The following is a 56,248-nucleotide window of genomic DNA, read 5'->3' on the forward strand; positions in this document are numbered from 1 at the left end:
TGACCCTTCAAGGACTTGGCGACAGTCATCATCTCGTCCCTGTTCTTTGCGTGCACGATCAGGCCAAGCGGGCCAAAGACCTCTTCGCCCAGTGTGTCGTTTTCAAGCCACTCCTGCGCCGTGGTGGCAAAGAGGACCGGCGTCGCCCTGCGCGCGTCGGTGGCAGAGGTCACAAGCGCACGCACGCCGGAAGTATTCGCGATCTGGTCGGTGCCTGCGCGATAGGCGGCAGCGATCCCGTCGGTCAGCATGGTCTGCGCGCCGATCGAGGACAGCGCCTCGGTCGCGGTTTTGGTAAAGGCATCGGCATCCGGACCGTCGAGGAGGATGACAATGCCAGGGTTCGTACAGAACTGACCCGCGCCCATCGTAAGCGATCCGGCCCATCCCGCTGCGATGTCCTTTCCGCGGGCCATCAGCGCCTCGGGTAGAATGAACATCGGGTTCACCGAACCCAGCTCACCAAAGAAAGGGATCGGTTCGGGGCGCTGCGCGCAGAGATCGAAAAGCGCGCGACCGCCACCCAGAGAGCCGGTGAAACCGACAGCCTTGATAAGCGGATGTTGCACGAGAGACGCGCCGAAATTGTGCCCGTCGCCCTGGATCAGCGAGAACACGCCCGGATGAAGATTGCATTTGGTGATGGCGGCATGGATCGCTTCGGCCACGATCTCTCCGGTACCAGGATGCGCGGGGTGGCCTTTGACCACAACGGGGCAACCGGCGGCCAGCGCCGCAGCGGTGTCACCGCCTGCGGTTGAAAAGGCGAGCGGGAAGTTCGATGCACCAAAGACGGCAACAGGGCCGATCGGGCGTTGCATCAGGCGCATGTCGGGACGCGGTAAAGGTGCGCGATCCGGCAGCGCCTTGTCGTGACGACGGTCTAGGTAGTCCGCGGCGAGAATGTGAGAGGCGAAAAGCCGAAGCTGACCGGTGGTGCGTCCCCGCTCGCCCTGCAGGCGCGCTTCGGGAAGGCCGGTCTCCTGCGTGCCGATCTGGGTGATCGCGTCGCCACGGGCGTCGATCTCATCGGCGATGGTGTTCAGGAAAGTCGCGCGCTCCTCCCGGGTGGAATAGCCATAGGACCAGAACGCGTCTTCGGCGGCCTGCGCAGCCTGATCGACCAGTTCAGGCGTGCCGACTGAAAACGTATGGGCGTCACCATGCGCGGGTTCGGACAGGAACGTGGCCTCGTTGCCGATCCAGTCGCCGGCCAGTAGATGTTTGCCGTGAGGGGTGAAAGTCATGGGAGATCCTTAGCTGGTCTGAATGGTAGGTATGCTCAAAAGGGGCCGCGCGATCAGCGGTCGTTCATTTGACGCCAGGCCTCGTATTTCTGCATGTTCTCGTCCTTGGTGCAGGGATAGAGGCCGATAATCGGCGCACCGCCCAGGACTTCCTCGAGCACGAAATCCTCGAAGCTTTCCATTCCGGCGCAGACCTCTGCAATTTCGTTGGCAAGGTGGGCCGGGATTACCATGACGCCGTCAGCATCACCGACCAGCACGTCACCGGGAAAGACAGGTGCCTCGCCACAGGTAATCGGTACGTTGATATCCAGGGCTTCGTGTTTTGTCAGGTTCGTGGGCGCAGACGGTCCGGCGCAATAGGCTGGCATGTTCAGCTTGCCGATCCCCTTGGCATCACGGAAACCGCCATCCGAGACAACACCGGCGCAGCCCCGCACGGCCAGCCGGGTGACAAGGATAGATCCGGCGGTTGCAGCAGAGGCATCGCCTCGCGCGTCCATCACGAGGATCTGCCCCGGCGGGCAGGTCTCAACTGCGACACGCTGCGGGTGGCCGGCGTTGCGGAACACCTCAAGCTGGTTGCGGTCTTCGCGCGCCGCGATGTAGCGCAGGGTAAAGGCCTGTCCCACCATGTTCCCGTCCTTATCGGACACGGGGCGCACGCCCTGAATGAACTGGTTGCGCAGACCACGCTTGTAAAGCTGGGTCGCGATTGATGCCGTTGAAACGCGGGCCAGCTTGTCGCGGGTATCGTCAGAGAGAACATAGTCGGTCATTGTAGGGTCCTTCAGAATATATCTGGTTCGCCGGCCGTCTTGCCGAAATCGGATTGCAAAAAGTCGAAGTCGCAGCCCTCGTCGGCCTGCGTGACGTGTTTGGAGAACATGTAGCCATAGCCGCGCTCGAACCGGGGTTCGGGCAGCTTGAGTGCCTTGCTACGGGCGTCCAGCTCTTCCTCGGTTACGAGCATATCAAGGGTACGGTTCGGCAGGTCGAGGCGCACGATGTCACCCGTCTTCAGCAGTGCCAACGGACCGCCGACAAAGCTTTCGGGTGTAACATGGAGCACGCACGCGCCGTAGGACGTGCCCGACATACGCGCATCCGAAATGCGCAGCATATCGCGGCACCCCTGATTGATAAGTGCTTTGGGGATCGGCAGCATGCCCCATTCGGGAAACCCCGGACCGCCAAGCGGCCCCGCGTTGCGCAGGACCATGACGTGATCCGGCGTGATGTCGAGCGTTTCGTCCTCCACCGCCGCTTTCATCTCCGGATAGCTGTCGAACACCAGCGCGGGGCCTTCGTGGACGTAGTATTTCGGATCGCACGCGGCGGGCTTGATGACGGCACCTTGCGGGCAAAGATTCCCCTTGAGAACAGCGAGCGAGCCTTCGTGATACACTGGGTTGGACAGCGGACGGATCACGTCGTCATTATAGACAACCGCCCCTTCGAGGTTCTCGCCCACGGTATGGCCAGTCACGGTCATGCACGAGGTGTCGAGACGGTCTTCCATCTGTTTCATCAACGCGCGCAGACCGCCCGCGTAATAAAAATCCTCCATCAGGTAGTCTTTTCCCGAGGGGCGCACGTTGGCGATGAGGGGCGTGCTGCGGCCCAAAGCGTCGAGATCGTCGAGTGTGAGCGCCACGCCCGCTCGGCGGGCCATCGCGATGAGGTGCACGACGGCATTGGTCGAACAGCCCGTCGCCATGGCAACCATCGCGGCATTGCGCACCGACGCGTCTGTGATGATCGTGTCCGGGGTCGCATCCTCCCAGACCATGTCCACGATCCGCCGCCCGCAGGCTGCGGACATGCGCTGGTGGTTGCTGTCCACGGCAGGGATTGATGACGCACCCGACATCGTCAGGCCCATTGCGTCAGCGATGGACATCATCGTCGCGGCGGTGCCCATGGTCATGCAGGTGCCGGCCGAGCGTGCAATGCCGCCCTGAATGCCCAGCCATTCCTGATCCGAGATGTTTCCAGCGCGGCGTTCATCCCAGTATTTCCATGCGTCAGACCCGGAGCCCAAGATCTTGCCTGCGTAGTTGCCACGCAGCATCGGGCCAGCGGGCAAGAAAATCATCGGCACGCCAGCCGAAATCGCGCCCATAACAAGACCGGGCGTAGTCTTGTCACATCCGCCCATCAGCACCACCCCGTCTAGCGGGTGCGAACGGATCACCTCTTCCGTCTCCATCGCAAGCAGGTTGCGATACAGCATCGAGGTCGGTTTGGTAAAGCTTTCGTCCACCGACAGCGCGGGCATTTCGACGGCAAATCCGTCGGCCTGCGTGACACCGCGTTTCACATCCTTGATCCGCTCGGGAAAATGACTGTGACAGGTATTCAGCTCCGACCAGGTGTGCAGAACGCCGATGACCGGCTTGTCGCGAAAATCTTCTTCGGCGTAGCCCAGTTGCATCATGCGGGAGCGGTGACCGAAGGACCGCAGGTCGTCTGGGGCGAACCACCGCGCCGAGCGAAGGTCCTGTGGGGTTTTGCGGGGTTTTGAGAATGCCATGATCCTATCCTCGGAACTGGAAGGTGAGCCACGTCACAAGGAGCGTGAAGACCAGCCCTGCGACTTCGGGCCAGCTGCCAAAGTTGTGACCGTCGCTGCGCTCCTCGCCTTCGAATTCGGCGGCGGGCAGATCCTCGTCCTGCTTTGTGAGATCGTCTTGGGACATGATGATTTCCTTTCTCCTCAATCCAGCATCGAGGGAAGCCACAGCGCGATCTGTGGGAATGCAAGTACGAGGAGCAAGCCGACGGCCTGTAGGGCGATGAAGGGAAGGACGGCGACAAAGATTTCCTGAAGCTGGATCTCTTTCGGTGCAACTGATTTCAGGAAGAAACAGGCCGGTCCGAAGGGCGGAGAGAGATAATACATCTGGATGTTCATCGCGAACAGCACGCCAAACCAGATCGGGTCGAACCCCAGATCAATGACCACGGGGGCAAAGATAGGCACGGTGATAAAGATGATTGCGATCCATTCTAGGAACGTGCCCAGCACCATCACGATCAGCATCATCACCACGATCACCCAGATCGGCCCGATATCAAGTGACGTCAGAACACCGCGCAGGAATTCACCGCCGCCGATCCGGTTGTAGATCCCGATCAGGGACACCGCACCGATGACAAGCCAGATGATGGACCCCACGGTCAGTACCGTCTGGCGCATCGCATCGCGGGTCATTTTCCAGGTCAGTTCCCGGCGCGATGCGGCAACGACGAGCGCGCCGACGGCACCGATGGCCGCGGCCTCGGTCACGGTGGCGACACCAGAATAGATGACACCCAGAACGGTCCCGATCAGCAGGGCAGGCAGGATGACGCCCTTCAGGTATTTCAGGCGTTTGAAAAACGGCAGGCCGGTTTCGGGCACATCATAGATCGGGGCCAACGACGGGTTCAGCCGTACCCGGACCAGGATGTAGGTGATGTAGAGTGACGCGAGCAACAGCCCGGGCACAGCAGAAGCGGCGAAAAGCTTGGTGATCGACACCTGCGCAGCGAGGCCGTAGATGATCAGCACGACTGACGGCGGGATCAATGTTGCCAGCGCACCGGCCGCACAGATGATGCCGATGGCAAGTTTGCGGTCATAGCCCAGGCGCATCATCTGCGGCAGGGCGATCAGGCCCAGCATCACGATTTCGCCGCCCATGATCCCTGACATCGCCGCAAGAATGACCGCGACAAATGTGGTCTGGACGCCGACAGATCCGCGGAAACGCCCGCCCATGATCGCCATCGAATCGAACATTGATTTCGCAATTCCCGATCGCTCCAACACGTTCGCCATGAAGACGAAGAACGGCACCGCAATCAGTTCATATTTGTGTAGTACCTCGCCGACATTCGCGGCGACGATGAAAAAGCCGGCACGCTCGCCGAAATAAAGGATCGCCGTTGCCAGCGAGACCGTCAGTGTCGTGATGCCAAGCGGCACGCCGAGCGCCATCAACGCCAGAAGCGAGAGGACGATCAGAAGGGTGATGATTTCAATGCCCACCGGTGACGTCCCCCTCGGTGTGCTGGAACCAACGGACGATGTTGGCCAGCAATTGCAGGATGTAAAAGATGCAGCCCAAAAAGAGCAGGATCTTGAGATAGGTTGGCTGCGGCGAGTTCATGGCGGTGCCCGAGTATTCGGTCCGACCGAGAACCTTGGCTGCCGGGTCATAAAGTGCCATGGTCAGCACAAACAGCGCACCGGTGGCGATCATCATCTGGATCAGGCGGAACTTGCGCCAGACGCGCTCTCCGACGATCAGTTCCAGCATGGTGATCGAGATGTGGCGGTGCCGCTGCGTAACATAGCCCACCGACAGCACCCAGGCGCTGGCGCAGAGAGTCATGGCAAGCTCCGTCGACCACAGGGTCGGCGCGTTGAACCCGTAGCGCAGCACAACCTCGGCGGCCGAGACGGCGATACAGGCGAAAAAGAGAACGGAACAGGCCTGGCCGACGAAGACGCTGAAGCTGTCCATCGCATCGGCATAGACCGCGAAGATGCGTTTCATCGCATACCCCCGGTGGTGGGATTGCAGGATGTGCCGCCCCAGCCCGAGGGCGGAGCGGCACCCGAAGCGGAGGTTACTTGAACAGACCGATGTCGGTCATGTACGCGATATTCGCATCGAGCGCTTCTTTTGCGAGCGCCGACTTGGTGGCATAGTCTTCCCACTGCTCCCGCGCGACGACACGCAGCTTGTCACGGTCTTCCTGTGCCCAGTCGATCACTTCGATATCGCCCGTGGCATCGTCACGGGCCGCGATTTCGGCGTCGAGCTTGGACACTTCGGCGGCCATCGCGAACATCGCCTCGTACCACCATTCACGCAGGGTGGTATGGTCTTCCTCGGACAGGTTGTTCCACTTTTCGGTGTTCACGGTCAGCTGCATCGACGGCATCGAATGAATACCGGGATAGAGCGGGTAAGGTGCAACGTCCTGCAGGCCGGTGGCATCGTTGTTGACGTAGGCAGATGCGTCTGCGGCGTCCACGATGCCTTTTTCAAGCGCGCCGAAGACCTCGGAAAACGGGATCGACACGGGCGATGCACCAGCCGCAGAGAACACGGCGGCAGCCAGGCCTTCGGGCGAACGTATCTTCATGCCGGAGAGGTCTTCGAAAGTGCGGATCGGGGTGCGGGCCACCAATGCTTCGCGCGAATAGGGGCCGCAGGCGACCACGGTGACTTCGCCGCCGGTCACGGCATCCGCCGCTTTCTGCATCATGGCCTCGCCGCCACCGTCCTTGCAGAAGCCCAGCATCTGCTCGGGCGTGTCGTATCCCGAGATCAGGTCGCCCATGATCGCATAGGCAGGCTCGAGCCCTGCGAAATAGTTCACCGAGGTAAAGTCGCCATCAAGGACACCGGCCGCCACCGCAGCGGGCGTTTCTTTCGCGGGCACGACAGAGCCGTTTGGCGTCAGCACGATCTGGATGCGGCCTTCGGTGCGATCTTCGATCTTGGGCAGCCAGTTTTCGGTGATGTATTGGGTCGAGAAGTCGCCTGCATTGAACGACGTCTGGATGTTGAAGGTCTCGGCCTGGACGGCCGCTGCGCAGCCGATGAAGGTTGTGGCCAGCAAGGCGGCTTTCGAAAGTTTCATTGTATTCCTCCCATAGAATCGCGCAGAGCTCCTCCCTGCTTAGCAAATATACTAATATATTAGTGTATCTTTGGCAATCAGGTCTTATATGTTTCTCGTGCTTTGTGTGTGAAATCGCGTTAAAGTCCATGAAAAAAAGGGGAATAAATGTCTTCGCTGACAGCCATCGCAATGGGAAGTGCGTCAACTCGCAACGGAAAAATCCGCAAGAGTTCCGCGAGTCAGCAGATCCGCGACGCCTTGCGTGAGCGCATCATCACCCTCAATCTTACCCCGGGCGAGAGCCTGTCTCGTGTCGAGATCGCGGATTTCTACGGGGTCAGTCAGACCCCCGTGCGCGACGCGATGATGCGGCTGGAAGAAGAGGGGCTTCTCCACATCTATCCCCAATCGAAGACGGAAGTCTCTAAAATCGACATCGACAACGCACGTGAAACCCAGTTCTTGCGTCTTGCCCTTGAAATCGAAGTCACGCGCCGACTGATTTCAGCCGGTGGTAGTGACCTTCTGAACGCGGTCGAGCAGGCGCTGATCAGGCAAAAACAGGCCTGGGAAGCCGGGGACCTGGAAAGGTTCGCGGCCAACGATCGTGCGTTCCACCGCGCCTTCTTCGAAGCGGCCAAGGTGCCGGACCTTTGGGACCTCGTTACCGAACGATCTGGCCACATCGACCGCCTGAGAAACCTGAACCTGCCGGACCCGGGCAAAGCGGCGGAGATTGTGGCGTATCACCAGCGGATTCTTGATGCGGTGAAGTCGGGCGACATGGTAACGGCCGAGTCCGAAGTCCGCGGACACCTGACGGGTACCCTTGCGAGCGTCGAAACGATCAGGGCGCAGCATCCAGAGTTCTTCTGAGGACGTGTATAAGTACCTCGGGCAGCGGACGTCTGTGGTGTCGAGGAAGACAGAAGCCCCTTAGCCTACCTTGGGGCGAAACGCGGCGAACGACCGAAACAAGCCCGGATTTTCTGAGGCTGCGGTCGTGACAAAGGTCCGCTAGACAGGAACGGTTTCAATCTCAATCCCCGGCGCATCGAGCCCCCGGGGCGAGAGCGTGAAAATCTCGAACCCATTTGCCGTTACCCCGATCGAGTGTTCGAATTGTGCCGACAAGGACCTGTCACGGGTCACGGCGGTCCAGTCGTCCGCAAGCATCTTCACGTCCCCACGTCCCAGATTGATCATTGGCTCCACTGTAAAGATCATGCCTTCCCGAAGTTCCGGGCCGGTGCCTGCTTGGCCAAAATTCAGAATGTTCGGCGAATCATGAAATACTTGGCCGATGCCGTGGCCGCAAAAGTCGCGGACGACGGAACAGCGTTCGGATTGCGCATATGACTGGATCGCATGGCCAATATCGCCCAATCGCGCGCCAGGCCTTACAGCCTGGATCCCCCGCATCATCGCTTCATGCGCAATTCGAATAAGCCGATGAGCCGCCCGCTTCGGCTTTCCGACCGCATACATGCGGCTTGTGTCGCCATGCCAACCGTCGAGGATCAGCGTGACGTCGACGTTCACGATATCGCCATCGCGTAGTTTTTTCCCGTTTGGAAAGCCGTGGCAGACCACGTGATTGACCGATGTGCAGCAGGCGTACTCATATCCTTCGTAGCCGAGGGTTGCCGGCGTCGCACCGTGCGTTGCGGCGAAGTCAAGAACAAAGGTGTTGATGTCAGCCAATGGCGGGGCGTCATTGATAAGGTCCGTCACGCCATCCAGACATGTGGCCGACAAAGCACCTGCGCGCCGCATCCCTTCGAAGGCATCCGGGCCATAAAGTTTGATGCTTTCGGTTCTGCGGGCTTCCCGTGCGAGCGGAGCGACTGGCACGTTGATATAGCTGTCCATTCTGTTTCCTTTCCCCGTATGTAGCAATTTGTAAAACGGGTCAGCTTGACTGCTTAAACGATTGCTGTGATATACGAATCATATACGTTTCGTATATGATTAAACAGGAGGCGCGTCGATGGGTATCGTGAAAATCGGTGACGGACTACACGAGGAACTGCGCAAGTCCAGCACGGTCATGTGTCGATCAATCAATGCTCAGGCAGAGTTCTGGATCAAGGTAGGTATGCTGGCCGAGGCAAACCCGACCCTGACCTTCACCGAAATAATGGCGCGGCAACTCAAAGATGCTGATGTGCAGGTGCCGGAGATCGAAGCGGCTTGAAGGCAGAGTTTCTGCCCGTGGAATATATCTGTTAGTGAATGGTCCGGCAGCACAGTCGCACCGCCAGACCTATTCGTCAGGACTATTGGGCGAGGTCGAAGAACAAGATCTCTGCGGCGTCGCCCTGGTCAAAAGTCAGCGAGCCGCTGCCGTCAATGGCAAGACCGTCACCCTTGGACAAGGCGATACCATTCACGGTGAGGGATCCATCAGCAACCTGCACCCAGCCTTTGCGTCCAGCCTTCAGATCAATGCTGATGGTCTGGCCAGCATCCAATGTCGCCGCGTAGACACTTGCGTCTGCCTGCGTCGTCATGGAACCGTCGCGCCCATCCCGGGACAGGAACAACTTGAGCCTGCCGCTTTTATCCTCGTTTGACAGATCGATCGTGTCGTATGCGGGCTTGGTATTCTGCGTCTCGGGCAGCAACCAGACTTGCAAAAACCGCATTTCTTCGGTTGCGGAGGGATTGAACTCGGAATGGGTCACGCCAGAACCTGCGCTCATGTATTGTACGCCACCGGCTCTGACGACCGATCCATTGCCCAGTGAGTCCTTATGTTCCAGCGCCCCGCCCAACACATAAGAGAAAATCTCGGCGTTTTGGTGTGGATGCTGGCCAAACCCTTTGCCACCCGCAACAAGGTCGTCATTGATGACGCGCAGATTTCCAAACCCCATGTGCTGGGGGTCATAGTAATTTCCAAAGCTGAAACTATGCGCTGACTTGAGCCAGCCAAAGTTTGCCTGCCCTCGTTCATCGGCCGGGCGAACGGTTAAACTCATGCCAGCTTGTTGGGTGGTATTTTTGGCGATCGTCATATGATACTCTTTCATAGGTTTATTGGTTATATCTCGAACCTGCTTCGGTCGCAGGCGCGGGGTTCGATTAGTCGGGCAAGGGGATGAATTCGTCCTTGTCGGTGGGCGGCAGCTGGAAACGACCATGTTCCCAGTCACCAGCGGCCCAAGCTTCCTTGGCAGCCTCGATCTTCTCTTTTGAAGAGGCTACGAAATTCCACCAGATATGTCTCGGGCCATTCAGTGTCTCGCCGCCAAGCAACATCAGTCTGGCACCAGCCGGGCCAGCTTTGACGGTGATTGCGTCGCCGGGACGGAAAACCATCATCTGACCGGACTGAAAGACGTCGCCTGCGACTTCGATTGACCCGCCGGTCACGTAGATGCCACGATCTTCATGGTTGTCGGGCAAGGGCAGCATTGCACCAGCTTTCAGGATAGCATCGGCATAGAACATCTCTGTAAATGTCCGCGTCGGCGCGCGTTCACCCCAAGCATTGCCAACAATGAGCCGCACCTGTTTGCCTTCACTTTCTATGAACGGCAGCGCTTCTTCCTTGTGGTGCTCAAAATCAGCGTTCATGTCTTCGGCTTCCTCGGGCAAGGCCACCCATGTCTGAATGCCAAACAGGCTGCTTGGCCCTTTGCGGGTCTGCGCGCTTGTGCGTTCCGAATGGGTGACGCCGTTCCCGGCGATCATCCAGTTGACCTCCCCGGGGTAAATCATCTGGTTGGTACCAAGGGAATCTTGGTGCTGGAACTCTCCCTTGTAGAGATACGTGACCGTCGCCAAGCCGATATGGGGATGCGGGCGGACGTCGATGCCTTGTTCCGTGATGAATTCGGCCGGACCCATTTGGTCAAAGAACACAAATGGACCAACCATTTGGCGTTTGGCTGACGGGAGGGCGCGGCGCACTTCGAAATCGCCAATATCGCGCGCCCGTGGCACGATCAGTGTTTCGATCGCATCGACGTCATCTATCCCGGGGCAGTTTGGTTCAAGTGTCGGGTTCCAGCTCATGCCGCATTCCTTTCATCCTTTTGCACGAGCCCAGACATGGCCCGCGCTGTCAAAATCAATTGGTCAATTGTGTCCTTCAGCATCTGAGACTGCTGATCGTTATCAAGTGCACCAGCGTCATCAAACGCGCTAAACCCATTCGATACAGCGACCTGATTTGGCACCACCGTCACACCGATGTTTCCCAACATCATTCGTAGCGGAACAAGACCCCGCAAGCCGCCCAAAGCGCCAGGTGCGACAGACCCAAGGGCTGCCACCTTGCCACGATAAGCCCACAGAGGCGGCTCATTCTCTGTATGCGGGCGCGAAATCCAATCCAGCGCATTCGTAAGCAAAGGCGAGATTGAACTGTTGTACTCGGGCGAGGCGATGAACAGCCCGTCATGGTCAACGAAGAGTTGTTTCAGCCGCTTTGCGTTTTCTGGCAGACCAGTCTCTGCTTCGATATCACCATTGTAAATTGGCATCTCAAAATCCTTGAGATCAATCAGGGTGGCCTCGACGCCCGACTGCCGGGCAATGTCCGCAGCCAAAGCTGCAAGCTTCTTGTTTGTGGACGCGGTCCGCGCACTGCCTGCGAACATGAGAAGTTTGGGCATGGATCTGACTTTCTGGTTGCGGCAAAGGGTTTATATCAGGCCTTCAAGTTTTGCGGAATATAACCGTCGGTCACCGGCAGTTTGCGCAAAGCGAAAGGACCATTTCCCTGAAGGGCGACCGCGACGGCAAGAAGCACCAGCAACAACGGGAATTCCCAACCGCCACCTTCGGCGCTGAACACCCAGTTGTTACCGGCATGCACCCAAAGCGCCCCCAGCAGCACCGGGATTGAGAGAAGAGCGGCCAGGCGCGTGTAGAGGCCCAAAAGGATGGCGGTGCCGCCGGCAATTTCCGCAAGGATCGTCAGATATGCGGCGGTTGCCGGCAGCCCGAGGCTGGCGAAATATCCCACAGTGCCCGGTATGGTGAAAACCAGTACTTTCAGCAGGTCGTGGGCCAGCAGGGTGCCGCCAAGGGAGATGCGGGTGATAAATGCGCCGTAATTTGGGTTTGTTGGCTGTGTCATGTTCGTTCTCCAGCTGTGTGTTTCTTGGTCTGAAGCATAGATTGCATGTAAAGCTGGGATTGATAATATTGATATCTGGAAGATAACTCATTCCATTAGGTTGATAGTGTAGATGGATCAAATCTCTCGTGTTGGCGTCTTTATTGCCGTTGTTAAGGCCCAGAGCTTTGCAGGTGCCGCCCGCTCCTTGGGGATCACCAGCTCGGCAGTGTCCAAGCAAGTCCAGAACCTTGAGCAGGATTTGCAGGTGAAACTGCTCAATCGCACCACACGGAATGTGTCAGTCACCGAAGAGGGCGCGGTATATTACGAAGGTGCAGCGCGGGCGTTGGAGGATTTGCAGGAGGCGCAGGAGCAGATCTACGAACTAAAGTCGCGCCCCAGAGGGCCGTTGAAGATCAGCTTTCCGCTGAGCCTTGGAAACAAATATTTTGGTCAGGCCATCGCATCATTTGCGGCACAATATCCGGAGGTCGATCTGGACGTGAGTCTGGATGAGCGCTTTGTCGATATCGTCAATGAGGGGTTCGATCTCGCAGTGCGCATCGGGTCGCTCAAAGATACGTCACTGGTCGCGCGGCGCATGGCATCTTGCCCCTTCGTGATATGTGCAAGCGCCGGTTATCTTGAAACACATGGCACCCCGCAGACCCCCGGCGATCTTGCAGATCATAATGTGCTGGCGTTTACGGGAAACAGCGGGCTGCACGAGTGGCGTTATCAGGATGCAACAGGCCAGATCGGGCAAGTCAGCCTGCGGGGAAACTTCAAGGCTGACTCAGGTGAAATCCTGTGCAGCGCCGCGTTGCAAGGCGTTGGCATTGCCATTCTTCCAGTCTTCTACGTCGCAAAGCATCTCAAGACTCGGAAATTGCAAGCCGTGCTGCCCGATTACGTGACATCGCCCAAGCGTGACATCTACGCGGTGTTCCAGCCAAACCGTTTCCAATCCACCCGACTGCGGTTGTTCGTGGATCATCTGGTTTCAACCTCCAAACAACTGCCGTGGGAAAGCTGAATCAGCAACACTCAAAAAGTCGGGCTGTATGCGTGGGTGAAACGCCACATCCATTTTGCCAAGATCGTCGTGGCTATGCCCGAGATCGACGAACAGCGATGGAGTGGAACACCTAACAAAATCTGGAAGCGCGGCCATCGGCACCTTTACAGCGAAGGCTATCTTCCCGCCCTTTTGGCATGTGGACGGCTAAGAAGTGAGAGACGCAGATCTTGCTCAGAAACCGCCCTTGGCGAGTGCTTCTGCAAGAATATGGTCTTAAATCCATGGGCCTATTTGCGGCCTAGGTTTTTGAAAACCACCTGTGCGTTTTCATGGGCAATGGCCATAGACCGACCTAAGGATAATCTGAGGGGTCTCTCGGGCTAGAAAGCGAAGAGGCAAACCCGGTGCAAACGCCAAAGACGGGTATCTTTGGGTAAATCACGTAAGTTATTGAATAAATTTGGTTTTATAGCCAAGAAAACCATCGGCGACGCGCAATTTGATACGCGCCGCGCAATTTTATGTGCTTCCCTACAAAACCCTCAGAAGTCTAGGTTTTCGACGTTCAACGCGTTCTGCTGGATGAATTCGCGACGGGGTTCGACGACGTCGCCCATGAGCTTTGTGAACAGGTCATCTGCCTCTGCCATGTCCTCAACCCGGACCTGAAGCAACGTGCGCGCGTCAGGGTCCAGGGTGGTTTCCCACAACTGGTCCGGGTTCATTTCGCCCAAGCCTTTGTAGCGTTGCAGGGACAGGCCCTTTTCGCCCTCGGCTAGGATGGCATCAAGAAGGTCCATCGGGCCGTAAATCATCTGCGAACGGTCCTTGCGCACCAGTTTGGCAGGCATGCGGTAGACATCTTGCAGGTGTTGGGTAAAGCCGCCAGACCGCTTTGCCTCGCCAGAGCGCAGCATGCGGCCATCAAGGGTGCGCACCTCTTCGACGCCGCGCAGGATGCGGGCCAGACGAACGCCATGATCTTGGGTAATGCGGCCCTGCCAGCCACGTTCCCACTCTAGCGCAATCAGGTTCAGACGCTCGGCTACCTTATCGGCGACGCCTTGAAGGTCTGCATCCACCACGCCGGGCACAAAAGCGCCCGCAATCGCGGCCTGTTCCAGAATGTGTCGTGGATAATGGGTCGGAAATGCTTCGAGCACCCGGCGCATCTGCCGGGCCAGATCGACGACACGGGCCAGATCCTGACCTGTGATCTCTTCTCCGTTGCCCTGCCGCAGGACGGCACCGTCGATGCCCTGCTGGATCAGATAATCCTCCATCGCGGCCTGGTCTTTCAAATAGACCTCGGATTTACCGCGTGACACTTTGTATAGCGGTGGCTGGGCGATATAAAGGTGACCGTTTTCAATAAGTTGCGGCATCTGACGGTAGAAGAAAGTCAACAGCAGCGTTCGGATGTGCGCCCCGTCCACGTCGGCGTCGGTCATGATGACGATCTTGTGGTAGCGCAGTTTGTCGATGTTGAATTCGTCGCGCCCGATGCCGGTGCCCAAGGCCATGACGAGGTTCCCGATTTCCTGAGACCCCAACATCCGGTCAAAGCGTGCGCGTTCGACGTTCAGGATTTTACCCTTCAACGGCAAAATGGCCTGTGTCTGGCGATCACGTCCGGTTTGCGCTGATCCACCGGCGGAATCACCCTCCACCAAGAAAACTTCGGTCTTGGACGGGTCTTTTTCCGAACAATCCTTCAGCTTGCCAGCAAGGAAGTTCACGTCCATCGCCGTCTTGCGCCGTGTCAGGTCACGCGCCTTGCGCGCCGCTTCGCGGGCGTGGGCGGCTTCGATGATCTTGCCGACCACGATCCGCGCTTCGGTGGGGTTCTCTTCGAACCATTCCGCCAGCTTTTCGCTGACCAAACCTTCGACGGCGGGGCGCACTTCGGAACTGACCAGCTTGTCCTTGGTCTGAGAACTGAATTTCGGATCCGGCACTTTGACGGACAGCACGCAGGTCAGGCCTTCTCGGGCGTCATCCCCGGTGAAGGTGACCTTTTCTTTTTTCGCGATCCCCGAAGATTGCGCATAGTTGTTGATCGTGCGGGTCAGCGCACCGCGGAACCCCGCCATGTGCGTGCCGCCATCGCGCTGCGGGATGTTGTTTGTGAAGGGCAGGACGTTTTCGTGATAGCTGTCGTTCCACCACATCGCGACCTCGACGCCGATATCGTCTTTTTCGCCGGTGATGAAGATCGGTTCGGGCATGACCGAGGTTTTTGATCGGTCAAGGTATTTCACGAATTCCTTGACGCCCCCTTCATAGAACAGTTCCGACCGCAAAGGTTCGGCGGGGCGTTCATCGGTCAGGATGATCCGCACGCCAGAGTTCAGGAACGCCAGTTCGCGCAGGCGCTTTTCAAGCGTTTCAAAGCTGTATTCAAGGTTCGAGAACGTGCTGGTCGAGGCCATGAACCGGACTTCGGTCCCGGTGCGGTCCGTCGGGCCAACGACGGTCAGGTGTTCTGTGGTAAAGCCGCCTTCGAAACGGGCAACGTGTTCCTTGCCCTCACGCCAGATGCGCAGTTCAAGCCAGTCGGACAAGGCGTTCACAACCGATACGCCCACGCCGTGCAGGCCGCCCGAGACCTTGTAGGAATTGCTGTCGAATTTGCCGCCTGCGTGCAACTGGGTCATGATGACTTCGGCGGCGGAAACGCCTTCGCCCTGGTGGATACCTACGGGAATGCCGCGGCCGTTATCGCTGACCGAGACCGAATTATCTTCGTGGATTGTGACGTTTACGGCGTCCGCGTGACCTGCCAGCGCCTCGTCGATGCCGTTATCGACGACCTCGTATACCATGTGGTGCAGACCAGACCCGTCATCGGTGTCACCGATATACATGCCGGGGCGTTTGCGTACAGCTTCTAAGCCTTTGAGAACCTTGATAGAATCTGCGCCGTATTCCTCTGGGATCTGCTTGTCGTCGGACATTCTGGGAAACCTTCTTTTGTTGCCCGATTTATAGTGTTTTTTGCCGGTACTGTCACGCGTCTGACACAAGATTTTGTGTCAGATAAAGGGGATCAACAGCCCAACGAGAATCAGCAGGCACCCGGCGACGATATTGATCCGTTTCAGGGTGTCCGTATTGGTCATCAGCCCCCGGATTTTCCCTACGAAAGCGGCAATGGCAAGGTTGCCCAAAAGCGGTATCGTGACGGAGACGGCAATGATTGCAGCGACGTCAACCCAGGTGATAGCGCGCAGATCAAAGAAGCCCGGCAAGACGCCGATATAGAACAACACGGCCTTTGGATTGCCTAAAATCGCCAGCAAACCGGCTGCAAATCCGGACCATGCACCGGGCCGCGTCAGGCGGCTGTCGCTGCTGATCTTTGCACCTGAGTGACGGATCAGCAGGGCACCCATCAACAAAAAGACACCGCAAGCCAGCCAGCGCATGCCCAGCATGAAGACATCAAAGACCGACAGGATCCAACTGATCCCCAAAACCGCCACCAGCGGCCAAAGCATGTCACCGATGGACACACCCAAGGCCAGCGGCCAGGCGGCGCTGAAGCCGCCCGAAAGCGCGCGCGCCATGATCGCCAGCCACACCGGACCGGGCGTCAGGAAAAGGATCAGCAACGCGCCACAGTAAAGCAGCAGATCGGGTAGGGTGATTGTCATGGTTGCATCCGTGTTCCTGAAATACCGTCGGTTTCGGTGACTTCCAGCATCTGTGCCCGCGGGCCAAGACTGTCGAAAAGCTCTGCTCCGGTACCGGTCATCCAGGCCTGCGCGCCAAGGGCGGTGATTTCATCATAAAGCGCAGCACGTCGGCTTGCATCCAGATGGGCCGCCACCTCGTCCAGCAAAAGCAACGGGGGTGCCCCGAAATCTGCGGCCAATGCACGGGCATTGGCAAGGATCAGTGACACAAGCAGGGCTTTCTGCTCGCCTGTTGAGCAATCGCGCGCGGGGACGTCTTTGGCGGCATAGACGCCCTCCAGATCAGCCCTATGGGGACCAATCAACGTGCGCCCAGCCGCCAGATCACGCATGCGGTTGTCAGCAAGGGCAGCACGCAGGTCCTGCGCTGTCGTGGGCATGTCGCAGATCAAGGAAAGCGTTGCGGTCGGAAATGCGGTTTCGGCCTGGGATTGCGCTTCGGTAATGGCTTGCAGGGCGCTTTGCCGGTTTGCATGGATCGCGGCACCGGCCTCGGCGAGCTGTTGTTCAAGCGCGAGGTACCAGGAAGGTTCGCGCACCATGTCCTTGAGCAGGCGATTGCGTTCGCGCATGGCCTTTTCATAGGCCAGGGACTGCTCGGCATGATCCGGCAAGAAGCTGAGCGTCATCCGGTCAAGAAAGCGCCTGCGTCCTTCTGCGCCTTCGATCCACAGCCGGTCCATCGAGGGGATGAGCCAGAGCACCCGCGCAATTCTGCCAAGCGCGGTCTGCGGTGTCGCCTTGCCGTCGATGCGCACCTGTCGTGCAGCCCCGGCTTCGGACCAGATTTCAATTTCATGTGCGCTGCCCAGAGAATGCAGCAGTGCCGTGACCTTCCAACCAAGAGCTTCCGGCCGTCTGGTCATGTCCAGCGCGCTCGAACGGCGCAGGCCACGTCCTGGCGACAGCAGCGACACCGCTTCGAGGATATTGGTTTTGCCCGCCCCGTTCGGCCCATGGATCGCCACCGGCCGCGTGTCACTGTCAACGATCGCCCGCTTGTGCGACCGAAAATGCGACAGTGTCAGATGAGAGATGAAAAGCTGGGTCACGCGGGATACCCGAATTCTTCAAAGAACTCGGTCCGGAATTTTAGAAAATTCCGGCTACTCACACACGCATCGGCATCACGACGTACACGGCGGACATGTCATTGCCCTCGCGCATCAACGTCGGATCGCCCGATGAGTTGAACAGGAATACGGCGTTCTCGCGGTCTACCTGGCTGGCAATTTCAAGCAGGTATTTCGCGTTGAACCCGATCTCGAGCCGCTCGTCCGCGTAGGCAACCACCAGTTCTTCTTCGGCGGCACCGCTGTCGGGCGCGTTGACGGAAAGGATCAACCGGTCTTCATCCAGCTGCAGTTTCACCGCACGCGACCGTTCCGAGCTGACGGTCGCCACGCGGTCCACGGCACGGGCGAAATCGCTGGCATCGACTTCCATCTTGCGCGTGTTGCCCTGCGGGATCACGCGGGTGTAGTCGGGGAAGGTGCCATCAATCACTTTTGACGTCAGCGTGATATCAGGGGTGGCAAAGCGTATTTTTGTCTCGGACACTGACACGGCGATCTGCATGTCGTCGTCATCCAGAAGCTTGCGCAATTCGCCTACGGTCTTACGCGGCACGATCACACCGGGCATGTCGTCGGCCCCTTCGGGCATCGGCGCATCAATACGCGCCAGACGGTGGCCATCGGTTGCAACGCAGCGCAACACCTTGTTGCCTTCGCTTTCCGAGATATGCATGTAAACGCCGTTCAGGTAATACCGGGTTTCTTCAGTCGAAATGGCGAATTTCGATTTGTCGAACAAGCGGCGCAGCACTGGGGCCGGCGCGCTGAAATTCGACTGGTATTCAGAGGACGCCATCACGGGGAAATCTTCGCGCGGCAACGTCGCCAGCGAAAAGTTCGAGCGCCCCGCCTCGACCGTCAGACGGCCTGCGGCACTGTCCGAGGTCAGCGTGATCAACGCGCCATCAGGCAGTTTGCGGACGATTTCATGCAATGTGGTCGCGGAAACGGTCGTGGCACCGGCGCGTTCGATCTGTGCGGGGGCCTTGTCGACCACCTCGATGTCCAGATCGGTGGCGCGGAAGGACGCGTCGCTGCCTTCTGCTTCGATCAATACGTTGGCGAGGATCGGAATGGTGTTGCGGCGCTCTACCACTGACTGGGCCTGTGACACGGCCTTAAGCAGTGCTGCGCGTTCGATGCTGAATTTCATATGCAATCTCCATTCCGGCAGTCCGGGAGGGCAAACTACCCTGTTCCGGTGTATTCACAAGAGTTTTATTGACTTTTCAGCGCGAAACAAAGGCCCGTCAAGGCCTTAGCTTCAGTTCTGTTTTGGGGTGTCGTTCTTATGCTTCAAGCGCGCGGCGCAGCAATTCCAGATCTTCGGCAATCTGCGCGTCGTTTTGCTTGAGTTCTTCGATGCGTTTCACACCGTGCATGACCGTTGTGTGGTCGCGACCACCAAAGCGACGGCCGATCTCGGGCAAGGACCGGCTGGTCATTTTCTTGCATAGATACATGGCGACCTGGCGGGGCCGCGCATAGCTGCGCAGGCGCTTGGGGCCGACCATGTCGCTCAGGCGGATGTTATAGTGTTCGGAAACCTTGCGCTGAATTTCCTCGACGCTGATCTTGCGTTCAGAGGCGCGCAGCACGTCGGCCAGACAATCCTGCGTCAGGTCCATGTTGATTTCACGGCCCACCAAAGATGCAAAGGCGAACAGACGGGTCAAAGCCCCTTCAAGGACGCGCACGTTCGTGGTGATCCGGTGGGCGAGGAATTCCAATACGCCTGCCTCTACTTCGAGACCGGGATAGTTTTTCTGCTGGGTCTCGACTTTGCTTTGCAAAATACCAAGGCGCAGTTCGTAATCGGTTGGGTGCAAATCCACGACCAGGCCGCATTGCAGGCGGGATTTCACGCGATCTTCAAGATCCTTGATCTCGCCGGGGGCGCGATCGGCGGAAATGATGATCTGCTTGTTCTGGTCTACAAGCGCGTTGAACGTGTGAAAGAATTCTTCCTGGGTGCTGTCCTTGCCTGCGATGAATTGGACGTCATCAACCATCAACACGTCAACCGAGCGGAAGATTTCCTTGAAATCCATCATCTTGCGGTCGCGCAGTGCCTGAACAAAACGATACATGAACTGCTCTGCCGACAGGTAAAGCACGTTCAGTTCGGGTTTTCTGATCTGCAATTCCTGCGCAATGGCATGCATCAGGTGCGTCTTGCCAAGGCCGACCCCACCATAAAGGAACAGCGGGTTGAAGGTGACAGGACCGCCTTCGGCCACGCGACGGGCGGCGGCATGGGCCAGTTCGTTCGGCTTGCCGACAACAAAGTTGTCAAAGCTGAAGCGCGCATCAAGCGGGGCGGTGTTCAGCGGGGCATTCGCTGGCGGCGACGCTGGCGCTGGCGCTGCGGCTTGGGCACGGGGCTGCGGTGCGTCAGGGCGCGCAGTTTTTTCGGAACGGTTAACGGCGAATTTCAGGCGGGTGATCTTGTCATCTTCGCTTTGCATCTCGTGCAGGATCAGATCCGCAAAGTTCTGGCTGACGTAATTGCCGAAAAAATTCGTTGGAACAAACAGGGTGCTGATGCCGTCTTCGACCGGACCAACTGCCAGAGGATCAATCCATGTGGTGAAATTGTTTTTGCCCACCGTCTTCAAAAGACGCTCTCTGATTTTGGTCCATGTTGCCTGCATTATTGTCCCCGTCGCCCCAAAATTCCCACAAGCCGGCTTGTGCCAGCTTGCGCCTGATTATCTATCCAAAAGGCAACAGGCCGCTGTCCCGGTCCCATCGGGAAACCGGCCTCACGTCCTTTGGACATTTATTGAAAGATGCCCCCGACATCGTGCAGGCTTTTGGCCCAAGCATCGCTGTCGAACACACCGTTCGTCGTATATCAAGACAGAGCAAGGCTGCAGATTGCAGCGTTTGCAGACATTGTGAAAGCCCCTAGCAAGGCCTGTCACTCATCCCCGTGTGAACCGTTGTATCCTAGCAAATACTCTGGTCCGTTTCGGGTCCGTCCCCCCAAGCGAAATGAATCGCGATGACTACTGTTAGCAATGTAGAAGGGGCCGTATCAACACATCTTCAAACTTGACTCAGAGATTGGTGCAAAAGAATCTCTGGATGCCCAAGATGTGAATTGCGCATAGAAAAAGGCACCGCAAAGCGATGCCTTCATTTTTCAGTACTTTAAGCGTGTCGCGGGTCGAATTAACCCAGCGCTTTAACGCGCGACGCCAAGCGGGACATTTTGCGCGATGCTGTGTTCTTGTGGAAAACGCCTTTTGTGACGCCGCGCATCAGCTCTGGCTGGGCTGCGCGAAGGGCTGCAACTGATGCATCTTTGTCACCGGATTCGATTGCTTCTTCAACTTTGCGAAGGAACGTCCGAATCCGCGAACGGCGTGCTTTGTTGATCTGGAAACGGGCTTCGTTCTGACGGGCGCGTTTTTTTGCCTGTGGTGTATTTGCCATGAGGATCGTCCTTCATCTTGGGTCTGTTCAAATTGCGAATACGCGACACAAACCCAAAGACCGGATCAATATCCGATAAGGTGATTCTAGCCAAAGCGGGCTGCACGCGCATGTATTGAGGCTGCCTATAGTCCAACCCACTGCGCTTTGCAAACCCGCAAAGGTGTTTTTACTTGTCGCGGAATTGCGCTTCGCGTTTTTCAAGGAAAGCAGACATGCCTTCCTTCTGGTCTTCGGTCGCGAAAAGAGAATGGAACACGCGGCGCTCGAACAACAGGCCCTCGCGCAGCGGCACTTCAAACGCGCGATTGACGGCCTCCTTGACCACCATCGTGGTAATCATGGATTTCTCGGCGATCTTGCTTGCGGCGGCCATTGCTTCTTCCATCAGTTTCTTGACGGGCACGACGCGTGATACCAGACCTGCGCGCTCTGCCTCGGTGGCGTCCATGAAGCGGCCTGTTAGGTTCATGTCCATGGCTTTGGACTTGCCGATCGCACGGGTCAGACGCTGGGTGCCGCCGATCCCTGCAACAACGCCCAGGTTGATTTCGGGCTGGCCGAATTTCGCGGTTTCAGAGCAGATGATAAAGTCACACATCATCGCCAGTTCGCACCCGCCGCCCAGGGCATAGCCTGATACCGCTGCGATGATCGGCTTGCGAACGCGCATGATCTGATCGGTTTCAGGTGTGAACAAATCGCCCGCGAAAACGTCGACAAAGCTTTTGTCGCGCATCATTGCAATGTCGGCACCGGCAGCAAATGCCTTTTCCGATCCGGTAATGACAATGCAACGGACTTTCTCGTTTTCCTGCGCGGCTTTCATCGCGTCCGCCAGTTCCGTCATCAACTGATCATTCAGCGCGTTCATCGCGTCTGGCCGGTTCAGCGTAACAAGAGCTACGTGATTATCGATATCGACCGTGATCGTTTCATAAGCCATCAAGAATGCTCTCGTTTTGTTACGCTTTGAAGGATGTGAATATCACGGGTGCGTGCTGTTTCAAGTTATCTTTGGCATTGCGCACAGTAGAAAGACGATCTGCCTGACTGGACGATTCGTGCTATTTGCCCTGTGCATTCCTCTGCGCGGCAGGGGTCGCCTTCGCGGCCATAGACGTCAAAGCTGTGTTGAAAATAGCCCAGTTCGCCGTCAGCCTGCTTGAAGTCGCGCAAGGTGGAACCGCCAGCGGTGATCGCTTCTTCCAAGACCTGCCGGATGATCGGCACCAGCCCCGCGACGCGGGTTGCGGCGATCTTTCCCGCCTTGCGCGCCGGGTGGATGCCCGCACGGTAAAGTGTTTCGCAGACATAGATATTTCCCAGACCGGCGACGATGCGCTGGTCCAGTAAAGCTGATTTGATCGGCGTGTTCCGGCCCTTGAGGACGGCGACCAGATGCGCTTCGTTGAAATCATTGCCCAAAGGCTCCGGCCCGATCGAGGCGAGCAATTTATGTGCATCGGCGTTTTGTGTGTCCAGCAGATCCATTGCGCCGAAACGGCGGGGGTCATTGAACGTCACCCGCGCCCCGTTCGCCATGTGCAAAACCACATGATCGTGCTTTTCGGGTGACGGATGGTCATGCACGAATTGCCCCAGGGGATCGCCTGAAATCAGCATCCGCCCAGACATGCCCAGGTGAATCAGCAGTGATTCCCCCGAAGACAGGTCGGCGAGGATATATTTTGACCGCCTGCGTAAACGCTCGACTTTCTGGCCCGTCAACCGCGCGGCCATGTCGGGCGGAAACGGCCAGCGCAGATCGGGGCGGTTGACGTCGGCGCGCGCGATCACTTGCCCCTCCATCACGGGGGACAGGCCGCGGCGTACGGTTTCGACCTCTGGAAGTTCAGGCATGTTCTTTTTCCCTGTGACAAAAGGGGCGCATTGTACCCGGCCCCCCGCGTCCTATAACAAGGGTGCAGATCAAAGGACCACAAGACCCCATGACAAACGATAGCGACAAAACCACCCACTTCGGATTTGAAACCGTGGCCGAAGGCGACAAAGCCGGGCGTGTGCAGGGTGTCTTTAACTCTGTTGCCAGCAAATACGACGTGATGAACGATGTGATGAGCGTCGGCATCCACCGCATCTGGAAAGAAGCGATGATGGATTGGCTGGCCCCGCGTCCCGGTCAAAAGCTGCTGGATGTGGCGGGGGGCACGGGCGATGTGTCGTTCAAATTCCTTGAACGTGCAGGATCAGGCCACGCCACGGTGCTGGATCTGACAGAACCCATGCTGGTCGAGGGCCGCAAACGCGCCGAAGCGGCGGCCATGGTAGACAGCCTTGATTGGGTCGTGGGCGACGCGATGGCGTTGCCGTTCGAGGATAACACCTTTGACGTCTACACAATCAGCTTTGGCATTCGCAACGTCACTCGCCCCCAGGAGGCGTTGAACGAGGCATACCGCGTGCTGCGCCCGGGCGGGCGTCTGATGGTGCTGGAATTCAGCCAATTGCCCAACCCGATGATGCAAAAAGCCTACGATCTCTATAGCTTCAACGTCATCCCCCGCATGGGAAAGCTGATCGCAAATGATCGGGACAGCTATCAGTACCTTGTTGAATCCATTCGTAACTTTCCTGATCAGGAAACATTTTTGGGGATGGTCAAAACCGCCGGGTTCGAGCAGGCGAAATATCGCAATCTGACGATGGGTGTCGCGGCGCTGCATTCCGGGTGGAAAATCTAGAATGCGCGGACCTCACAATATTTGGCGGCTTGTCCGCACCGGTGCCACGCTGGAACGGACGGGCGCGATGAACGTCGTGCTGGACGCCTTCGACGCGACGCCCGCCCTGCGCTTTGTCGCTAAGGCGCTTGGGAAACCGTTCAAGTTTCTGGGCTACGCGGGTGATCCATCGATGCCGCCCGCGACCCGCGCGTTGACGGCCCTTGGCCCCGCATACATCAAGTTCGGTCAGGTCCTGTCGACCCGTCCGGATGTGGTGGGCGACGAACTGGCGGTGCAATTGCGCGTGTTGCAAGACAAGCTGCCCCCATTTTCGATCGAGCAGGCAAAAGCCGAGGTCGAGAAAGAGCTTGGCCTGCCTGTTGATGCGATATTTTCCGACTTCAGCGAACCTGTCGCCGCGGCCTCCATTGCGCAGGTGCACCGCGCCACGATCGCAGAAACCGGCGAAGACGTCGCCGTCAAGGTCCTCCGCCCCGGAATCGAAAAAGCGTTCCGCAAGGATGTCGACGCTTTCTATCTGGCCGCCCGCATGGTCGAACTGTTCTCTCCGGGATCGCGCCGCCTGCGCCCGATGGAGGTGATCGAACATTTCGACGGTGTGGTGCGCGGTGAACTGGATCTGCGGCTCGAATCCTCGGCCGCCTCTGAATTTGCGGCGAACACGAAAGACGATGCCGGGTTTGAATTGCCTGCGATCAAATGGGAATATTCAGCCCGCCGGGTGATGACGCTGGAATGGGCCGACGGCGTGCCCATGGGCGACAATGCGGCGATTGACGCGGCTGGCCACGACCGCGTGGCGCTCGGCGACCGTGTGTTGCAACTGTTCCTGAACCACGCCCTGCGCGACGGATATTTTCACGCAGACATGCATCAGGGAAACCTCAAGGTCGCGCCGAACGGCAATATCATCGCCTATGATTTCGGCATCATGGGCCACATCGACGAATATACCCGCCGCGTCTACGCCGAGATTTTGTTCGGCTTCATCCGCAAGGATTACAAACGGGTCGCCGAGGTGCATTTCGAGGCCGGATATGTTCCCGCAGACAAGGACGTAGATGAATTCGCCCGCGCCTTGCGCGCCGTCGGAGAGCCGATTTTCGGAATGGACGCCACGCGGATCTCGATGGCCCGTCTGCTCACCTATCTGTTCGAGGTAACGGAACGCTTCGGCATGGAAACGCGGACCGAACTGATCTTGCTACAACGGACGATGGTGGTGGTGGAAGGGGTCGCACGGTCCCTCAACCCCCATATCAACATCTGGCAGGTTTCAAGCCCGATCGTGACGGACTATATCTCGAAGTCGATCGGTCCCAAAGCGGTCATTCGTGACCTCACAAGCACAGCGCGCGTCCTTGCGCGCTTCGGCCCGCGCCTGCCCGGCTTGGTCGAATCCGCGCTCCTCCGCCAAAACAACGAGATCAAGATTTCGAGAACGGGATTCAAGCGTTGGATTTTCCTGGCCGCGATTGCGGGTGCCGGTGCTGCGGTCAGCATGATGGCAGCCATTGAATTTCTAACCTGACCCTCTGCTTCTCTGGCTATCAAATATCCTGCGGGGGTCCGGGGGTGCAAAACCCCCGGCGTTGCCGCAAATAGAACCGGCCCCCATTGACAGCGCGCAGGGCGGATGCGCACTTATCCACTATGACGGATGATCCAGACGCTATTTTGAACCAACTGCCCCGCCGCCTCAAGGCAGCACGGGCCGCGCAAGGGCTCAGCCTTGATGCTGTTGCGAAACTCTCCGGCGTGTCCCGCTCCATGGTCAGCCAGATCGAACGTGGTGAAAGCAGCCCCACAATCGCGACCCTCTGGAACCTGACCCGCGCCTTGCAGGTGGATTTCGCAGGGCTTTTGGACGGTGGGCAGCGTCCTGCCGAAATCGAAGTGCTGCGCGCGGGCGAGGTGCCGACGATCCATAATCTGGGCTCCGGCTGCCACATTCGTATTCTGTCCCCCCCGGAAGAAGCCGGGAAGCACGAGGTTTACGAGCTGCTGATCGAACCGGGCGGCAGTCTGGAAAGCCTGCCCCACACACGTGGCGCACGTGAACATCTAACGGTGATCGAAGGCAGCGTTGAGCTGCGCAGCGGTGAATCGTCAAGCACGATCCAGACGGGCGACACAGCGCGGTATCCGGCAGACGTCCCCCATGCGATTTCGGCAAAAGACGGTGCAGTGCGTGCTTTTCTGGTCGTCCAGGATGCCTGACCACCAAATTCCGAGATACAAGAAAAATTCCGCTATCTAGGAAATCCCCTATTTCGGATGGGCGTCCAGTATGTTAGAAGGCTCTTAAAAGGAGCCTCAACATGACCCATGCCTATCTTGACCATATCACGACCATGCTCAGCGAGATCGAAGCAGAGGGCATGATGAAACGCGAGCGGATGATCACCTCGCCCCAAGGCGGGGAGATCACCGTCGGGGGCCGCAAGGTGATCAACCTATGCGCCAACAACTATCTGGGGCTTGCCGATCACCCTGATCTGATCGCGGCAGCACGGGATGCGATGGAGCCCAAAGGGTTCGGCATGGCGTCCGTCCGCTTTATTTGCGGGACACAGGACATCCACCGCGAGCTTGAGCAGAAACTGGCGAAGTTTCTGGGCAAGGACGATTCGATCCTGTTCGCCGCCTGTTTTGACGCCAATGGCGGCCTGTTCGAGCCGCTTTTCGGACCTGACGACGCGATTGTGTCGGACAGTCTGAACCATGCCTCGATCATTGACGGCATCCGCCTGTGCAAAGCCAAGCGGTATCGGTACGCCACGTCCGACATGGCCGATCTGGAAGGGCAGCTGAAGCTTGCCCGCGAAGAAGGCGCGCGGTTCATCATGATCGCGACCGATGGCGTGTTCAGCATGGATGGCACCTTGGCGAATCTGCCGGAAATCGCGGCACTTGCCCAGAAATACGAAGCTTTGGTGATGGTCGACGATTGCCACGCCACCGGTTTCATGGGGCCGAAAGGGGCCGGTACGCCTGCACATTTCGGTGTCGATGTAGACATCCTGACCGGAACCCTTGGTAAGGCCCTTGGCGGTGCGATCGGCGGCTATATCGCCGGGCCGCAGGCGGTGATTGATCTTTTGCGCCAGCGGGCGCGGCCCTACCTGTTCTCGAATTCCTTGCCGCCCTCGATCGTGATGGCGGGCATAAAGGCGTTGGAACTGGTCGAACAAGGCGACGATCTGCGCACGCAACTGTTTGAAAATGCGCGCTATTGGCGCGATGGGCTGACGCAGATGGGTTTCGATCTGCTGCCGGGGGAGCATCCGATTATTCCGGTGATGTTAGGGGATGCCCAGCTTGCGCAGGACATGGCTGCAAAGCTTTTTGAAGAAGGCGTGTTTGTCAGCGGGTTTTTCTATCCGGTGGTCCCAAGGGGGCAGGCCCGGATCAGAACGCAGATGAACGCGGCCCTGACCCGCGCCGAGCTGGACCGTGCCCTTGCGGCGTTCAAGGTGGCGGGCGAAGCCTGTGGTGTGGTGTCATGAGCAACCAGATGAAGGCGCTGTGCAAGTCTGAGCCGCGCGAAGGTCTTTGGATGACCCGCGCACCGGTGCCTGAAATCGGGCCGGATGACGTGCTGATCAAGATCAACAAGACTGGCATCTGCGGGACAGACATCCACATCTGGAACTGGGATGATTGGGCGCAAAAGACGGTGCCCGTGCCGTTGATCACCGGCCATGAATTCGCCGGAGAGATTGTGGAGCTGGGCCGGAACGTGACAGATTTGAGCATCGGTCAGCGGTGCTCTGGCGAGGGGCATTTGATCGGGAAGACGTCGCGGCAATCGCGGTCGGGCAAGTTTCACCTTGATCCTGCCACGCGGGGGATCGGCGTGAATGAACAGGGGGCCTTTGCGCAATATCTGCGCCTGCCCGCCTTCAACGTGGTGCCGTTGCCGGACGAGGTGTCCGACGATATCGGTGCGATCCTTGATCCGTTGGGGAATGCGGTCCACACGGCATTGAGCTTTGATCTGGTCGGTGAAGATGTGTTGATCACGGGCGCAGGGCCGATCGGCATTATGGCAGCAGCGGTCGCGCGCCATGTCGGTGCGCGCCATGTCGCGATCACCGACGTGAACCCCGCGCGTCTGGCGCTGGCTGAAAAGGTGGCCGATGTCGTGCCGGTGAACGTCGCCAAAGAGGATCTGGCCGACGTGATTGCAAGGCTCAAGATGAAACAGGGCTTTGACGTCGGCATGGAGATGTCCGGCAATCAGGCCGCGCTGGATCAGATGGTCGAGGCAATGACCATGGGCGGCCGGATTGCGATGCTGGGCATTCCGCCGGGCAAGTCTGCGGTGGATTGGTCACGCATCGTGTTCAAGGCGATCACGATCAAGGGGGTCTACGGCCGCGAGATTTTCGAGACCTGGTACAAGATGATCGCCATGCTTGAAAATGGTCTGGACGTTTCGGGGATCATCACGCACCGCTTTGGCGCGGATGATTTCGAACAGGGTTTTGCTGCGATGAAATCGGGGTTGTCGGGCAAGGTCGTGCTGGACTGGACCGGGGTTTAGGGGGCCAGCCCCCGTCCCGGCTATGCCGGGACTCCCCCGGGATTTGGTACCATTTGGAATGATGTCAGGGGCGGAGCGGAATCCGCCCTTTGTCCGTGATTACGTGGGCATCCTGACCTTCGAAGACGGCGGCCTGTAGCGGTTTGAAGTAACCGGCACCGGCATCCAGATTGATCCGGTAGCCATGGTGTTCGGGGTAATCGACGGTGGTGTGCCCGTGCACGACGATACGGCCGAAGTCATGGGGTTGGGTCAGCCAGTCGCTGCGAATCCAGATCAGATCGTCTTCGATCTGGTTCTGGAGCGCGATACCTTTGCGCAGGCCGGCATGGACGAAAATCAGATGTTCGGTCGTGTGGATGTTCGGCAGGTTGGCGAGAAAGTCGCGATGCGACTGCGGGACCGCCTGGAGCGCGGCCTTGTGAATTGGACCGACGGGCGCGCCGTCTTGTCCGGTGACGCCGTAAGATAGCAAGGTTTTGTCACCGCCAAGGCGCGGGTTCATCCAGAACAGATCGGCGCGCGTGGCCGGATCGTACACCGTCTGATCGTCCAGAAAGCGGGTAAAGTAGCGGTCATGGTTGCCACGGATCGCCGTCCAGTTGCGCCCGTCAGCAATGCCGGTCATCAGCAGATCGACGACGCCTTTACTGTCGGGGCCACGATCGACGTAATCACCCAGAAACACGATCCGGGCATCCTTGCCGCCGTCGGTTTCGATCAGCCCCAGAACGCGGTGCAGATCCTCGAGCTGGCCGTGGATATCGCCGATGGCGTAGATGGGTGTGGACATGAACGGGCCTTCTGTTTGGTCAGTTACATCTTGGCTGAACCATCTGAAAAGGGAAAGCCCGGCCCGCAGTAATCCCGAAGGACCCAAGGGAATTCTGCTTCCGTAGGAAGAGAAGGTTTGAACTTTACGGGAATGTTCATGGCCCTTATGGCAGGTCTATTTTCACTGTCCCAGGATTGAGGTCCTGCTGCAATATCAGGGCAGGCGGGCCGGGTGCCAAGCAAAAAAAAGCGCCCCACGGTGGAGGCGCTTTTCAGGTTCTGGAGCGTGCTTTTAGGAGACGTCGAATTCAAGCTCTTTGACTTGGGTGAACAGTCCGGTGTCTTGCAGTTGCTTGATGGCTGTCGCTGGCAGTACATCGTCGATATACAGCAACGCGATCGCCTCGCCCTTGGCAACCGAGCGGCCCAAGGTAAAGTTCGCGATGTTCACACCGTTGGCACCAAGTGTCTGGCCCAATGTCCCGATGATGCCGGGGACATCTTCGTTGGTGGTGTACAGCATGTGCGCGCCGATTTCGGCGTCGATGTTGATGCCCTTGATCTGGATAAAACGTGGCTTCCCGTCCGAGAACACGGTGCCCGCGATTGAGCGTTCACGCTTTTCCGTCACGACAGTCACCTTGACATAGCCGTCGAACACGCCGGATTTGTCCTGGTTCGTGGTGCTGATCTGGATGCCTTTTTCACGTGCAACCACAGGTGCGCTGACCATGTTAACATCAGGGTTTGCGCGCTTCATGATCCCTGCAACAACCGCACAGTTCAGCGCGTTCAGGTTCATTTCAGAGACCTGGCCATCGTACAGGATGTTGATCGCCTTGATCGGCTCGTCCGTCATCTGGCCGATGAACGCACCAAGGTGGCCGGACAGTGTGATCCATGGCCCCATGACCTTGGCTTCTTCCGCCGTAACCGACGGCATGTTCAGGGCGTTGGAAACAGCACCTGTCAGCAAGTAATCGGACATCTGTTCTGCGACCTGAAGCGCTACGTTTTCCTGTGCTTCGGTCGTTGCGGCACCAAGGTGCGGCGTGCAGACGACGTTTGGCAGGCCGAACAGCGGGTTCTCGGTTGCGGGCTCTTCCTTGAACACGTCAAAGGCAGCACCGGCGACATGGCCGGATTTCAACGCTTCGGCCAGCGCTTCTTCGTCGACCAGGCCACCGCGGGCACAGTTGATGATACGCACGCCTTTCTTGGTCTTGGCCAGGGCTTCCTTGGACAGGATGTTGGCGGTCTGATCTGTGTAGGGGACGTGCAGCGTGATGAAATCAGCGCGGGCCAGCAATTCGTCAAGCTCGACCTTTTCGACGCCCATCTTCTTGGCCTTTTCTTCGCCCAGGAAGGGATCGTAGGCGACGACTTTCATCTTCAGGCCGCGCGCACGGTCGCACACGATGCCACCGATGTTGCCCGCGCCGATGACGCCAAGGGTCTTGCCGGTCAGTTCAACACCCATGAACTTGGACTTTTCCCATTTGCCAGCGTGGGTCGATGCAGACGCTTCGGGGATCTGGCGCGCAACCGCGAACATCATCGCGATGGCGTGTTCGGCAGTGGTGATCATGTTGCCGAAAGGCGTGTTCATGACGATCACACCTTTTTTCGAGGCGGCGTCCTTGTCGATGTTGTCCGTGCCGATACCTGCGCGGCCAATAACCTTGAGGTTGGTCGCATTCGCGAGGATCGTTTCGGTCACCTTGGTGGCCGAGCGGATTGCAAGGCCGTCGTAGTCGCCGATGATGGCGGCCAGCTTTTCCTTGTCCTTGCCCAGGTTGGGCTGAAAATCGACGTCGATGCCACGGTCTTTGAAGATTTGAACGGCAGCTTCGGACAGGCTGTCGGAAATAAGAACTTTGGGGGCCATGTTGGGCGCTCCTTTTTTGGATAGAAGGGGGGCGTGGGTTGGACACCCACCCTACGGTTGCCGCTGGGTGGGGAACCCGGAATTAAGCGTTGATTTCGGACTCGAAGGCCCAGGCAAGCCACGGCAGCATCGCCTCGATATCCGAGGTTTCAACTGTACCGCCGCACCAGATTCGCAGGCCCGGAGGGGCATCGCGGTAGGCACCAACGTCCAAGGCGACATCTTCGTCGGCAAGGCGCTTGGCAACGGCTTTGGCAAAGGCCGCGCCGTCCGTAATGCGGTCATCTGTGAACTTCAGACACACAGACGTGTTGGACCGTGTCGCAGGATCGGTGGCGAGGAAATCAATCCAGTCGTGGTCTTCTACAAATTTGGCAATCGCGGCGGTATTCGCATCGGCACGGCCGATCAGGCCTTGCAGACCACCGACGGATTTGGCCCAGTCCAGCGCCAGCAGGTAATCTTCGACACACAGCATGGAAGGCGTGTTGATGGTTTCACCCTTGAAGATGCCGTCGATCAGTTTGCCACCTTTGGTAAGGCGGAAAATCTTGGGCAGGGGCCATGCAGGCGTGTAGTTTTCCAACCGCTCTACCGCACGCGGGCTGAGGATCAGCATGCCATGCGCCGCTTCGCCGCCGAGCACTTTCTGCCAGCTGAAGGTGGTCACATCCAGCTTGTCCCAGGGCAGGTCCATCGCAAAAGCGGCAGAGGTCGCGTCGCACAGGGTCAGGCCCTTGCGATCGGCGGGGATCACGTCACCGGTGGGAACGCGCACGCCCGATGTGGTGCCGTTCCAGGTAAAGCAGACGTCGTTGTCATAGTTGAGCGACGCCATATCCACGATCTGGCCGTAGTCGGCAGTGTGGACGGTATGTTCGATTTTCAGCTGTTTGACCGCATCGGTGACCCAGCCAGCGCCGAACGATTCCCAGGCGACCATTTCTGCGGGGCGTTCGCCCAGCATGGTCCACATGGCCATCTCGTAGGCACCTGTGTCGGATGCGGGCACGATGCCGATCTTGTAATCCGCAGGAACGCCGAGAACCTCGCGCGTTGTCTCGATCGCGGCAAGCAGCTTGGCTTTGCCCGGTGCAGCACGGTGGCTGCGGCCCAATGGCGCGCTTGCAAGCTTGGTCAGATCATATGCGGGGGGTTTGGCGCAGGGGCCGGAGGAAAAACGCGGATTAGCCGGCCGCGTGGCCGGAAGTTCAATAGCCATTATGCTACCCTTTCAGATAAGCGCCCTTCGTTGGGGAAGGGTGTCCCACCGCTGCATCTAGAGGTGCACGCGGTCTGGCACAAGCCGGAAAATATCGCTAGAACGCCGCTTGATTGGCTTTTTACGACAGCTCTGACGCGGATCGGAAACTCGACGATGCATAGTGTGACTTTGTTAACCTCGCCTGAAAGACCAAAGCTGGAGGCTGCGTTGGTCGATAGTTTGCGCAATGCATGGGGTGGCGGCGATGCGGTTTGGCTGGCCCCTGACGAGGCCGCGAGTTTTGACATGTCGCGGATGCCCGGCAACCGGTGGGATGTCTGGGCGGAATGTCAGGGCATGGGCGTCGATCTGATCATCGTCCCGTCGGAAGGGCGGCGCAAGAAGATGCTGCTTGCCGATATGGACAGCACCATGATCCAGCAGGAATGTATCGACGAATTGGCAGATGAGGCGGGCGTGGGCGCACGGGTCAAGGATATCACCGCACGGGCGATGAATGGTGAGCTGGATTTCGAGGGAGCCTTGCGCGAACGTGTCGGGCTGCTTGAGGGGTTGGACGAGGCCGTGATCGGGCGGGTGCTGGCGCAGAGGATCACCTTCATGCCGGGGGGCAAGGCCTTGTTGGCGACGATGAAGGCAAACGGGGCCTATGCGGCGCTGGTGTCTGGCGGGTTCACGGCGTTCACGACGTCAGTGGCCGACGCATTGGGGTTTGACGAGAACCGCGCCAACACACTGTTGGCCGAGGGTGGCAAGCTGACCGGGCATGTGACGAACCCGATTTTAGGCAAGCAAGCCAAGGTCGACGCCCTGGAAGACATCACCGCGCGTTTGGGATTGGCCGAGGATGATGTGATCGCGGTGGGGGACGGGGCCAATGATCTTGGCATGTTGCACCGCGCCGGTATGGGGGTTGCGCTGCACGCCAAGCCTGCGGTCGCGGCGGAGTGCGATGTACGGATCAATTTTGGCGATCTGACAGCGCTATTGTTCGTGCAGGGATACGCAAAAGACGAATTCGTAGTCTGAGATCGAGGGGTGCATGGGGCGCTGCCCCATACCCCGGGATTTTGAGCCATTTGGAAAGACTGCGTTGTGCTTTCCTCAGGCGAAGGTGGCAGCGGGTTTGAGCGTTCCCGTGATGATACCCCGGCGGTTTTCGATCGGGGCGTTGCGGTATTTAAGAGCCTGCGGGTGGTTCGGATCAATCGCGCCGAGTTTCACGAGAATCGAGACGATGGCGCATTCGGCGGCGCGTTTCGTGCCACAGGCAGCTTTCAGGGCGACGCCGATTTTTAGCTCGGGCAGGATCGCGATGAAGAACCCTTCGGCCCCGGTTTTCACGGCAACCTTGCCATTCATGGCGCGCATCAGGTTGGTGCAGGCACGGGTTTCGCCCGCGACGAGTTCCGGGTGGAGGCGCATGGCCTGATGCAGGCGCGCTTCGGCAGAGCCGTCGGGGGCGGCAGCGAAATGCGCCATCGCGCGGGCCATGCCGTGCAGCGTCGTCGCGAAGTTCGGGACCGAACAGCCATCGATGCCGTAGCCGGGGGAGGTGAGGCCGGTGATTTGTTCAAAAGCGTCAAGGCAGGCTTTTTGCACGGGATGATCCGGCTTTTCGTAGTCCGGCCCGCCGCCGAGGTGTTTGTTGACCGTCAGAAAGCCCGCGTGTTTGCCAGAGCATTCATGGTGGACCTGGCACGGCTTTTCATGTGCGCAGATCAGAGCGTTGCGGGCTGCGTCGTCGCCGGGTTCGGCCGTGCCGCAGCGAAAATCCTCATCCGTCAGCCCCATCGTTTCAAGCCAGTCGCCGACCAGCCACGTGTGAAGGGCTGCAGCCTGGTGGGATGCGCAGGCCAGCGCCAGATGCTGGGGCTTGAGGCCAAAGGCATCGGCAGCACCCGACCGCAAGAGCGGGAGAGCCTGGATCATCTTGGCAGACGACCGGGGCAGGATGACCGCTTCGGGATCGCCCCATGCATGAAGGATTTGACCCGTGTCATCGCAGACCACCGCATGGCCGGAATGAACGCTTTCCAGGAACGGACCACGCCAAATCTCTGCGAAGGGGGCTGCTGCTGTCATATTTCATCCTATCTGTGGGCGAATTCCTGCCAATCAGGGTTTCGTCGGTCGCCTGTTTCGCGTTAATATGCTTGTTGGCGAAAGAAGAACAGTTCCTATAAAAGAGCGTCTTTCGAAGGGCCGCCAGAGGAACTGTATTTATGTTGAGGTTTATGGCGGCTGGAGGCCTGGGTAAATGATGAATTTTAAGAAGACCGGTTTGATCTTGGCAATGGCAAGTTTCGCCGCCACCGGTGCCTGGGCACAGGCGCAAAGCACGAATCGTGTTGCGGCACAGACCGATTGGAGCGTTTTCGTCGAAGATAATCCGACTGAATGCTGGGGGGTATCGACCCCCAAGAATTCGGTGAACTCCCGGGACGGGCGTGTTGTTGCCGTGAACCGGGGGCAAACCCTTTTGATGGTGTTCTATCGTCCAAGCGCGGGTGCCAAGGGGCAGGTGGCCTTTACCGGTGGCTATCCCTTTGCATCGGGGTCGACCGTCAACATGAACATCAGCGGCGACAGTTACGAACTGTTCACCGACGGTGAATGGGCGTGGCCCGCGTCGGCGGATGATGACAACAAGATCATAACGGCAATGAAGCGCGGTGCAGATGCGGTGCTGACCGCCCGGTCTGGCCGGGGCACGCAAACGAAAGATACGTTTTCCCTGCTGGGTTTCACCGCTGCCGTCGAAGATGCGGCAAAGCGCTGTGGCGGTTAGGGATAGGCGGCGGCCATTGTAGGTTACCTGGACCGTCTGACAGCGCGTTGGCCGGTTTCCGTGATTTCCGGTAAGGCTGAATCGTGCCGGTTCGATGTTCCACGGCGACTGCGATGATTAAAAGGCGCGCTTGTTTATCAGGCTTTCCTTTTGATTCGTGACAGAATGCCTATATAGGGCGATCAAATACCTCACTTCTGGAGAATCCCATGTCTGCGACCGCGCCGATTACCCAAGATGTCATGACCCTCCCGCGCAAGTTGCCGGACGGGCCGATGAACTTGGTTGGCCTGACCCGTGACGCCATGCGCGAGGTGTTGATTGCGCAAGGTACGCCGGAAAAGCAGGCTAAGATGCGGGTCGGCCAGATCTGGCAGTGGATCTATCAGTGGGGCACCCGCGATTTCGCGGAGATGACCAATCTGTCCAAGGCGTTTCGCGCCGAACTGGCCGAGAAGTTCGTGATCGAGGTGCCCGAGGTCGTGACCAAGCAGGTTTCCGAGGATGGCACGCGCAAATATCTGGTGCGCATTGCCGGTGGGCACGAAGTCGAAGTTGTCTATATCCCCGAAGACGGGCGTGGCACATTGTGCGTCAGCTCTCAGGTCGGGTGCACGTTGACATGTTCGTTCTGTCATACGGGCACGCAGAAGCTGGTGCGCAATCTGACAGCGGCCGAGATCATCGGTCAGGTCATGGTGGCGCGGGACGATCTGGACGAATGGCCGGTCCCCGGCACGATCACCGAAGCGCCACGCTTGTTGTCGAACATTGTCCTGATGGGCATGGGCGAACCCTTGTACAACTTCGAAAATGTGCGCGATGCGATGAAGATCGCGATGGACCCCGAAGGCATCCAGCTGTCGCGGCGGCGCATTACATTGTCGACCTCGGGCGTCGTGCCGGAAATTGCGCGGACAGCCGAGGAAATCGGGTGCCAGCTGGCAGTGTCGTTCCACGCCACCACGGACGAGGTGCGGGACAAGCTGGTGCCGATCAACAAGCGCTGGAATATCGCAGAGCTGATCGAGGCGCTGCGCAGCTATCCCAAGGTGAGCAATTCTGAGAGGATCACCTTTGAGTATGTGATGCTGAACGGCGTGAACGACAGCGATGCAGACGCGTACCGGCTGATCGAATTGATCCGCGGTATCCCGGCCAAGATCAACCTGATCCCGTTCAATGAATGGCCCGGCGCGCCTTATACGCGATCGTCGAACAACCGCATCCGGGCGTTTTCCGAGATCATCTACAAGGCGGGCTATGCGTCCCCGGTGCGCAAGCCGCGCGGGGAAGATATCATGGCGGCCTGTGGTCAGTTGAAATCGGCCACAGAGCGGGCGCGCAAGTCCCGCAAGCAGATCGAGGCGGACGCCGGCCTTTAACGCCACTTTAACCACAACGCTGAAGCCTGCGGTGATTTAGGTCACCATGGGTTTCAGAAATTATGCCGCGCGTCCTGCAGGCTATGGCAGGATCGGCGGGCATGACGGACGGCCGGTTGGTCCGGGGCATCCTCATGCGCGAAAGATGCGGAAGACAACGCAGCTTCAGGCATTTGATCAGTAGGGCCAAATTAGGCAGCTACACCGCGAAATGACCCAGTCTTCGCCACAGTTCAGCATAATTTAAGACATCATCGCGCAAGACATTGTTTCCATAAGGATATCAATCTGAAGGAAACCCAATGTCTGTCATCATAAAAACCGACGCTTTCGTCACAGCCGAGGTGCTTGCCCTCGTCACCCGTGAACGCCAATCGGCCCTGTCCCTGCGCGAATGGCAGCACCGTTTGGCCGGCTATGGCTACAGCCTGCGCGACACCGATCAGGGTACAGTTCTGGAAACCTTGCCCCATCATGTCAAAGTCTGCGTTCTACCACCCGAGCTTTGCGCCTGATTCCCGGATAGAATACCTACCTGCCGGGCACCGCGTCTCTTGCAGGGGCCGTTTCCCAGGTTTCGATCAGGTGGACCGCTTCGGCGGCAGTTTCGACAAATTGGAACAAGTCGAGATCCTCGGCCGAAATCGTGCCCGCATCGGCAAGCGCATCCCAGTTGATGATCTTTTCCCAGAATGCCCGGCCAAACAGCAGGAACGGCACCCGTGACATGCGCCCGGTCTGGATCAAGGTCAGCGCCTCGAATGTTTCGTCCAGGGTGCCAAAGCCCCCCGGAAAGACACATACCGCTCGCGCCCGCATCAGGAAATGCATTTTGCGGATCCCGAAATAGTGGAAGTTAAAGCATAATTCCGGCGTGACATATTCGTTTGGTGCCTGTTCGAACGGCAATACGATGTTCAATCCGATGGATTCCCCGCCTGCATCCGCGGCACCGCGATTGCCTGCTTCCATCACGCCGGGGCCGCCGCCTGTGACGATGACATTATCGTGGCCTCCGCTCTCCATCGATTTCAGTGTCATCAGCCGCGCAAATTCGCGGGCCTCATCATAGAAATGCGACAGTTCTGCCAGCGTTTTGGTCCGCGCCTTGTCCTTGTTGGCGGGCTCGGGAATGCGCGCCCCGCCGAAAAGCACGATCGTCGATGTGATGCCGTGAGCGTCCAACCCCATCTCGGGCTTGAGCAGTTCCAGCTGCAAGCGCACCGGGCGCAGCGCGTCCAGCCCCATGAAATCCTCGTCTGTGAACGCAAGGCGGTAGGCCGGCGCGCGCGTTTGGGGCGTGTCGGGTACGTCTTTGGCTTTGGCGCGGTCTGAAACAGCGCCCCGCAAAGGGTGGCGGGGTTTTTCAATCATTAAAATCTCCGGTCTTCAATGTAGGGGCAACATGCCCGCGTTTTTCGGCAATGACCACGGCAGGCGTTGTGATTGCGCGCAAACCATCACAACTGTATAGGCATTGGCAACACCTGACCTTCTCAACCCGGAGCTACCTTATGTCCAACGCCCAACTTGAAACCGCCATCGAAGCCGCGTGGGAAGCCCGCGATACGATTACCTCTGCAACCACAGGCGAAACCCGCGACGCGATCGAGGCGACGTTGGCCGCGCTGGACAGCGGCAAACTGCGCGTGGCCGAAAAGACCGAGAGCGGTGACTGGCATGTAAACCAATGGGCGAAAAAAGCGGTTCTGCTGGGCTTTCGGATCAAGGACATGGAGCATCAGACAGGTGGTCCGCAAGGTGCCGGTTGGTGGGACAAGGTCGACAGCAAGTTCAAGGGCTGGGGTGACGACGAATGGAAGACCGCCGGTTTCCGTGCTGTGCCGAACTGCGTCGTGCGCAAGTCGGCCTATATTGCGCCGGGCGTGGTGTTGATGCCGTCCTTCGTCAACATCGGTGCCTATGTCGACAGCGGCACGATGGTTGATACTTGGGCGACTGTCGGATCCTGTGCGCAGATCGGCAAGAACGTCCACCTGTCCGGCGGCGTCGGCATTGGCGGCGTGCTGGAACCGATGCAGGCCGGGCCGACCATCATTGAAGACAACTGTTTTATCGGGGCGCGGTCCGAAGTGGTTGAAGGCTGCATCGTGCGCGAAGGGTCCGTTTTGGGCATGGGCGTGTTCATCGGGCAATCCACCAAGATCCTTGATCGTGACACCGGCGAAGTCATGTATGGCGAAGTGCCTGCAGGGTCGGTGGTCGTGGCAGGGTCCATGCCATCGAAGAACGGCGTTAACCTTTATTGTGCCGTGATCGTAAAGCGCGTGGATGAAAAAACCCGGTCCAAAACGTCGATTAACGAATTGCTGCGCGACTAAGGAACTTTCTCACAGACTTGTGAGTTCTCTTAGTGAAACAAGCATTATGGAGAATGTAAAATGACAGGTCTGGGTTGGTTCGCAGCAATTATCGTAGGTGGTTTGGCAGGATGGATCGCTGAAAAGATCATGAAATCTGACATGGGTCTGATCATGAACATCATCTTGGGGATCATCGGTGCAGTCGTGGCAAACTTCCTGCTGGTCGCAATCGTCGGCGCGACGCTGGGCGGCTGGATTGGCCAGCTTGTCGTGGGCGTGATCGGTGCATGTTTGCTGATCTGGGTTACCCGTCTGGTTCGCGGTCGCACCTGACCCTTTCCAGAGCGTGAAGAACACGATAGGGCTGCCGCATCTCAATGCGGTGGCCCTTTTTATGTCTGACCAGAAGAAAACCAAAAAACCGTCCCGCCAGCAGGTCTATACCTTGCTGGTCGAAATTGGCCGCAAAGAAGGCGACGGCCTGCCGGACAAGGCGACCGGCGCTGCGCTGATGTGCTTTGCCTCTGGCATAGATGAGGCAGAGGCCGTGCGTGAAACCGTCGCGATCCTGAAGCAGGCGGATACCAATCCGCTGGATGTCACCGGATATGGCACCTTGGCCGAACGCGAAGCCGAGGGTCACGAGATCGACGACGAAGAGCGCGCTTTGATGGCCCGCGCCCTGGACGAGAATTCGGTGATCATCGCCCAGATGACTCCGTTCTTCGACTAGGGTTTCCCGTCAGGCCGCGCGACGACTGGCGAGGGTGATTGCCTCGAACCATTTCAGAACCGAATGCGCGGGCTGGCCATGTTCCGGCAGCAAATTCCGGTCTTCGCCGGCCAGGACACTGCTGGCCAACTGCACCGGCTGACGGCGTAAGCGCCCGATATACAAGCTTTCGACAGGGGTCCCGGCGGCCAGCATGGTTTCATGGGCAGGCAGCACCAGTTGAGTGTAGGTGATCGTCTGGCCGCTGGTTTCCTGCAAGGCGGCAAAGCCGTTGACCAGATGGCGTGCGGGGATCAGCACTGCTTCCTTGCTGAAAAGATATTCCACCTCTGGTCCGTCGATGACCAGCCGCTGGTCCGGGGCGACGACAATATCCTGTTGCAGCCCGAAATACGGCGCACGCAGCCGAATGGGGGCATAGCTGCCCCGCGCCGGAACCGTGCGCGACACGCGTTGCAACACGGGCACGACGCCCGCGCCTTCGGTCATCACCGTATCGCCGCGCTGCAGGTGCGACGCGGGTTTATAGCCCCATGGGGTGGCCAGCGGGGTGGACGGCAACAGCGACGGCATCGGGCCCAACGGTTCGATCTTGTTCGACAGCGCGGCAAAGATCACGTCCTGGCCAAAGGTCTGATCGCCGCGGCCCAACATCATGTTGCGCAAATCTTCGATTGCGATGGGTCTGGGGTTGGGCACCGGCACCGTGACGGTGCGGTTGTTTTCCGGTTCTTCAAGGGCAAGACACCCCCATTTGGCGGCGCTGTCCCAGGAATATGTGATGCGCAGCACATCGCTGCGGCCGCTGTCCTCGTGTTTGATCGCGGCATGAGTGATGTCACTGCCCTGCACCTGCACCAAGGCGATCCCGCCGCCGGGAATGGCCTGAAATGTCAGGCTGCGCAGCCACGGATAGGTCGATTTATACCCGAAAAGGAGCTGGGGCCGACCGTCCGGGGCTTGTCGCGTCTCGAACATAATACTGCCCGAGGTCAGCAAATCATCGGGCTGTATGCCGCAAACGGGAGCATCCTGCTGGTCTTTCCCAAGCCCGAGAACAGAGAACCGCCGGTCGTTATGGTCTGCGATTGAAAGCCATGTCATCGGTCAGGCCACCATGCCCGACCGCAAGATTTCAGCCTCGTACCGCTTGAGCGCCGGGCGGGCGGTGGGGGAGTAGCCGATACCGGTTTCCCGGTCGATTTCGGGGAAAAGCGCGCAGATCTCATCGACGATCTCGGGTTCGAAACTGTCGTTCGTCTGGGGGCCGGGCAGAAAGCTTTCGGTTCCGAGCCCTTCTGAAAAGACGACCTGATGACGGTCAAACATCAAATGGACGTACTCGACCTGCCCGCCCTCGCGGCGGGTGACGGACCGGTCGTTGACCAGATCGCGCGCGGCGACCAGAACCTCGGCCTCTCCGAACAGGATTTCGGCAAGGCTGTCGCGGATCAACACGCGGTGCAAAGGCGATACCAGCAGATCACGGTGCGTGCCGAATGTTCCCGCGCGGATGTGGATGGGGGCGAATTTTCCGGTGGCTGCCACGGTGCGGCTGCCGATCCAGCGCAACGGTTGCGGGCCATCATCCTGGGTCAGGACCAGATCGCCTGGCATCAGGGTTTCAGCCGCGCGTTCGCCGTCAGGGGTGGCAATCAGGGTGCCCGCGACAAAACACGGAACCGAGGTCGCAGAGACCATCCCGACATCCGTGTCCGTGCCGTCGGTGACCGTATAGGTAAAGTTGAAGTCTTCGACGTCGCCATCGCCTTCAACGCTAAGCGTGCCATCGCTGTTCAGGGTCACGATCTGACCTGTCGGCAACTGGACTTGCGCGCCAACGGCAGCGGGCTGCCCATTGATATGGGTGATGGACAAGACGCTGGAATCCGACGCGACATCATTCCCAAGCACGTCGATCACCTTGGTCCCGTCCGGATAAATCGACACGTCATCCGTGACCGCAATCAGGCTGGACTGCACCGAATTCGCTGCGATCATCAGATTGGAATCATAGCCCGTGTCGCTCACGTCGGCGATGGCGATGCGCATTGTGTTCGGGACGTTCGGGATGACTTTCATTGTCAGCGTCATGGTGATGGTAAAGCCGTCCATCTCGGTGTTGTAGTCGCCACCCGTGTTATCGACGAACATGTTGAGGTTATTCGTGCTGTTGATGTTCCCCGGGTCCATATCGCCATCACCGACGGCCAGTTGCACTTCCTGCCCGTTGATCCAGACCCCAAAGAAATCCTGATAGATAGAATTCTGGAACTCCGGATATTCGTCGGATGAAAAGACGAATTGCATCGTCATCAGATCGGTATCGGGGGTAAAGTTGACGTCCAGAATGGATGCGTCGTAGGTGCGGGTCCCGGCGGCAAGGTTCAGCAAGGGATCGTTGTTAACGCCCGAGGTGTTGGTCGATGTGGCATCGCTTTTGTTGGGTTGTCCTCTGGAGTTCGTGATATCCTCTGCGTTTCCGGTCGACATGATGATGCCGCTGTCACCGGGGGCGACGCCGGGCATCAGCGTATCGGCGTTCGAATAGGTGCCGACGCTGTCGATATCGCCGCTGTAGGTCGCGCTGTTCACGGTCACGCCATTGCCGAAAATGGAATCCGCCAGCATACGGGCGGTTGTTCCCTCGCGCATCGTTTCAATAGGAAGTTCTGATGCTTTTGGCATGCGTCTTGTCCCGTACATTGGTCGAGACAGCACAGATCAGCGTGACCCGTCACGGAATGATCCCGCGCGTGGTCCTTTGTTTTTATGGTTCGGAGGACCCGGTTTTCCGGTGTCACGCCTGCTGATGCCCTGCCTCGGGTCAAATTATTAAATTTAGGTTAGCATGGAAATTTCCGGACGGGTACGGTTTTCATTGCACACCCCCTTGGCACCGCGCTTTTTTCGCCACAAGTGTTGGGGGACCGATAATTTTTCCCGTCAGGAGCCCTTTATGCCCGCTACAGACCCCGTCGACCTTACAGCCAGATTGGTGCAATGCCCCTCTGTCACGCCTGCGGATGCGGGGGCGTTGGATATCTTGCATGACCTGCTAAGCGGCGCGGGGTTCGACTGCGCCTGGGCCGATCGCGGGGGGATCCGCAACCTGTTCGCACGCTGGGGCAACAAGGGGAACACGCGGTGCTTTGGGTTCAACGGACATACCGACGTGGTCCCCATCGGTAACGAGGCCGACTGGAGCTTTGCGCCCTTCGGAGCCGAGATCAAGGACGGCGTGATGTATGGCCGTGGCACGACGGACATGAAATCGGGCGTCGCCGCCTTTGCCGCCGCAGCGGTGGATTTCGTGCGCGACACGCCCCCCGACGGGTCGATCGTGCTGGCCATCACCGGCGATGAGGAAGCCGAAGGCATCGACGGCACGCGCGCGCTGCTGGAGTATATGGAGAAAGCGGGCGAACGTATGGATGTCTGCCTTGTCGGTGAACCGACCTGCCCCGAAAAGATGGGCGACATGATCAAGATCGGGCGTCGCGGGTCGTTGAACGCGCATTTCCGGGTGATCGGCAAGCAGGGTCATGCCGCCTATCCGCACCGCGCCAACAATCCGCTGCCTGCGATGATGCGGCTGATGGACCAGCTTGCCGGGCATGAACTGGACGCGGGTACCGATCATTTCGATCCCTCCACGCTGGCCATCGTCACTGTTGATACGGGCAACCCCGCAACAAATGTCATTCCGGCTGAATGCCGCGCCACCGTCAACATCCGTTTCAATGACACCCATTCCGGGGCCAGCCTGACCGACTGGCTTGAGGCGCAGACCGCCGCCATCGCGGACAGCTTTGGTGTGCAGATTGACCTGAATGTGAAAATCTCGGGCGAAAGCTTTATCACGCCGCCGGGTGCCTTGTCCGACATGGTGTCCAAGGCGGTCGCGGCCGAAACTGGCGTGACGCCCGAACTGTCGACCTCGGGTGGCACATCGGATGCGCGGTTTGTGAAAAACCACTGCCCCGTGGTAGAATTCGGCCTTGTCGGGAAATCGATGCATGCGGTGGATGAAAACGTCGAAGTGGCGCAAATTCATCAGCTCAAAGCGATCTACACACGCATCTTGAAGGATTATTTCGCATGACTTTCGTGATCAGGCAGACCGAGGATCTGGCCAGTTGCCATTTGCTGCGGCGCATCGTTTTCATAGAGGAACAGGGCGTGCCCGAGGCAGAGGAAATCGACGATCTTGATGGTACGTCGATCCATTTTCTGGCGTCGCAGAAAGAGATTCCGATCGGCACCGCCCGGATGCAGATCAACGGCGACACGGCCAAGGTCGGGCGGGTGTGCGTTCTGGCGGCCCACCGCGGGACAGGTTTGGGCGCGGCACTGATGCGCGCCGCCGTGGACGAGGCGCGGCAGCAGGATGGCGTCGCTTTCGTCAAGCTCAGCTCTCAGGTGTCTGCGATCGGGTTCTATGAAACGCTGGGCTTTGTGGCGCAGGGGCCGGTCTATGACGATGCAGGCATTGATCACCGCGACATGGTTCTGCCGCTTTGATGCAAACCTTGGTCATCATGGTCAAGGAACCGCGTCCCGGCAGGGTCAAGACGCGTCTGGGCCGTGATCTGGGGATGACAGCCGCCGCGTGGTGGTTCCGCCATCAAAGCCGCGCTTTGATCCGGCGTGTGCAGGACCCGCGCTGGCAGGTGGTGCTGGCGGTCGCGCCGGACAGGGCCGGTTTGACCAGTCGCGTCTGGCCCGCGCATCTGCCGCGCTGGCCGCAAGGACGGGGTGATCTGGGCCACCGGATGGGTCGCATGCTGCGCGCGGCCCCATCCGGTCCGGTGTGTGTGATCGGGGCGGATATTCCAGGGATCAGATCGGCGCATATCGCGGATGCGTTCCGCAGTTTGGGCAATCACGATGCTGTTTTCGGGCCTGCGCCCGACGGGGGCTATTGGCTGATCGGGCTCAAGCGGGCGCGCCCTGTACCACCGACCCTGTTCGCAAATGTGCGTTGGTCCAGCCGCCATGCGCTGGCTGATACCATCGCAACCTTGCCCGATCACCGCATCGCGCAGATCGATACCTTGCAAGACGTGGACACAATCGACGATTTGCCCATGACGAAGCGTGGTGCGCGTGCTACCTGACAAGGCATGAGCAAAATACCTTCGAAGCCAGAAATCCTAGATTGGATCGCCGCCAATCCCACCCTGACTGCCAAGCGTGACATCGCAAAGGCCTTCGGGATCAAGGGGGCCGCGCGCATTGATCTGAAACGTGTGCTTAAAGAGCTTGAGGATGAAGGCCATCTGGAAAAGCGCAAGCGCAGCTATCAGGACCCGGACCGTCTGCCGCCTGTGTCTGTTTTGCAGATCACCGGGCCGGATGATGACGGCGACCTTTTTGCCAAACCGATGGAATGGCAGGGCACGGGCAAGGAGCCTATCGTTCTGGTGATCCCCCGCGTCTCTGACCCGGCCTTGGGGGCGGGCGACCGGATTTTGGCGCGGCTGACACTGGTCACGGCCCAAGACCATCATTACGAAGCGCGGCTGATCCGGCGGATCGGCGCGAACCCGCAGCGTGTTCTGGGCGTCTTCCGTCTAAGGGCCGAGGGCGGGCGTATCGTGCCCATCGACAAGGGCAGCGACAAGGAATGGGTCGTCGCAGCGGATGCCATGTACGGTGCCAAGGACGGCGAATTGGTCGAAGCGGAACTGGCCGGACCAAAGGGACGCATGGGCTTGCCGCGTGCGCGGATCGTGGACCGGCTGGGGGATCCCTCTGCCCCCAAGGCAGTGTCGCTGATCGCCATTCACCAGCACGGCATCCCCGATTCCTTTCCCGATGATGTGATCGCACAGGCCGATGCTGCAAAGCCGGTCGGGCTGAAAGGCCGCGAAGATTTGCGCGACCTGCCGTTGATCACAATCGACCCGTCTGATGCGCGTGACCACGATGATGCGTGCTTTGCCCATGCTGACGAGGACCCGAAAAACGAAGGTGGCCATGTGATCTGGGTCGCGATCGCGGATGTGGCGGCTTATGTCACACCTGGATCGGCGCTGGATCACGAGGCGCGCAAACGGGGGAATTCAACGTATTTCCCGGACCGTGTCGTGCCGATGCTGCCCGACCGTCTGTCGGGTGACCTGTGTTCGCTGCACGAAGGCGTGCCGCGTGCCTGTATTGCCGTGCGGATGGTCCTGGATGCCGACGGCCAAAAGATCAGCCACCGCTTTCACCGCGGGCTGATGCGGTCACCCGCGTCCCTGCATTACGAAGAAGTCCAGGACGCGATCGATGGCCGCCCAAATGACCGCACCGGGCCATTGCTTGAACCTGTGCTGGAACCTTTGTATGCCGCCTACGCTGCCCTCAAAAAGGCGCGCGCCAAGCGGCAACCGCTTGAGCTGGACCTGCCCGAACGCCGGATCGAACTTGACCCGGATGGCACGGTGAAATCGGTCAACTTCAAAGACCGTCTGGATGCCCACAAGCTGATCGAGGAATTCATGGTGCTGGCCAATGTCGCTGCCGCCGAAACCTTGCTTGAGAAAAAAACGCCGCTGCTGTTCCGCATTCACGAAGAACCGTCGCCCGCAAAGCTGGATGCGCTGCGCGAGACGGCGCAGGCATCGGGATACACCTTGGCCAAAGGGCAGGTGCTACACACGCGGCATTTGAACAAGCTGCTGAATGATGCGGCAGGCACCGATGATGCGGAACTGATCAACATCTCGACCCTGCGGTCTATGACGCAGGCCTATTACGGGCCTCCACATATCGGGCATTTCGGGCTGGCGCTGCGGTCTTATGCGCATTTCACCTCTCCGATCCGGCGCTATGCCGATCTGGTGGTGCACCGAGCGCTGATCACGGCCCATGGCTGGGGCAAGGACGGTCTTAGCCCGCATGACATCGAGGATATGGAGCAGACCGGCGCGCATATTTCCACCACAGAACGCCGGTCGATGGTCGCCGAACGCGACACGACGGACCGCTATCTGGCGTCCTATCTGTCCGAACGTGTGGGCAATGAGTTTTCCGGCAGGATCAGCGGGATCGCGCGGTTCGGTGCCTTTGTGAAGCTTGATGAAACCGGTGCTGACGGGCTGCTTCCGATGCGGTCCCTGGGGCGCGAGTATTTCCACTTTGATCAGGAAGCAGGCACGCTGATGGGCTCTGACACGGGTCTGATGATCAGCATTGGCCAGCGCGTCACCGTACGTCTGACCGAAGCCGTGCCCGTCACGGGGGGCATCGCGCTGGAGCTGCTGACGCTTGAGGGTGACGCCTTGCCCAAAGGGGGGCGGGGCGGGCCTGCGGGGCGGACCAACCCCAAACGCAAGGCCACCAAGGCCAAGCGCAAGACCGACAAGGTCAAGCGCAAGGTGAAACGCAGCCGGCGATAGCGCGCGCATCGCTTGAATTCAGACTTTCTGGGGTCGCGCAATGCCGCTAGGCTTTGGCTGAAATAGCCAAGGGAGCGGCGGATGAAACCTGTTCGAATATGGATGCTGGCAGCGCTGCTGGGCGTCGGGGCAATGCCCGTTTTTGCGCAAGCGAGTGGCGCTGCCACGGCTATGGCCCACGCGGGAAACGACGCGGGATTGCAAACCTGGCTTGCCGGTTTTCGCAGCCGCGCCGTGACGGCTGGCATTGATGCGCAGGTGTTTGACGCCGCGATGACCGGCGTGCGCTATGACGCGGATGTTATCCAGCGGGATCGCAACCAGTCGGAATTTACCAAGACGATTTGGGAATACCTGAAAACCGCGACCTCTGATTTGCGGATCGCGAATGGCAAGAAGGCCTTGGCCGACAACCGCGCCGCGCTTGAGCAGATCGAAAAGACATATGGTGTCGAAAAGGAGGTCGTCGTCGCGATCTGGGGGTTGGAAAGCGCCTATGGCACGTTCCGGGGGGGCGACAACGTGCTGACGTCGCTCGCGTCGCTGGCCTATGACGGGCGGCGGCGTGACTTTTTCGAGAGCGAGCTGCTGGATGCCCTTCGGATATTGCAGGCCGGTGACACGCAGCCCGATCAGATGAAGGGAAGCTGGGCGGGTGCCATGGGGCATACGCAGTTCATGCCCTCGTCATTCCAGCGTCATGCGGTTGATTTCACCGGTGATGCAAAGCGCGACATCTGGGGGGACGACCCGCGCGATGCGCTTGCATCGACGGCGGCGTATCTGAAGCATTTCGGCTGGACGCAGGGGCAGCCCTGGGGTGTCGAAGTGCAACTGCCGGAAGGGTTCGATTATCTGTTGGCAAACCGGGACGTTCTTAAGTCGCCGGATGACTGGGCAGCCCTTGGCGTGGTGAATATGGCGGGGGCCACCGTCGGGGACCACGGGCAGGCGTCCATCCTTTTACCCGGCGGGGCAGAGGGGGCGGCGTTCATGATTTTTTCGAACTTCGAGGTGATCGAGCGGTATAACACCGCGGATGCCTATGTGATCGGCGTCGGCCACCTGAGCGACCGGATCGCAGGCGGCAGGCCGATAGAACAAAGCTGGCCCGTGCAGGATCGCGCTTTGACATTTGACGAGAGGATCGAACTGCAAACCCGGCTTACGGCGCTTGGCTTTGATACGGTCAAGATCGATGCGAAGATTGGTCCGTTGACCATCAATGCCGTGCGTCGTTTTCAGGAGGCGCAGGGGTATTTGCCTGATGGCTATGCGTCACTGCGGCTGTTGGACCGCGTGCGGGCAGCAGGCTGATTCTTTTATGTCCAAGACCCCGAAGGGGGGCCTTGGACGTGCCTTCGGCGAGGATTTTAGTCCATTTGGAAAATGCGGATCAGCCGGGTGACATGCCGCGCAGGCGTTCGGACCGGCGGCGGAGCAGTTCGACCACGGTGAGCAGGCAGATCGAGATGCCCACAAGGATCGTTGCGACCGCGAGGATGGTCGGGCTGATCTGTTCGCGCAGGCCGGTGAACATCTGCCACGGCAGGGTCTTCTGGCCAGCTGACCCGACGAAGAGGACCACGACGACTTCGTCAAACGAGGTGATGAAGGCGAAAAGGCCACCGGAGATAACGCCCGGCAGGATCAGCGGCATTTGCACCCGGAAGAAGGTCGTGACCGGGTTTGCGCCCATGTTCGCCGCTGCGCGTGTCAGCGAGCGGTCAAAGCCCACCAGCGTCGCGGTCACAGTGATGATGACGAAGGGGATGCCAAGCGCGGCATGGGCCAGAATGACGCCCAAGGTTGTGCCTTGCAGGCCAACGCGGCTGTAGAAGAAGTACATGCCCGCAGCCGAGATGATCAGCGGCACGATCATCGGCGAGATCAGGACCGCCATGATCGCGCGGCGGAACGGAACGTGGGGTTGGCTGAGGCCGATGGCCGCCAAGGTCCCGAAGCTGACTGACAGCAGTGTCGCGGCGGGTGCGATCTTGAGAGAGTTCCAGACGGCACCTTGCCAGTCGGAGCTGTTGAAGAAGTCCTGGTAATGCTTCAGCGAATATCCGGCTGGATCAAAACGCAGCATTTCCGGGGTGAAGGTAAAGAAGTTCTCGGCGTTGAAGCTGAGTGGCATCACGACCAAAATCGGTGTGATCAGGAACACGAAGATCGCGCCGCAGATCACCCGGAATGCATAGTGCCAGAGCACCTGGCCGGGGGTCAGGTAGGGTGGGATCTTGGCGCGGTAGCGGCCTTCGTAGAGCCAGAAACTGAACCAGCTGAAGAACCACCCGAACGCCGCACCGATCAACATGGCCGGAATACCGCCCATGAGAAAGCCGACGATCCCGAGGGCAACGATGGTCGCCCAGCGGCTGATCTGTTCGTTCTTGACGATCTGCGTCAGGACAAACGCGAGCGCGCCCATGATGACGGCCCCGATGAGGATGCCCAGCAGACCGCTGCCATTCGCCGTGCCCACGAAAAGGCCGGCCACAGCACCTGCGGCAGCCACCACAGGAACGTAGAAGGAAACGGGTTTGCGGGAGATTGGTGTGAGTGCGACCATTGCTTTAGCCTCCCAGTTTCACGTTATCGATGCCGACGATCTTGTCATAGGCATAGTAGAGCCCCAGGACGACGGCGAGCAGGATTGCCCCAAGTGCGGCGGCGAGGCCCCAGTTCAGAGAGCTTGAGATGTGATAGGCGATCCGGTTCGAGATGAAGGTACCGGTCGTGCCGCCGACGATTTCGGGTGTAATGTAGTAGCCGATCGACAGGATGAACACGAGGATCGACCCGGCCCCGATGCCCGGCACGGATTGCGGAAAGTAAACCCGCCAGAAGGCTGTCCAGTTGGTCGCCCCCAAGGATTTCGCGGCCCTCAGATAGCTTGGCGGGACTGTCTTCATCACCGAATACAGCGGCAGGATCATGAAGGGCAGCAGAATATGCGTCATCGCGATGATCGTGCCGGTCTGGTTGTTGATCAGGGCCAGTCGACTGTCATCTGCAACGACCCCAAGCCAGACCAGCGTGTCATTCACCACGCCTTGCTGTTGCAACATCACCTTCCAGGCGGATGTCCGCACCAGCAGTGATGTCCAGAACGGCAAGAGCACGAGGATCATCAACAGGTTGGCCGTGCGCGCGGGCAGGTTGGCCAGGATCCAGGCCACCGGATAGCCCAGCAGGATGCAGCTGAGCGTGATGCAGACCGACATGAACAGCGTGCGCAGGAACAACGTGCCGTAGATCCGTTCGTTTTCAGGTCGGAATTCAGCGCCATCGGCCGATTTCTGCATGTCGATGGAGTTAAGGAAATAGCCGTTGGTGAATCTTGGGCTGTAGGCGCGGATGGTGCCCCAGATCGGGCTGGCCCCCCAGTCTTTGTCGATCTTGGTGAAGGCTTCCTTGTAATCAACGGTCTCAAAGCCCGTCGCTGCGGCGGCGGCTTCGGCAATCTCGGTTGCGCCGGGGCCTGAGTAGCTGGCGATCACGGAGGCGGTATCGCCGGTCAGATCATCGTAGAAGGCGGAATAGATCAGGGGCCAAGGGTCTTCCTTGTACAGATTGTCTTCGTCTTCGTTTTGCACGAAGTCGGCGAAGATCATGTAATAGCCGGCTGTTTGCGGAAAGATGTCGGCAATGCCATCGCGCATTTCAAAGGCAGGCTGTGGCGTGCCGGCGGATTTGTCCCAATCCTTGATCTGGGCCAACCACGCGTCAGAGCCGAGGACTTCGTTCCAGTTCTCGCCTTTCTTCCAGAATTCGTTCAGATCTTCGAACTGGTCCTGATAGACCTCTCCGATGTCATCAACGCCACGGCCTGATTTGCGGAACAGGGACGATGCGCCGGTCAGCTCATAGTTCAGCCGTGATCCCAGACGGGTGTGCAGCTTGCGTTCCTGGGCAATGTAGATGTCTTGATAAAGCGCTTTGTAAACAGGCGCATCAGGGGTCGTACCGTCTTCTCCGCTCCATTGTTCCAACGCTTCTGTGGTGCGCGGCAGTGTATCCTGGACGATCTCGTTTTCGACAGACCGGAACAGCATGTCGGCGATGGGGGCAATGAATGTGACCAGCACGAAAATCAATAGCGGGGCAATCAGCAGCAATGCGCGCAGTTTCTGACGGCGTAAGGCGCGGTTCAGACTGCGTTTTAGCGGTGTGCCATCGGCTGCGAGCATCGGGCCCGAGTATTCTTTCTCGGCACGCTCGGCATCTAGTGCTGTGGTCGCATTGTTTACATCGCTCATATCGGCCCCACGGGGTTGGATCGGTGTGAAAATCGGAAAATGGAAAAACGAATAAGTGTGGAAGGGGCCGATATGGCCCCCTCCGGTAGGTTCAAACGCTTATTGCGCCAACCATGCCTGGAACTTCGCGTCGATGTCGTCGCGGTAGTCAGCCCAGAACTCGTAGTTGTACAGGAACGTGTTTTCGGCGTTCGCTGGATCGGTTGGCATGTGTGGTGCCATTTCGATACCCAGATCTGCGTGCTTGCCAACCATAGGAGCGGAGGACAAACGTGCAGGACCGTAGCTGATGTACTGCGATTGATCGGCCAGACGCTGTGTGTCTGTCGCGAACTTGACGAAGTCTTTCACACGCGCCAGACGTTCGTCGGACAGGCCTGCTGGGATGATCCAACCGTCAAGGTCAAACACCTGAGCATCCCAAAGCATTGCAACGGGCTGCTTCTGCTCTTCGATCACGCTGAACAGACGACCGTTATAGGTCGAACCCATGACGACTTCGCCATCGGCCAACAGCTGGGGCGTGTCAGCACCGGCGGACCACCAGATTACGTTGTCCTTGATGGTGTCGAGCTTGGCCAAAGCCTTTTCCTGACCTTCTGGTGTTGCCAGAACGTCATAGACTTCGTCTTTTGCGACGCCGTCACAAAGCAAAGCCCATTCCATGTTGTTGATTGGACGCTTTTCCAGGGCGCGCTTGCCAGGATATGCTTCCAGATCGAACACGTCACAGATTTTTGTCGGAGGCGTGTCGCCTACCATGTCCGTGCGGTAGCCGAACGTGGTCGAATAAACGATCTGCGGGATAAAGCAGTCGCTGACCAGCAAATCGCCGAAATCATCGGAGGCAGATGTGCCATCGGGCGCTGCTGCCAGCATTTCGTCGGCGTCGATTTCCATCGCCAGACCTTCGTCACACAGACGGATGGCATCGGCTGCTACGACGTCGACCAGATCCCAGGTGATGTTGCCGGCTTCGTTCATGGCACGCAGCTTTGCGACCGCTTCGGCCGAGCTTTCGTCCCAAACTGCCGTCACACCTTCGTTCATTTCCAGATAAGGCTGGACGTATGCCTTGTCTTGGCTGGACTGGTAAGCGCCACCCCAGGATACAAGCGTCATTTCCTTGGCCATGTTGCCGTGTGCATCGGCGAAGGCCAATGTGCCAGCGCCAACAATCGCAGAAGAAGCGAGTAGCGTTGTTGTAAACTTCATTCGGTAGTCTCCCAATTATTACCCGTTTGGTTCTTGAGGATGTGATATCGGGCTTAACCACAGCCTACTTCGGGTGCCGCCCGACGTTGGGGCGGCACACTGCCGTCAGACGCTATGCATCTAGCGCGCGGCAATCTTCTGCAAGCCAGCCGATTTCAATCTGCTGGCCCGGCTTCAGGCGTACCTGATCCGGTGCGTTGCGAGTTTTGATGATAAAGTTGTCGGTCCCCGCGACGCGCAAACGCGTGCGGAAAATGTCGCCCATATAGACGAACTCAAGCACTTCGGCTTTCAGCGTATGTGCGCCTTCGGCCATCCGGTCCTTGTTGAATTCAACGCGTTCGGGCCGGATCGACACACGGGTGCGTTCGCCTGCCTTGGTCACGTTGATCGGCTTGGCCTCGATCAGGCCGCCCCCATCAAGCTGCACAATGCAGGTGCCACCCTTGATCTCTTTTACGACGCCTTCCAGCGTGTTGTTTTCGCCGATGAACTGCGCAACAAAGCTGTTTTCGGGCTCTTCGTACAGCAAATCCGGCGGGGCCAACTGTTGGATGCGACCGTTTTCAAACACGGCAACGCGGTCCGACATGGTCAGCGCTTCGGTTTGGTCGTGGGTCACATAGACAACGGTAATACCCAGTTCGTGGGCAAGATGCGTGATCTCGAACTGCAAGGTTTCGCGCAGTTGTTTATCCAAGGCACCCAAGGGTTCGTCCATCAGGACCAGTTCGGGTTCAAACACCAAAGCGCGGGCCAAGGCGACACGCTGTTGTTGACCACCGGAAAGTTGCGCAGGGCGGCGGCCGCCAAAGTCGCCCATCTGAACCCGGTCCAGCGCGATCTTGACCTGCTTTTCACGCTCGGACTTGCCGATCTTGCGGACTTCCAGCGGAAAGGCGAGGTTTTCGGCGACTGTCATATGCGGGAACAGAGCGTAGTTCTGGAACACCATGCCGATGCCGCGCTTGTGCGGTGGGATGTTGTTGATCGACTTGCCGTCAAGGCGGATATCGCCGTGTGTGGCGGTCTCGAACCCGGCCAGCATCATCAGGCAAGTTGTCTTGCCCGATCCCGATGGCCCAAGCATTGTCAGGAATTCGCCCTTGGGCATGGATAGGTTCAGGTCTTTGACGACTAGATTTTCGCCGTCATAGCTTTTTTGTACGCGTTCAAATTCGACAAACGCATTTGTTGCTGACGTATCTGCCAAAAGTTGGCTCCCTATTTCATTTTTTTCTGTGCTTGAGCACTTGTTGACCGAAAGTTAAAGCGGGCTGTCCCAAAGTTTGCAACCAATTAACGCTGGTTTCTTGGGAAATGTCCCATTTGCAGGAAGAAATCCGGTTATTCTGCCGGTTTTAGTGTTTTCGACTGCAAATTAAGCAGGGATTCTCGCGTTATTAGGATTGCTGGCCTGACGAACCTGCCCCAATCTAAGACTCACCCGGCGTTGGAAAGGATGCTTTATATGCCCGCAATTGATCTGCCATTTTCCCCTTTAGAATATGACCGTCGCCTGAAACTGGTGCGCGATGAGATGTCCAGACGCGGGCTTGATGCGCTTTTCGTGACCGATCCCAGCAACCAGGCGTGGCTGACCGGATACGACGGATGGTCATTTTATGTGCACCAGGGCGTAATTATCTTGCCTGATGCCGATCCGATCTGGTGGGGGCGCAATCAGGACACCAATGGCGCGCTTAGAACGGTGTGGATGGGGGCCGATGCGGTGCGCGGGTATGCCGATGGCTTTGTCCAGTCGACAGAACGTCACCCGATGCAGGACCTTGCCAAGCATCTTGCGGGCGCTGGTGTCGAGGCGGGGCGCATCGGTGTCGAAATGGACAACTACTATTATTCGGCCAAGGCGCATGCGTCGCTTTGCGAAAGCCTTCCCAAGGCGCAGGTGGTCGATGCCACGGCTTTGGTGAACTGGAAACGTACCGTCAAATCCGAACCTGAACTGGCCTTTATGCGCAAGGCGGCGCAGATTTCCGAAAAGATCGTTGATGGCTTGCTAGAGCGGGTTGAACCAGGCGTGCCCAAGAATGAGATCGTCGCCGAGATATACCGTGATGCGATCCGTGGCGTTGACGGCGCGTGGGGGGATTATCCTGCGATCGTGCCGCTGTTACCATCAGGATCAGACGCCGCCGCGCCGCATCTGACATGGGATGGCCGGCCCTTTGCAACCGGAGAGGCAACGTTTTTCGAGATTTCAGGCTGTTACCGACGCTATCACGCGCCGTTTTGCCGGACGCTGTTCCTTGGAACGCCGCCCGATTTCCTGAAACGGGCCGAGGCCGCGCTGGTCGAAGGGTTGGAGGCCGGTCTGGATAAGGCGCGTGCCGGGAACCGTGCTTGCGACGTGGCAAATGCGCTTGCCGCACCGCTGGAAAAGGCAGGGATCGAACGCGGAGCGCGCTGTGGTTACCCGATCGGGATCAGCTATCCTCCGGATTGGGGCGAACGCACGATATCGCTGCGGTCCGAGGACGAGACTGTGCTAGAGCCGAACATGACCTTCCATTTCATGCCCGGTCTCTGGATGAAGGATTGGGGGATCGAGATCACCGAAAGCATCCGCATCCGCGAAGATGGCGCGGCAGAAACCTTCTGCAATCGACCCCGGAAGATGTTCGTTAAATGACCCTGCAAGCGACCGTTGACCTGCTGGATCGGCTGATTGCCTATCCGACCGTTTCGACCGACAGCAATCTCGAGATGATCATCGACCTGTCCGGCAGGTTGCAATCGCTTGGTGCGCGCACGCATATCTTTGGCGATGAAACCGGCAGCAAGGCGACCTTGTTCGGCAGCCTTGGGCCGGACGTCCCGGGGGGGGTATTGCTGTCGGGTCATTCCGATGTTGTGCCTGTGACGGATCAGGATTGGTCAAGCGATCCGTTCCAGATGCGACAGGCCGACGGTCTGCTTTACGGGCGCGGTACTTGCGACATGAAAGGGTTCATCGCGGCAAGTGTCGTGATGGCCGAACGTTATGCCGCGCTGCCATTGAAGCGCCCGGTGCATTTCGCCTTTACCTATGACGAAGAAACCGGATGTCTGGGCGCGCAGGCGCTGATCCCGGAACTGACCCGCCTTGGCATCAAGCCCGACATCGCCATCATCGGAGAGCCGACAGAGATGCGCGTGATCGAGGGCCACAAGGGATGCTGCGAATACACCACGCGGTTCGAGGGGCTTGAGGGGCACGGGTCGTCGCCCGATCTGGGCGTGAACGCTGCCGAATACGCGGTGCGATATGTGGCCCGCCTGATGGCGCTGCGCGAAGATTTGCGGGCGCGGGTCCCGGCAGGCAGCCGGTTCGAGCCGCCCTATACCACGATCAACATTGGGCGGGTTCAGGGCGGTCATGCGCATAACGTGATTGTCGGCAAGGCCGAGGTCGATTGGGAATTCCGCCCTGTGCAAACCAGTGATTTCCGCTTTGTCAAAGACACGATGGAGGCATTTATCGAACAGGATTTGCTGCCCCAAATGCGCGCTGTCTATCCGCAGGCCGATATCTCGACCGAGACGTTGGGCGAAGTCGTGGGCCTTGAACCCATGACCGAAAACGCCGCGCGCGATCTGATGGTGGGGTTGTTGGGGGCGAACAGCGCTGGCGTTGTCCCGTTCGGCACCGAGGCCGGTCTGTTTCAGCAGATGGGCATGGATGTCATCGTGTGCGGGCCCGGGTCGATTGCGCAGGCGCACAAGCCCGATGAATTCGTCAGCCTCGACCAGCTTGATGCCTGCCTTGGCATGCTGGAACGCCTTGGGCAAAGGTTGGTGTAGGGGCGCAAGTTACGCTC

53 protein-coding genes (1 of these 53 running past the window's edge) are annotated in these 56,248 nt (G+C 58.7%); 22 read left to right on the plus strand and 31 right to left on the minus strand.

From position 1 onward, the window contains the following. From RGAI101_RS12835 to dctP, 7 genes are all read right to left on the minus strand, one after another. On the minus strand, positions 1 to 1,247 hold the 5' portion of the coding sequence (locus RGAI101_RS12835) for an aldehyde dehydrogenase (NADP(+)) (protein ID WP_008229075.1). The gene continues 268 nt to the left of window position 1, outside the view; the window shows 1,247 of its 1,515 coding nt (coding positions 1-1,247); the start codon lies at positions 1,245 to 1,247; its stop codon lies beyond the left edge, outside the window. A gap of 53 nt (positions 1,248 to 1,300) precedes the next feature. Further along, on the minus strand, positions 1,301 to 2,026 hold the full coding sequence (locus RGAI101_RS12840) for a ribonuclease activity regulator RraA (protein ID WP_008228998.1): 726 nt from the start codon (positions 2,024 to 2,026) through the stop codon (positions 1,301 to 1,303). Positions 2,027 to 2,037: 11 nt separating this feature from the next. Next, positions 2,038 to 3,783 (minus strand): L-arabinonate dehydratase, encoded by a 1,746-nt coding sequence (gene araD, locus RGAI101_RS12845; RefSeq protein ID WP_037228200.1) that lies wholly within the window; start codon positions 3,781 to 3,783, stop codon positions 2,038 to 2,040. Positions 3,784 to 3,787: 4 nt separating this feature from the next. Next, a complete protein-coding gene (locus tag RGAI101_RS22155) occupies positions 3,788 to 3,949 on the minus strand; it encodes a hypothetical protein (RefSeq protein ID WP_008226358.1) in 162 nt (53 codons plus the stop codon). A 17-nt stretch (positions 3,950 to 3,966) separates the two neighbouring features. Further along, a complete protein-coding gene (locus tag RGAI101_RS12850; RefSeq protein ID WP_008225201.1) occupies positions 3,967 to 5,283 on the minus strand; it encodes a TRAP transporter large permease in 1,317 nt (438 codons plus the stop codon). Further along, on the minus strand, positions 5,273 to 5,794 hold the full coding sequence (locus RGAI101_RS12855) for a TRAP transporter small permease subunit (RefSeq protein ID WP_008225542.1): 522 nt from the start codon (positions 5,792 to 5,794) through the stop codon (positions 5,273 to 5,275). Before RGAI101_RS12855 ends, RGAI101_RS12850 begins: the two co-directional genes overlap by 11 nt. Positions 5,795 to 5,867: 73 nt before the next feature. Then, on the minus strand, positions 5,868 to 6,890 hold the full coding sequence (gene dctP / locus RGAI101_RS12860) for a TRAP transporter substrate-binding protein DctP (protein WP_008225020.1): 1,023 nt from the start codon (positions 6,888 to 6,890) through the stop codon (positions 5,868 to 5,870). A gap of 147 nt (positions 6,891 to 7,037) precedes the next feature. On the opposite strand from dctP, the gene RGAI101_RS12865 reads away from it, so the two are divergent. Continuing rightward, the gene (locus tag RGAI101_RS12865) at positions 7,038 to 7,748 is read left to right on the plus strand and encodes a GntR family transcriptional regulator (RefSeq protein ID WP_008227874.1); all 711 of its coding nucleotides are present in this window, start codon (positions 7,038 to 7,040) and stop codon (positions 7,746 to 7,748) included. A 141-nt stretch (positions 7,749 to 7,889) separates the two neighbouring features. Here RGAI101_RS12865 and map read toward each other — a convergent pair whose 3' ends face one another. Beyond that, complete coding sequence (gene map / locus RGAI101_RS12870; protein WP_008226644.1) at positions 7,890 to 8,744, minus strand: type I methionyl aminopeptidase; 855 nt, start codon at positions 8,742 to 8,744, stop codon at positions 7,890 to 7,892. A gap of 118 nt (positions 8,745 to 8,862) precedes the next feature. Between map and RGAI101_RS12875 the strand changes: the two genes are divergently transcribed. Further along, on the plus strand, positions 8,863 to 9,069 hold the full coding sequence (locus RGAI101_RS12875) for a ParD-like family protein (RefSeq protein WP_008227287.1): 207 nt from the start codon (positions 8,863 to 8,865) through the stop codon (positions 9,067 to 9,069). A gap of 82 nt (positions 9,070 to 9,151) precedes the next feature. Here RGAI101_RS12875 and RGAI101_RS12880 read toward each other — a convergent pair whose 3' ends face one another. The 4 genes from RGAI101_RS12880 to RGAI101_RS12895 form a co-directional block, all read right to left on the minus strand. Further along, positions 9,152 to 9,892, minus strand: coding sequence for a pirin family protein (locus RGAI101_RS12880; RefSeq protein WP_217624936.1), 741 nt, complete (start codon positions 9,890 to 9,892; stop codon positions 9,152 to 9,154). Between the two features lie 67 nt (positions 9,893 to 9,959). Then, positions 9,960 to 10,895, minus strand: coding sequence for a pirin family protein (locus tag RGAI101_RS12885; protein WP_008226970.1), 936 nt, complete (start codon positions 10,893 to 10,895; stop codon positions 9,960 to 9,962). Then, a complete protein-coding gene (locus RGAI101_RS12890; protein ID WP_008226335.1) occupies positions 10,892 to 11,497 on the minus strand; it encodes an NADPH-dependent FMN reductase in 606 nt (201 codons plus the stop codon). Before RGAI101_RS12890 ends, RGAI101_RS12885 begins: the two co-directional genes overlap by 4 nt. Positions 11,498 to 11,532: 35 nt before the next feature. After that, positions 11,533 to 11,964, minus strand: coding sequence for a DoxX family protein (locus tag RGAI101_RS12895; protein WP_008225560.1), 432 nt, complete (start codon positions 11,962 to 11,964; stop codon positions 11,533 to 11,535). Positions 11,965 to 12,076: 112 nt separating this feature from the next. Here RGAI101_RS12895 and RGAI101_RS12900 point away from each other — a divergent pair, with 112 nt between their 5' ends. Next, entirely contained in the window at positions 12,077 to 12,982 is a 906-nt protein-coding gene (locus tag RGAI101_RS12900) for a LysR family transcriptional regulator (protein ID WP_008226426.1), read from the plus strand. A 527-nt stretch (positions 12,983 to 13,509) separates the two neighbouring features. On the opposite strand, the gene gyrB is transcribed toward RGAI101_RS12900, so the two are convergent. The 8 genes from gyrB to mutM form a co-directional block, all read right to left on the minus strand. Continuing rightward, positions 13,510 to 15,924 carry a DNA topoisomerase (ATP-hydrolyzing) subunit B gene (gene gyrB, locus RGAI101_RS12905; RefSeq protein ID WP_008225781.1) on the minus strand — a complete coding sequence of 805 codons (2,415 nt, stop codon included), beginning with the start codon at positions 15,922 to 15,924 and terminating at the stop codon, positions 13,510 to 13,512. A 78-nt stretch (positions 15,925 to 16,002) separates the two neighbouring features. Further along, complete coding sequence (locus RGAI101_RS12910) at positions 16,003 to 16,623, minus strand: LysE family translocator (RefSeq protein ID WP_008226767.1); 621 nt, start codon at positions 16,621 to 16,623, stop codon at positions 16,003 to 16,005. After that, a complete protein-coding gene (recF, locus tag RGAI101_RS12915; protein WP_008226816.1) occupies positions 16,620 to 17,717 on the minus strand; it encodes a DNA replication/repair protein RecF in 1,098 nt (365 codons plus the stop codon). Before recF ends, RGAI101_RS12910 begins: the two co-directional genes overlap by 4 nt. 58 nt (positions 17,718 to 17,775) lie before the next feature. After that, complete coding sequence (gene dnaN / locus RGAI101_RS12920) at positions 17,776 to 18,894, minus strand: DNA polymerase III subunit beta (protein ID WP_008226609.1); 1,119 nt, start codon at positions 18,892 to 18,894, stop codon at positions 17,776 to 17,778. A gap of 136 nt (positions 18,895 to 19,030) precedes the next feature. Continuing rightward, on the minus strand, positions 19,031 to 20,395 hold the full coding sequence (gene dnaA / locus RGAI101_RS12925) for a chromosomal replication initiator protein DnaA (RefSeq protein WP_008228665.1): 1,365 nt from the start codon (positions 20,393 to 20,395) through the stop codon (positions 19,031 to 19,033). Between the two features lie 523 nt (positions 20,396 to 20,918). Further along, positions 20,919 to 21,182, minus strand: a complete 264-nt coding sequence (gene rpsT, locus RGAI101_RS12930) for a 30S ribosomal protein S20 (protein ID WP_008228456.1) — start codon at positions 21,180 to 21,182, stop codon at positions 20,919 to 20,921. Between the two features lie 169 nt (positions 21,183 to 21,351). Further along, a complete protein-coding gene (locus RGAI101_RS12935; protein ID WP_008226901.1) occupies positions 21,352 to 22,128 on the minus strand; it encodes an enoyl-CoA hydratase in 777 nt (258 codons plus the stop codon). A gap of 65 nt (positions 22,129 to 22,193) precedes the next feature. Next, positions 22,194 to 23,045, minus strand: coding sequence for a bifunctional DNA-formamidopyrimidine glycosylase/DNA-(apurinic or apyrimidinic site) lyase (gene mutM, locus RGAI101_RS12940; RefSeq protein ID WP_008225533.1), 852 nt, complete (start codon positions 23,043 to 23,045; stop codon positions 22,194 to 22,196). Between the two features lie 89 nt (positions 23,046 to 23,134). On the opposite strand from mutM, the gene ubiE reads away from it, so the two are divergent. The 5 genes from ubiE to tdh all read left to right on the plus strand — a co-directional run bounded on the left by ubiE (position 23,135) and on the right by tdh (position 28,439). Then, the gene (ubiE, locus tag RGAI101_RS12945) at positions 23,135 to 23,887 is read left to right on the plus strand and encodes a bifunctional demethylmenaquinone methyltransferase/2-methoxy-6-polyprenyl-1,4-benzoquinol methylase UbiE (RefSeq protein WP_037228206.1); all 753 of its coding nucleotides are present in this window, start codon (positions 23,135 to 23,137) and stop codon (positions 23,885 to 23,887) included. A 1-nt stretch (position 23,888) separates the two neighbouring features. After that, positions 23,889 to 25,421: a 2-polyprenylphenol 6-hydroxylase gene (gene ubiB / locus RGAI101_RS12950; protein WP_008226253.1), complete on the plus strand. Its 1,533-nt coding sequence runs from the start codon at positions 23,889 to 23,891 to the stop codon at positions 25,419 to 25,421. A 122-nt stretch (positions 25,422 to 25,543) separates the two neighbouring features. Then, positions 25,544 to 26,110, plus strand: coding sequence for a helix-turn-helix domain-containing protein (locus tag RGAI101_RS12955; RefSeq protein ID WP_008229054.1), 567 nt, complete (start codon positions 25,544 to 25,546; stop codon positions 26,108 to 26,110). A gap of 101 nt (positions 26,111 to 26,211) precedes the next feature. After that, on the plus strand, positions 26,212 to 27,399 hold the full coding sequence (locus tag RGAI101_RS12960) for a glycine C-acetyltransferase (protein ID WP_008228088.1): 1,188 nt from the start codon (positions 26,212 to 26,214) through the stop codon (positions 27,397 to 27,399). Beyond that, positions 27,396 to 28,439 (plus strand): L-threonine 3-dehydrogenase, encoded by a 1,044-nt coding sequence (tdh, locus tag RGAI101_RS12965; protein WP_008225622.1) that lies wholly within the window; start codon positions 27,396 to 27,398, stop codon positions 28,437 to 28,439. The genes RGAI101_RS12960 and tdh overlap by 4 nt, the downstream gene beginning before the upstream one ends. A 64-nt stretch (positions 28,440 to 28,503) precedes the next feature. Here the strand turns inward: tdh and RGAI101_RS12970 are convergent, their stop codons facing one another. The 3 genes from RGAI101_RS12970 to RGAI101_RS12980 form a co-directional block, all read right to left on the minus strand. Beyond that, on the minus strand, positions 28,504 to 29,232 hold the full coding sequence (locus RGAI101_RS12970; RefSeq protein WP_008228982.1) for a metallophosphoesterase family protein: 729 nt from the start codon (positions 29,230 to 29,232) through the stop codon (positions 28,504 to 28,506). Between the two features lie 273 nt (positions 29,233 to 29,505). Next, positions 29,506 to 31,101, minus strand: coding sequence for a phosphoglycerate dehydrogenase (serA, locus tag RGAI101_RS12975; RefSeq protein ID WP_008225703.1), 1,596 nt, complete (start codon positions 31,099 to 31,101; stop codon positions 29,506 to 29,508). Between the two features lie 82 nt (positions 31,102 to 31,183). Next, on the minus strand, positions 31,184 to 32,323 hold the full coding sequence (locus RGAI101_RS12980; protein WP_008226279.1) for a phosphoserine transaminase: 1,140 nt from the start codon (positions 32,321 to 32,323) through the stop codon (positions 31,184 to 31,186). Between the two features lie 156 nt (positions 32,324 to 32,479). On the opposite strand from RGAI101_RS12980, the gene serB reads away from it, so the two are divergent. After that, positions 32,480 to 33,355: a phosphoserine phosphatase SerB gene (gene serB, locus RGAI101_RS12985; RefSeq protein WP_037229571.1), complete on the plus strand. Its 876-nt coding sequence runs from the start codon at positions 32,480 to 32,482 to the stop codon at positions 33,353 to 33,355. Between the two features lie 75 nt (positions 33,356 to 33,430). Here serB and RGAI101_RS12990 read toward each other — a convergent pair whose 3' ends face one another. Then, complete coding sequence (locus tag RGAI101_RS12990; protein ID WP_008228212.1) at positions 33,431 to 34,411, minus strand: asparaginase; 981 nt, start codon at positions 34,409 to 34,411, stop codon at positions 33,431 to 33,433. Between the two features lie 175 nt (positions 34,412 to 34,586). On the opposite strand from RGAI101_RS12990, the gene RGAI101_RS12995 reads away from it, so the two are divergent. From RGAI101_RS12995 to RGAI101_RS13005, 3 genes are all read left to right on the plus strand, one after another. Beyond that, positions 34,587 to 35,117: an invasion associated locus B family protein gene (locus tag RGAI101_RS12995; protein WP_008225732.1), complete on the plus strand. Its 531-nt coding sequence runs from the start codon at positions 34,587 to 34,589 to the stop codon at positions 35,115 to 35,117. 209 nt (positions 35,118 to 35,326) lie between these two features. Further along, the gene (gene rlmN, locus RGAI101_RS13000) at positions 35,327 to 36,502 is read left to right on the plus strand and encodes a 23S rRNA (adenine(2503)-C(2))-methyltransferase RlmN (protein ID WP_008226745.1); all 1,176 of its coding nucleotides are present in this window, start codon (positions 35,327 to 35,329) and stop codon (positions 36,500 to 36,502) included. Positions 36,503 to 36,804: 302 nt separating this feature from the next. After that, positions 36,805 to 37,017, plus strand: a complete 213-nt coding sequence (locus RGAI101_RS13005; RefSeq protein ID WP_008225718.1) for a hypothetical protein — start codon at positions 36,805 to 36,807, stop codon at positions 37,015 to 37,017. Positions 37,018 to 37,033: 16 nt separating this feature from the next. Here RGAI101_RS13005 and RGAI101_RS13010 read toward each other — a convergent pair whose 3' ends face one another. Beyond that, entirely contained in the window at positions 37,034 to 37,876 is an 843-nt protein-coding gene (locus RGAI101_RS13010) for an LOG family protein (RefSeq protein WP_008225430.1), read from the minus strand. 140 nt (positions 37,877 to 38,016) lie between these two features. Here RGAI101_RS13010 and dapD point away from each other — a divergent pair, with 140 nt between their 5' ends. The 3 genes from dapD (at position 38,017) to RGAI101_RS13025 (ending at position 39,559) form a co-directional block, all read left to right on the plus strand. Then, complete coding sequence (gene dapD / locus RGAI101_RS13015) at positions 38,017 to 38,844, plus strand: 2,3,4,5-tetrahydropyridine-2,6-dicarboxylate N-succinyltransferase (RefSeq protein WP_037228212.1); 828 nt, start codon at positions 38,017 to 38,019, stop codon at positions 38,842 to 38,844. 60 nt (positions 38,845 to 38,904) lie between these two features. Next, the gene (locus RGAI101_RS13020) at positions 38,905 to 39,159 is read left to right on the plus strand and encodes a GlsB/YeaQ/YmgE family stress response membrane protein (protein WP_008228385.1); all 255 of its coding nucleotides are present in this window, start codon (positions 38,905 to 38,907) and stop codon (positions 39,157 to 39,159) included. A gap of 61 nt (positions 39,160 to 39,220) precedes the next feature. Then, positions 39,221 to 39,559 (plus strand): hypothetical protein, encoded by a 339-nt coding sequence (locus tag RGAI101_RS13025; protein WP_037229574.1) that lies wholly within the window; start codon positions 39,221 to 39,223, stop codon positions 39,557 to 39,559. Between the two features lie 9 nt (positions 39,560 to 39,568). On the opposite strand, the gene RGAI101_RS13030 is transcribed toward RGAI101_RS13025, so the two are convergent. Next, positions 39,569 to 40,663: a Hint domain-containing protein gene (locus tag RGAI101_RS13030; protein ID WP_008225897.1), complete on the minus strand. Its 1,095-nt coding sequence runs from the start codon at positions 40,661 to 40,663 to the stop codon at positions 39,569 to 39,571. A 3-nt stretch (positions 40,664 to 40,666) separates the two neighbouring features. After that, a complete protein-coding gene (locus RGAI101_RS13035) occupies positions 40,667 to 42,247 on the minus strand; it encodes a Hint domain-containing protein (protein WP_037228214.1) in 1,581 nt (526 codons plus the stop codon). 271 nt (positions 42,248 to 42,518) lie between these two features. Here RGAI101_RS13035 and dapE point away from each other — a divergent pair, with 271 nt between their 5' ends. The 5 genes from dapE to RGAI101_RS13060 all read left to right on the plus strand — a co-directional run bounded on the left by dapE (position 42,519) and on the right by RGAI101_RS13060 (position 48,264). Beyond that, on the plus strand, positions 42,519 to 43,664 hold the full coding sequence (gene dapE, locus RGAI101_RS13040) for a succinyl-diaminopimelate desuccinylase (RefSeq protein WP_037228218.1): 1,146 nt from the start codon (positions 42,519 to 42,521) through the stop codon (positions 43,662 to 43,664). After that, a complete protein-coding gene (locus RGAI101_RS13045; RefSeq protein WP_008228329.1) occupies positions 43,661 to 44,083 on the plus strand; it encodes a GNAT family N-acetyltransferase in 423 nt (140 codons plus the stop codon). Before dapE ends, RGAI101_RS13045 begins: the two co-directional genes overlap by 4 nt. Further along, positions 44,080 to 44,679 (plus strand): TIGR04282 family arsenosugar biosynthesis glycosyltransferase, encoded by a 600-nt coding sequence (locus tag RGAI101_RS13050; protein ID WP_037228220.1) that lies wholly within the window; start codon positions 44,080 to 44,082, stop codon positions 44,677 to 44,679. Before RGAI101_RS13045 ends, RGAI101_RS13050 begins: the two co-directional genes overlap by 4 nt. Positions 44,680 to 44,685: 6 nt before the next feature. After that, complete coding sequence (gene rnr / locus RGAI101_RS13055; protein ID WP_008226452.1) at positions 44,686 to 46,947, plus strand: ribonuclease R; 2,262 nt, start codon at positions 44,686 to 44,688, stop codon at positions 46,945 to 46,947. Positions 46,948 to 47,028: 81 nt separating this feature from the next. Beyond that, positions 47,029 to 48,264, plus strand: coding sequence for a lytic murein transglycosylase (locus RGAI101_RS13060; protein WP_157044679.1), 1,236 nt, complete (start codon positions 47,029 to 47,031; stop codon positions 48,262 to 48,264). A 79-nt stretch (positions 48,265 to 48,343) separates the two neighbouring features. Here the strand turns inward: RGAI101_RS13060 and RGAI101_RS13065 are convergent, their stop codons facing one another. From RGAI101_RS13065 to RGAI101_RS13080, 4 genes are all read right to left on the minus strand, one after another. Next, complete coding sequence (locus tag RGAI101_RS13065; protein ID WP_008226111.1) at positions 48,344 to 49,522, minus strand: ABC transporter permease; 1,179 nt, start codon at positions 49,520 to 49,522, stop codon at positions 48,344 to 48,346. Between the two features lie 4 nt (positions 49,523 to 49,526). Beyond that, positions 49,527 to 51,212, minus strand: a complete 1,686-nt coding sequence (locus RGAI101_RS13070; RefSeq protein WP_008225826.1) for an ABC transporter permease — start codon at positions 51,210 to 51,212, stop codon at positions 49,527 to 49,529. A gap of 99 nt (positions 51,213 to 51,311) precedes the next feature. Continuing rightward, positions 51,312 to 52,427, minus strand: a complete 1,116-nt coding sequence (locus RGAI101_RS13075) for an extracellular solute-binding protein (RefSeq protein ID WP_008228640.1) — start codon at positions 52,425 to 52,427, stop codon at positions 51,312 to 51,314. A 112-nt stretch (positions 52,428 to 52,539) separates the two neighbouring features. Next, entirely contained in the window at positions 52,540 to 53,640 is a 1,101-nt protein-coding gene (locus RGAI101_RS13080; protein WP_008225827.1) for an ABC transporter ATP-binding protein, read from the minus strand. Positions 53,641 to 53,889: 249 nt separating this feature from the next. Here RGAI101_RS13080 and RGAI101_RS13085 point away from each other — a divergent pair, with 249 nt between their 5' ends. Both RGAI101_RS13085 and argE read left to right on the plus strand, forming a co-directional pair. Continuing rightward, positions 53,890 to 55,080, plus strand: coding sequence for a M24 family metallopeptidase (locus RGAI101_RS13085; protein ID WP_008228433.1), 1,191 nt, complete (start codon positions 53,890 to 53,892; stop codon positions 55,078 to 55,080). Further along, positions 55,077 to 56,231: an acetylornithine deacetylase gene (gene argE / locus RGAI101_RS13090; RefSeq protein WP_008228927.1), complete on the plus strand. Its 1,155-nt coding sequence runs from the start codon at positions 55,077 to 55,079 to the stop codon at positions 56,229 to 56,231. The genes RGAI101_RS13085 and argE overlap by 4 nt, the downstream gene beginning before the upstream one ends. Positions 56,232 to 56,248: the final 17 nt, after the last annotated feature.

The sequence above is a fragment of the Roseobacter sp. GAI101 genome (genome assembly GCF_000156335.1).
Taxonomy (GTDB): Bacteria; Pseudomonadota; Alphaproteobacteria; order Rhodobacterales; family Rhodobacteraceae; genus Sulfitobacter.

What these genes read in the sequence shown, in the direction of transcription:
- RGAI101_RS12840 (WP_008228998.1), bottom strand. Translation starts at nt 2,026, where the DNA reads ATGACCGACTATGTTCTCTCTGACGATACCCGCGACAAGCTGGCCCGC.
- araD (WP_037228200.1), bottom strand. Translation starts at nt 3,783, where the DNA reads ATGGCATTCTCAAAACCCCGCAAAACCCCACAGGACCTTCGCTCGGCG.
- RGAI101_RS22155 (WP_008226358.1), bottom strand. Translation starts at nt 3,949, where the DNA reads ATGTCCCAAGACGATCTCACAAAGCAGGACGAGGATCTGCCCGCCGCC.
- RGAI101_RS12855 (WP_008225542.1), bottom strand. Translation starts at nt 5,794, where the DNA reads ATGAAACGCATCTTCGCGGTCTATGCCGATGCGATGGACAGCTTCAGC.
- dctP (WP_008225020.1), bottom strand. Translation starts at nt 6,890, where the DNA reads ATGAAACTTTCGAAAGCCGCCTTGCTGGCCACAACCTTCATCGGCTGC.
- RGAI101_RS12865 (WP_008227874.1), top strand. Translation starts at nt 7,038, where the DNA reads ATGTCTTCGCTGACAGCCATCGCAATGGGAAGTGCGTCAACTCGCAAC.
- map (WP_008226644.1), bottom strand. Translation starts at nt 8,744, where the DNA reads ATGGACAGCTATATCAACGTGCCAGTCGCTCCGCTCGCACGGGAAGCC.
- RGAI101_RS12875 (WP_008227287.1), top strand. Translation starts at nt 8,863, where the DNA reads ATGGGTATCGTGAAAATCGGTGACGGACTACACGAGGAACTGCGCAAG.
- RGAI101_RS12880 (WP_217624936.1), bottom strand. Translation starts at nt 9,892, where the DNA reads ATGACGATCGCCAAAAATACCACCCAACAAGCTGGCATGAGTTTAACC.
- RGAI101_RS12885 (WP_008226970.1), bottom strand. Translation starts at nt 10,895, where the DNA reads ATGAGCTGGAACCCGACACTTGAACCAAACTGCCCCGGGATAGATGAC.
- RGAI101_RS12890 (WP_008226335.1), bottom strand. Translation starts at nt 11,497, where the DNA reads ATGCCCAAACTTCTCATGTTCGCAGGCAGTGCGCGGACCGCGTCCACA.
- RGAI101_RS12895 (WP_008225560.1), bottom strand. Translation starts at nt 11,964, where the DNA reads ATGACACAGCCAACAAACCCAAATTACGGCGCATTTATCACCCGCATC.
- RGAI101_RS12900 (WP_008226426.1), top strand. Translation starts at nt 12,077, where the DNA reads ATGGATCAAATCTCTCGTGTTGGCGTCTTTATTGCCGTTGTTAAGGCC.
- gyrB (WP_008225781.1), bottom strand. Translation starts at nt 15,924, where the DNA reads ATGTCCGACGACAAGCAGATCCCAGAGGAATACGGCGCAGATTCTATC.
- RGAI101_RS12910 (WP_008226767.1), bottom strand. Translation starts at nt 16,623, where the DNA reads ATGACAATCACCCTACCCGATCTGCTGCTTTACTGTGGCGCGTTGCTG.
- dnaN (WP_008226609.1), bottom strand. Translation starts at nt 18,894, where the DNA reads ATGAAATTCAGCATCGAACGCGCAGCACTGCTTAAGGCCGTGTCACAG.
- dnaA (WP_008228665.1), bottom strand. Translation starts at nt 20,395, where the DNA reads ATGCAGGCAACATGGACCAAAATCAGAGAGCGTCTTTTGAAGACGGTG.
- rpsT (WP_008228456.1), bottom strand. Translation starts at nt 21,182, where the DNA reads ATGGCAAATACACCACAGGCAAAAAAACGCGCCCGTCAGAACGAAGCC.
- RGAI101_RS12935 (WP_008226901.1), bottom strand. Translation starts at nt 22,128, where the DNA reads ATGGCTTATGAAACGATCACGGTCGATATCGATAATCACGTAGCTCTT.
- mutM (WP_008225533.1), bottom strand. Translation starts at nt 23,045, where the DNA reads ATGCCTGAACTTCCAGAGGTCGAAACCGTACGCCGCGGCCTGTCCCCC.
- ubiE (WP_037228206.1), top strand. Translation starts at nt 23,135, where the DNA reads ATGACAAACGATAGCGACAAAACCACCCACTTCGGATTTGAAACCGTG.
- ubiB (WP_008226253.1), top strand. Translation starts at nt 23,889, where the DNA reads ATGCGCGGACCTCACAATATTTGGCGGCTTGTCCGCACCGGTGCCACG.
- RGAI101_RS12955 (WP_008229054.1), top strand. Translation starts at nt 25,544, where the DNA reads ATGACGGATGATCCAGACGCTATTTTGAACCAACTGCCCCGCCGCCTC.
- RGAI101_RS12960 (WP_008228088.1), top strand. Translation starts at nt 26,212, where the DNA reads ATGACCCATGCCTATCTTGACCATATCACGACCATGCTCAGCGAGATC.
- tdh (WP_008225622.1), top strand. Translation starts at nt 27,396, where the DNA reads ATGAGCAACCAGATGAAGGCGCTGTGCAAGTCTGAGCCGCGCGAAGGT.
- RGAI101_RS12970 (WP_008228982.1), bottom strand. Translation starts at nt 29,232, where the DNA reads ATGTCCACACCCATCTACGCCATCGGCGATATCCACGGCCAGCTCGAG.
- serA (WP_008225703.1), bottom strand. Translation starts at nt 31,101, where the DNA reads ATGGCCCCCAAAGTTCTTATTTCCGACAGCCTGTCCGAAGCTGCCGTT.
- RGAI101_RS12980 (WP_008226279.1), bottom strand. Translation starts at nt 32,323, where the DNA reads ATGGCTATTGAACTTCCGGCCACGCGGCCGGCTAATCCGCGTTTTTCC.
- serB (WP_037229571.1), top strand. Translation starts at nt 32,480, where the DNA reads ATGCATAGTGTGACTTTGTTAACCTCGCCTGAAAGACCAAAGCTGGAG.
- RGAI101_RS12990 (WP_008228212.1), bottom strand. Translation starts at nt 34,411, where the DNA reads ATGACAGCAGCAGCCCCCTTCGCAGAGATTTGGCGTGGTCCGTTCCTG.
- RGAI101_RS12995 (WP_008225732.1), top strand. Translation starts at nt 34,587, where the DNA reads ATGATGAATTTTAAGAAGACCGGTTTGATCTTGGCAATGGCAAGTTTC.
- rlmN (WP_008226745.1), top strand. Translation starts at nt 35,327, where the DNA reads ATGTCTGCGACCGCGCCGATTACCCAAGATGTCATGACCCTCCCGCGC.
- RGAI101_RS13005 (WP_008225718.1), top strand. Translation starts at nt 36,805, where the DNA reads ATGTCTGTCATCATAAAAACCGACGCTTTCGTCACAGCCGAGGTGCTT.
- RGAI101_RS13010 (WP_008225430.1), bottom strand. Translation starts at nt 37,876, where the DNA reads ATGATTGAAAAACCCCGCCACCCTTTGCGGGGCGCTGTTTCAGACCGC.
- dapD (WP_037228212.1), top strand. Translation starts at nt 38,017, where the DNA reads ATGTCCAACGCCCAACTTGAAACCGCCATCGAAGCCGCGTGGGAAGCC.
- RGAI101_RS13020 (WP_008228385.1), top strand. Translation starts at nt 38,905, where the DNA reads ATGACAGGTCTGGGTTGGTTCGCAGCAATTATCGTAGGTGGTTTGGCA.
- RGAI101_RS13025 (WP_037229574.1), top strand. Translation starts at nt 39,221, where the DNA reads ATGTCTGACCAGAAGAAAACCAAAAAACCGTCCCGCCAGCAGGTCTAT.
- RGAI101_RS13030 (WP_008225897.1), bottom strand. Translation starts at nt 40,663, where the DNA reads ATGACATGGCTTTCAATCGCAGACCATAACGACCGGCGGTTCTCTGTT.
- RGAI101_RS13035 (WP_037228214.1), bottom strand. Translation starts at nt 42,247, where the DNA reads ATGCCAAAAGCATCAGAACTTCCTATTGAAACGATGCGCGAGGGAACA.
- dapE (WP_037228218.1), top strand. Translation starts at nt 42,519, where the DNA reads ATGCCCGCTACAGACCCCGTCGACCTTACAGCCAGATTGGTGCAATGC.
- RGAI101_RS13045 (WP_008228329.1), top strand. Translation starts at nt 43,661, where the DNA reads ATGACTTTCGTGATCAGGCAGACCGAGGATCTGGCCAGTTGCCATTTG.
- rnr (WP_008226452.1), top strand. Translation starts at nt 44,686, where the DNA reads ATGAGCAAAATACCTTCGAAGCCAGAAATCCTAGATTGGATCGCCGCC.
- RGAI101_RS13060 (WP_157044679.1), top strand. Translation starts at nt 47,029, where the DNA reads ATGAAACCTGTTCGAATATGGATGCTGGCAGCGCTGCTGGGCGTCGGG.
- RGAI101_RS13065 (WP_008226111.1), bottom strand. Translation starts at nt 49,522, where the DNA reads ATGGTCGCACTCACACCAATCTCCCGCAAACCCGTTTCCTTCTACGTT.
- RGAI101_RS13070 (WP_008225826.1), bottom strand. Translation starts at nt 51,212, where the DNA reads ATGAGCGATGTAAACAATGCGACCACAGCACTAGATGCCGAGCGTGCC.
- RGAI101_RS13075 (WP_008228640.1), bottom strand. Translation starts at nt 52,427, where the DNA reads ATGAAGTTTACAACAACGCTACTCGCTTCTTCTGCGATTGTTGGCGCT.
- RGAI101_RS13085 (WP_008228433.1), top strand. Translation starts at nt 53,890, where the DNA reads ATGCTTTATATGCCCGCAATTGATCTGCCATTTTCCCCTTTAGAATAT.
- argE (WP_008228927.1), top strand. Translation starts at nt 55,077, where the DNA reads ATGACCCTGCAAGCGACCGTTGACCTGCTGGATCGGCTGATTGCCTAT.